This is a genomic window from Stenotrophomonas lacuserhaii, from assembly GCF_014836545.1.
Lineage (GTDB): Bacteria > Pseudomonadota > Gammaproteobacteria > Xanthomonadales > Xanthomonadaceae > Stenotrophomonas > Stenotrophomonas lacuserhaii.
Genome location: NZ_JACSQS010000008.1, coordinates 95,646 through 137,738 on the forward strand (window position 1 = coordinate 95,646; position 42,093 = coordinate 137,738).

The 42,093-nt window shown below is 66.4% G+C and carries 46 protein-coding genes, 4 tRNA genes and 1 other RNA gene (1 of these 51 cut by a window edge); 15 read left to right on the forward strand and 36 right to left on the reverse strand.

Annotated features, from left to right (window positions below):
* From H9654_RS09630 to H9654_RS09660, 7 genes are all read right to left on the reverse strand, one after another.
* Window positions 1-117 carry the start of a putative quinol monooxygenase gene (locus H9654_RS09630; RefSeq protein ID WP_191770665.1) on the reverse strand. 261 nt of this gene lie to the left of the window's left edge, so the window shows 117 of its 378 coding nt (coding positions 1-117); its start codon is at window positions 115-117; the stop codon falls past the left edge of the window.
* A gap of 49 nt (window positions 118-166) precedes the next feature.
* Window positions 167-955, reverse strand: a complete 789-nt coding sequence (locus H9654_RS09635) for a carboxymuconolactone decarboxylase family protein (protein WP_318241128.1) — start codon at window positions 953-955, stop codon at window positions 167-169.
* Complete coding sequence (locus H9654_RS09640; protein WP_191770666.1) at window positions 933-1,421, reverse strand: (R)-mandelonitrile lyase; 489 nt, start codon at window positions 1,419-1,421, stop codon at window positions 933-935. The genes H9654_RS09635 and H9654_RS09640 overlap by 23 nt, the downstream gene beginning before the upstream one ends.
* Window position 1,422: 1 nt before the next feature.
* Window positions 1,423-1,863 carry a (R)-mandelonitrile lyase gene (locus H9654_RS09645; protein WP_191770667.1) on the reverse strand — a complete coding sequence of 147 codons (441 nt, stop codon included), beginning with the start codon at window positions 1,861-1,863 and terminating at the stop codon, window positions 1,423-1,425.
* A 42-nt stretch (window positions 1,864-1,905) separates the two neighbouring features.
* Window positions 1,906-2,253 (reverse strand): cyclophilin-like fold protein, encoded by a 348-nt coding sequence (locus H9654_RS09650; protein ID WP_191770668.1) that lies wholly within the window; start codon window positions 2,251-2,253, stop codon window positions 1,906-1,908.
* 137 nt (window positions 2,254-2,390) lie between these two features.
* A complete protein-coding gene (locus tag H9654_RS09655; RefSeq protein WP_191770669.1) occupies window positions 2,391-3,599 on the reverse strand; it encodes an MFS transporter in 1,209 nt (402 codons plus the stop codon).
* Window positions 3,596-4,654 (reverse strand): alpha/beta hydrolase, encoded by a 1,059-nt coding sequence (locus H9654_RS09660; RefSeq protein WP_191770670.1) that lies wholly within the window; start codon window positions 4,652-4,654, stop codon window positions 3,596-3,598. Before H9654_RS09660 ends, H9654_RS09655 begins: the two co-directional genes overlap by 4 nt.
* A gap of 109 nt (window positions 4,655-4,763) precedes the next feature.
* Here H9654_RS09660 and H9654_RS09665 point away from each other — a divergent pair, with 109 nt between their 5' ends.
* Window positions 4,764-5,657, forward strand: a complete 894-nt coding sequence (locus tag H9654_RS09665; RefSeq protein WP_191770671.1) for a LysR family transcriptional regulator — start codon at window positions 4,764-4,766, stop codon at window positions 5,655-5,657.
* A gap of 158 nt (window positions 5,658-5,815) precedes the next feature.
* On the opposite strand, the gene H9654_RS09670 is transcribed toward H9654_RS09665, so the two are convergent.
* The 14 genes from H9654_RS09670 to H9654_RS09735 all read right to left on the reverse strand — a co-directional run bounded on the left by H9654_RS09670 (window position 5,816) and on the right by H9654_RS09735 (window position 17,362).
* A tRNA-Val gene (locus tag H9654_RS09670) sits at window positions 5,816-5,890 on the reverse strand.
* Between the two features lie 65 nt (window positions 5,891-5,955).
* A complete protein-coding gene (locus H9654_RS09675) occupies window positions 5,956-6,309 on the reverse strand; it encodes a PilZ domain-containing protein (RefSeq protein WP_042613390.1) in 354 nt (117 codons plus the stop codon).
* On the reverse strand, window positions 6,306-7,277 hold the full coding sequence (locus H9654_RS09680) for a DNA polymerase III subunit delta' (protein WP_191770672.1): 972 nt from the start codon (window positions 7,275-7,277) through the stop codon (window positions 6,306-6,308). The genes H9654_RS09675 and H9654_RS09680 overlap by 4 nt, the downstream gene beginning before the upstream one ends.
* Window positions 7,274-7,939 carry a dTMP kinase gene (tmk, locus tag H9654_RS09685; RefSeq protein WP_191770673.1) on the reverse strand — a complete coding sequence of 222 codons (666 nt, stop codon included), beginning with the start codon at window positions 7,937-7,939 and terminating at the stop codon, window positions 7,274-7,276. The genes H9654_RS09680 and tmk overlap by 4 nt, the downstream gene beginning before the upstream one ends.
* A complete protein-coding gene (gene mltG / locus H9654_RS09690) occupies window positions 7,936-8,997 on the reverse strand; it encodes an endolytic transglycosylase MltG (protein WP_191770674.1) in 1,062 nt (353 codons plus the stop codon). The genes tmk and mltG overlap by 4 nt, the downstream gene beginning before the upstream one ends.
* Before the next feature lie 235 nt (window positions 8,998-9,232).
* Complete coding sequence (locus tag H9654_RS09695) at window positions 9,233-10,597, reverse strand: aminodeoxychorismate synthase component I (RefSeq protein WP_191770675.1); 1,365 nt, start codon at window positions 10,595-10,597, stop codon at window positions 9,233-9,235.
* Between the two features lie 211 nt (window positions 10,598-10,808).
* The gene (gene fabF, locus H9654_RS09700) at window positions 10,809-12,071 is read right to left on the reverse strand and encodes a beta-ketoacyl-ACP synthase II (protein ID WP_042613385.1); all 1,263 of its coding nucleotides are present in this window, start codon (window positions 12,069-12,071) and stop codon (window positions 10,809-10,811) included.
* A gap of 164 nt (window positions 12,072-12,235) precedes the next feature.
* A complete protein-coding gene (acpP, locus tag H9654_RS09705; RefSeq protein ID WP_057506950.1) occupies window positions 12,236-12,475 on the reverse strand; it encodes an acyl carrier protein in 240 nt (79 codons plus the stop codon).
* 150 nt (window positions 12,476-12,625) lie between these two features.
* Window positions 12,626-13,369 (reverse strand): 3-oxoacyl-ACP reductase FabG, encoded by a 744-nt coding sequence (gene fabG / locus H9654_RS09710; RefSeq protein ID WP_191770676.1) that lies wholly within the window; start codon window positions 13,367-13,369, stop codon window positions 12,626-12,628.
* A gap of 81 nt (window positions 13,370-13,450) precedes the next feature.
* Complete coding sequence (fabD, locus tag H9654_RS09715) at window positions 13,451-14,395, reverse strand: ACP S-malonyltransferase (RefSeq protein WP_191770677.1); 945 nt, start codon at window positions 14,393-14,395, stop codon at window positions 13,451-13,453.
* A gap of 204 nt (window positions 14,396-14,599) precedes the next feature.
* A complete protein-coding gene (locus H9654_RS09720; protein ID WP_191770678.1) occupies window positions 14,600-15,382 on the reverse strand; it encodes a BUD32 family EKC/KEOPS complex subunit in 783 nt (260 codons plus the stop codon).
* 72 nt (window positions 15,383-15,454) lie between these two features.
* Window positions 15,455-16,432 carry a beta-ketoacyl-ACP synthase III gene (locus H9654_RS09725; RefSeq protein ID WP_191770679.1) on the reverse strand — a complete coding sequence of 326 codons (978 nt, stop codon included), beginning with the start codon at window positions 16,430-16,432 and terminating at the stop codon, window positions 15,455-15,457.
* An 89-nt stretch (window positions 16,433-16,521) separates the two neighbouring features.
* Window positions 16,522-16,716, reverse strand: a complete 195-nt coding sequence (gene rpmF / locus H9654_RS09730) for a 50S ribosomal protein L32 (RefSeq protein ID WP_042613380.1) — start codon at window positions 16,714-16,716, stop codon at window positions 16,522-16,524.
* 136 nt (window positions 16,717-16,852) lie between these two features.
* On the reverse strand, window positions 16,853-17,362 hold the full coding sequence (locus H9654_RS09735) for a YceD family protein (protein ID WP_042613379.1): 510 nt from the start codon (window positions 17,360-17,362) through the stop codon (window positions 16,853-16,855).
* Between the two features lie 114 nt (window positions 17,363-17,476).
* Between H9654_RS09735 and H9654_RS09740 the strand changes: the two genes are divergently transcribed.
* Window positions 17,477-18,049 carry a Maf family protein gene (locus tag H9654_RS09740; protein ID WP_191770680.1) on the forward strand — a complete coding sequence of 191 codons (573 nt, stop codon included), beginning with the start codon at window positions 17,477-17,479 and terminating at the stop codon, window positions 18,047-18,049.
* Window positions 18,050-18,238: 189 nt separating this feature from the next.
* Here the strand turns inward: H9654_RS09740 and H9654_RS09745 are convergent, their stop codons facing one another.
* Entirely contained in the window at window positions 18,239-20,080 is a 1,842-nt protein-coding gene (locus H9654_RS09745) for an ArnT family glycosyltransferase (protein ID WP_191770681.1), read from the reverse strand.
* 40 nt (window positions 20,081-20,120) lie between these two features.
* On the opposite strand from H9654_RS09745, the gene H9654_RS09750 reads away from it, so the two are divergent.
* From H9654_RS09750 to H9654_RS09765, 4 genes are read left to right on the forward strand one after another with little or no spacing between them, the layout of a single operon-like run.
* Entirely contained in the window at window positions 20,121-21,074 is a 954-nt protein-coding gene (locus H9654_RS09750) for an AAA family ATPase (protein WP_191770682.1), read from the forward strand.
* Window positions 21,075-21,106: 32 nt separating this feature from the next.
* Window positions 21,107-22,027 carry a DUF58 domain-containing protein gene (locus H9654_RS09755; protein ID WP_191770707.1) on the forward strand — a complete coding sequence of 307 codons (921 nt, stop codon included), beginning with the start codon at window positions 21,107-21,109 and terminating at the stop codon, window positions 22,025-22,027.
* On the forward strand, window positions 22,020-23,966 hold the full coding sequence (locus H9654_RS09760) for a transglutaminase TgpA family protein (RefSeq protein ID WP_191770683.1): 1,947 nt from the start codon (window positions 22,020-22,022) through the stop codon (window positions 23,964-23,966). The genes H9654_RS09755 and H9654_RS09760 overlap by 8 nt, the downstream gene beginning before the upstream one ends.
* Window positions 23,963-24,490: a Slp family lipoprotein gene (locus tag H9654_RS09765; RefSeq protein WP_057506959.1), complete on the forward strand. Its 528-nt coding sequence runs from the start codon at window positions 23,963-23,965 to the stop codon at window positions 24,488-24,490. Before H9654_RS09760 ends, H9654_RS09765 begins: the two co-directional genes overlap by 4 nt.
* Before the next feature lie 60 nt (window positions 24,491-24,550).
* Here the strand turns inward: H9654_RS09765 and H9654_RS09770 are convergent, their stop codons facing one another.
* The 4 genes from H9654_RS09770 to dnaX all read right to left on the reverse strand — a co-directional run bounded on the left by H9654_RS09770 (window position 24,551) and on the right by dnaX (window position 27,921).
* Window positions 24,551-24,910, reverse strand: coding sequence for a histidine triad nucleotide-binding protein (locus tag H9654_RS09770; RefSeq protein ID WP_191770684.1), 360 nt, complete (start codon window positions 24,908-24,910; stop codon window positions 24,551-24,553).
* Window positions 24,911-24,974: 64 nt separating this feature from the next.
* The gene (gene recR, locus H9654_RS09775; protein WP_182656931.1) at window positions 24,975-25,574 is read right to left on the reverse strand and encodes a recombination mediator RecR; all 600 of its coding nucleotides are present in this window, start codon (window positions 25,572-25,574) and stop codon (window positions 24,975-24,977) included.
* Window positions 25,575-25,617: 43 nt separating this feature from the next.
* The gene (locus tag H9654_RS09780) at window positions 25,618-25,938 is read right to left on the reverse strand and encodes a YbaB/EbfC family nucleoid-associated protein (protein ID WP_042613371.1); all 321 of its coding nucleotides are present in this window, start codon (window positions 25,936-25,938) and stop codon (window positions 25,618-25,620) included.
* 6 nt (window positions 25,939-25,944) lie between these two features.
* Window positions 25,945-27,921: a DNA polymerase III subunit gamma/tau gene (dnaX, locus tag H9654_RS09785; protein ID WP_191770685.1), complete on the reverse strand. Its 1,977-nt coding sequence runs from the start codon at window positions 27,919-27,921 to the stop codon at window positions 25,945-25,947.
* A 144-nt stretch (window positions 27,922-28,065) separates the two neighbouring features.
* Here dnaX and H9654_RS09790 point away from each other — a divergent pair.
* From H9654_RS09790 to H9654_RS09805, 4 genes are all read left to right on the forward strand, one after another.
* Window positions 28,066-28,158 (forward strand) — tRNA-Ser (locus H9654_RS09790).
* Window positions 28,159-28,623: 465 nt separating this feature from the next.
* Window positions 28,624-29,166, forward strand: coding sequence for a DUF1543 domain-containing protein (locus H9654_RS09795; protein ID WP_191770686.1), 543 nt, complete (start codon window positions 28,624-28,626; stop codon window positions 29,164-29,166).
* Between the two features lie 85 nt (window positions 29,167-29,251).
* Window positions 29,252-29,848: an NAD(P)H-dependent oxidoreductase gene (locus H9654_RS09800; protein WP_191770687.1), complete on the forward strand. Its 597-nt coding sequence runs from the start codon at window positions 29,252-29,254 to the stop codon at window positions 29,846-29,848.
* A 49-nt stretch (window positions 29,849-29,897) separates the two neighbouring features.
* Entirely contained in the window at window positions 29,898-30,461 is a 564-nt protein-coding gene (locus H9654_RS09805) for a TetR/AcrR family transcriptional regulator (protein WP_406833464.1), read from the forward strand.
* A gap of 24 nt (window positions 30,462-30,485) precedes the next feature.
* Here H9654_RS09805 and H9654_RS09810 read toward each other — a convergent pair whose 3' ends face one another.
* Window positions 30,486-30,803 carry a DMT family transporter gene (locus H9654_RS09810; RefSeq protein WP_042613365.1) on the reverse strand — a complete coding sequence of 106 codons (318 nt, stop codon included), beginning with the start codon at window positions 30,801-30,803 and terminating at the stop codon, window positions 30,486-30,488.
* A gap of 291 nt (window positions 30,804-31,094) precedes the next feature.
* Between H9654_RS09810 and ffs the strand changes: the two genes are divergently transcribed.
* Window positions 31,095-31,191, forward strand: an RNA gene (gene ffs / locus H9654_RS09815) — signal recognition particle sRNA small type.
* 172 nt (window positions 31,192-31,363) lie between these two features.
* Here ffs and H9654_RS09820 read toward each other — a convergent pair.
* Complete coding sequence (locus H9654_RS09820) at window positions 31,364-32,116, reverse strand: MBL fold metallo-hydrolase (protein WP_191770689.1); 753 nt, start codon at window positions 32,114-32,116, stop codon at window positions 31,364-31,366.
* Window positions 32,116-32,865 carry a 3-deoxy-D-manno-octulosonic acid kinase gene (locus H9654_RS09825; RefSeq protein WP_191770690.1) on the reverse strand — a complete coding sequence of 250 codons (750 nt, stop codon included), beginning with the start codon at window positions 32,863-32,865 and terminating at the stop codon, window positions 32,116-32,118. Before H9654_RS09825 ends, H9654_RS09820 begins: the two co-directional genes overlap by 1 nt.
* Before the next feature lie 21 nt (window positions 32,866-32,886).
* Between H9654_RS09825 and H9654_RS09830 the strand changes: the two genes are divergently transcribed.
* On the forward strand, window positions 32,887-33,924 hold the full coding sequence (locus H9654_RS09830; protein WP_191770691.1) for a glycosyltransferase family 9 protein: 1,038 nt from the start codon (window positions 32,887-32,889) through the stop codon (window positions 33,922-33,924).
* A 30-nt stretch (window positions 33,925-33,954) separates the two neighbouring features.
* On the opposite strand, the gene H9654_RS09835 is transcribed toward H9654_RS09830, so the two are convergent.
* Together H9654_RS09835 and H9654_RS09840 are read right to left on the reverse strand one after the other, a co-directional pair.
* Window positions 33,955-34,356, reverse strand: a complete 402-nt coding sequence (locus tag H9654_RS09835; RefSeq protein ID WP_101098736.1) for a DUF6165 family protein — start codon at window positions 34,354-34,356, stop codon at window positions 33,955-33,957.
* A 459-nt stretch (window positions 34,357-34,815) separates the two neighbouring features.
* Window positions 34,816-34,906, reverse strand: a tRNA-Ser gene (locus H9654_RS09840).
* 166 nt (window positions 34,907-35,072) lie between these two features.
* On the opposite strand from H9654_RS09840, the gene H9654_RS09845 reads away from it, so the two are divergent.
* Window positions 35,073-35,777 (forward strand): PP2C family protein-serine/threonine phosphatase, encoded by a 705-nt coding sequence (locus H9654_RS09845; protein WP_042613467.1) that lies wholly within the window; start codon window positions 35,073-35,075, stop codon window positions 35,775-35,777.
* 40 nt (window positions 35,778-35,817) lie between these two features.
* Here the strand turns inward: H9654_RS09845 and dnaQ are convergent, their stop codons facing one another.
* The 3 genes from dnaQ to H9654_RS09860 are packed head-to-tail and all read right to left on the reverse strand — an operon-like array spanning window position 35,818 to window position 37,673.
* Window positions 35,818-36,546, reverse strand: a complete 729-nt coding sequence (gene dnaQ / locus H9654_RS09850) for a DNA polymerase III subunit epsilon (RefSeq protein WP_101098734.1) — start codon at window positions 36,544-36,546, stop codon at window positions 35,818-35,820.
* A gap of 4 nt (window positions 36,547-36,550) precedes the next feature.
* Window positions 36,551-37,006: a ribonuclease HI gene (gene rnhA, locus H9654_RS09855; protein WP_057506972.1), complete on the reverse strand. Its 456-nt coding sequence runs from the start codon at window positions 37,004-37,006 to the stop codon at window positions 36,551-36,553.
* Entirely contained in the window at window positions 36,993-37,673 is a 681-nt protein-coding gene (locus tag H9654_RS09860) for a class I SAM-dependent methyltransferase (RefSeq protein WP_191770692.1), read from the reverse strand. The genes rnhA and H9654_RS09860 overlap by 14 nt, the downstream gene beginning before the upstream one ends.
* An 11-nt stretch (window positions 37,674-37,684) precedes the next feature.
* On the opposite strand from H9654_RS09860, the gene gloB reads away from it, so the two are divergent.
* Both gloB and H9654_RS09870 read left to right on the forward strand, forming a co-directional pair.
* The gene (gene gloB / locus H9654_RS09865) at window positions 37,685-38,449 is read left to right on the forward strand and encodes a hydroxyacylglutathione hydrolase (RefSeq protein WP_191770693.1); all 765 of its coding nucleotides are present in this window, start codon (window positions 37,685-37,687) and stop codon (window positions 38,447-38,449) included.
* On the forward strand, window positions 38,446-39,657 hold the full coding sequence (locus tag H9654_RS09870) for a lytic transglycosylase domain-containing protein (RefSeq protein WP_191770694.1): 1,212 nt from the start codon (window positions 38,446-38,448) through the stop codon (window positions 39,655-39,657). Before gloB ends, H9654_RS09870 begins: the two co-directional genes overlap by 4 nt.
* Before the next feature lie 73 nt (window positions 39,658-39,730).
* On the opposite strand, the gene H9654_RS09875 is transcribed toward H9654_RS09870, so the two are convergent.
* Together H9654_RS09875 and H9654_RS09880 are read right to left on the reverse strand one after the other, a co-directional pair.
* Entirely contained in the window at window positions 39,731-41,689 is a 1,959-nt protein-coding gene (locus H9654_RS09875; protein ID WP_191770695.1) for a peptidyl-prolyl cis-trans isomerase, read from the reverse strand.
* Between the two features lie 145 nt (window positions 41,690-41,834).
* Window positions 41,835-41,911 (reverse strand) — tRNA-Asp (locus H9654_RS09880).
* Window positions 41,912-42,093: the final 182 nt, after the last annotated feature.

A 42,093-nucleotide genomic window follows, 5' to 3' on the forward strand; every position in this document is an offset into this window, starting at 1 on the left:
CAAATGGTCCGCGTTTACGGTGATCTTTGACAGCCTCGTCATCTGCAACTCCTCAGCTCCAACACTGAAGGAGCATGCAGCCATGCCGATCAAGGTTCCGATGAGTATCTTTTTCAATCAATTCTCCAACGTGCACGTGCCACTCGGCGCAGAGTTTTCCGGAGCATCATTCCTGCCGATCCTCGAGCTGGCGCTGAATACTAACGCGGACACGTTCGGCAGCCTCCACGCTGAATCGGGCTTCGAGAACATCGGCCAGGCTGGACAGCTGCTCAGGGCGCACGCCTATGTTCATGCTGATTCCTATGTGAGACTGCAACTGGGGTTCCACCCCGGACATGGCAGCCAGCATGCTGACCGTAGCCAACTCGCGGCTCTGCCAATCAAGGTTGTCGCGCTCGAAGATGTCGCCAAAGAGATGCGTGCGCAGATACTCATTTGCCTGCGGTGCGAAATCGAACAATGGCCCTGAGACCGGACCTCCAGCCAGCTGGGTCTGATTCGCGGTGCCTGCGGCGAGCAACGCGTCGCCCTTGGGAATCGGCTTGCCGGGCTCGCGCCCGGCTTCATCCTGGATGCCCCTCTGCCTGCGCGCCTCCGCCACCTTCATCAGTTCGCTCAATGCGTTCAGGCTCCGCGGAAAGCCCGCATAGGCGTAAACCTGCACGAGGATCTCTCGTGCTTCGGCCACACTCAGTCCCGCGTCCAAGCCCTGATTCAGCGCGCCCCGAAGGATATCCATGTTGCCAGTTGCTGCTGAGGCGCTGATCGGAATAATGGCTTGCTGGCGGGTGTCCAGTTCGGTGGTAGAACCCACGTTTGATCTGACGTTCATAGCTGCTCCTTCATATGCGAAAGCCATCTGTCCCGGACCGGAGACAAGCATCGCCGCACCCATCAGGCAGGCGAGACGACTGGACCGCCGTTTCCAATCAATCGCCTTGGTACTGGGCATCGGTCACCTTCTCCAACCAGTTCACGTTCTGACCCTCGCGCACGCCGGTCACGGCAAGGTGCGTCATAGCGGTACCGGGGGCAGCTCCATGCCAGTGCTTCACCCTTGGCGGGCACCACACCACATCCCCGGGACGAACGACCTGAAGGGGCTTACCCCACTCCTGCACGCGCCCAACGCCAGAGGTGACCACCAGACGCTGGCCCGCGGGGTGGGTGTGCCACGCTGATCGTGCACCCGGCTCAAACGTCACCAGCCCGCCGGAGGCGGAGATACCAGCGTCCGCGGGCCAGAGCGGGTCGATGCGAACGCTGCCGGTGAAGTACTCCGCAGGACCCTTCATCGAAGCCTGATTCCCGGCAGCGGTGATCTGCTCGGGCGCCGCAGCTTGAGCCTCATGGGGAACGCCGAGCAGCGCCCAGACAGAGAGGGCCATGAGCCCGCGAAACGCGGATCGAACCAACATGTCAGGCGCCTCCCTCAGAGCGGGCCGGTGCGTCAGCTGCGGCAGGTCCGGCCAGGTACTGCGCTTCGGTCACATGCTCCAGCCAGTCAACGTTCCTGCCATCCAACGCCTCCTGGACTGCGATATGCGTCATGGCGGTGGTGGGCGATGCACCGTGCCAGTGTTTGTGACCCGGCCGGCACCGGATCACGTCACCCGCGCGGATCTCCACGATCGGCCCGCCTTCGCACTGTGTCCAACCGAAGCCGGCAGTAACGATAAGCGTCTGCCCCAACGGATGGGTGTGCCACGCAGTGCGCGCGCCCGGCTCGAAGGTGACCGCGGCGCAGGATACCCTCGATGGCGCAGGGGCAGCATTGAGCGGGTCGATGCGGACGGTGCCGGTAAACCAGTCCGCCGATCCCTTGATGGATGCCTGCGTACCAACGCGTTTGATTTCCATGTGGCTCACCTCGTTGTGGTTTATAAGGGATGCGGCCAACCGCTAGTCGGACTCGATGCGCGCCTCAACGGGGCCTTCCGTGCGAAGGGTCTGCAGTCCTCCTTCTATGCGACCCAGCCGGATCAGACCCTTCGAGTATCCAAAGGGCTTGTGGAAAATGGCCAGGTTTCCCCACGGCGCATAGAAGGCGATATCGCCTGCCACCGGCGTGATTCCCTCCGGCTCGCCCGCCACGCTGAGACGGCGGGGAAGCTGCGCGATCTTCTCAGTCGCGGCGTAGTCCTCAAGCTGCAGCGTCAGGGGCAACTGGGCCGCGAATTCGCGTCCGGGGATACTGTCTTCCAGGGTGGCCGACAGCGTCTGATCATTGATGATCAGTCGAATCTTCATGGAATGGACCTCCGGATTGGACCGTACTTTCATGGGCACGATGGGTTGATGATTGTGCTCGGCAGAGCATGCCGACACCGCTCCGAATGCAAGAGAAAGGCACAGCAGCGGCTCTGCGGTCGACGACATTCGCCCCATCAGCCCCGACCCTCCGCGGCGACCGCCGGCCCCGACGGGGCCGCAGCGCCGGCCGCCGTGACATAGGCGAGCAGTGCGGCAATCAGCAGCAGGCCTGCACTGGCCAGGAACGTACTGGCAAAGCCGACGCTGTCTAACAGCAGTCCGCCGACGGTCGAGCCGAGTGCGATGGAGCACTGCACCACCGCCACCATCAGCCCGCCGCCGGCCTCGGCGTTGTCAGTGAAAGTGCGGGCCAGCCAGCTCCACCAGCCCACTGGCGCGGCCGTTGCCAGCAGGCCCCATGCCGAGAGCAGCGCGGCGGTCGGCCAAAGGTGGGGCCCCAATGCAACCAAGGCCACGGCAATGAGCGCCATCAAGGCTGGAATGATCACAAGCGTTCGGTAAAGCCCACGCCTGATGAACGCGCCAATGACGAGCGTGCCCACGAAGCCGCTTACGCCGATGGCCAGCAGCACCAGGGGTACAGCGGACGTTCCCGCACTGGTCACCCTTTCCAGGAACGGCCGCACGTAGGTGAACAACGCAAATTGCCCCATGAAGAAGGCACCGCAGGCAAGCATGCCAATTGCCACCAAACGCCGCCGGAACAGCGCGACCAGCCCGCCTTGCGACTGCGCGCTCTCCGCAGGCATGGAGGGCAGACAAAGCCACTGCCATGCGAGGGCTATGGCAGCCACCGGCAAAAGGCACAGGAACGCACCGCGCCAGCCGATCATGCCGCCCAAGTAGCTGCCTAATGGCGCCGCAACGACCGTTGCAAGCGCGTTGCCGCTGTTGAATATCGCCAAGGCTCGCGGGACTTTTGCAGCAGGCACCAGCCGCATGGCCGTTGCGGCAGACAGTGACCAGAACCCACCGATCACCACGCCAATCAGCGCGCGCCCTGTCATGTAGACCGGATAGTTGGGAGCCAAGGCCACCACCACACCCGACACCGCCATCAACGCGGTGAGGATCAGCAGCAACGTTCGTCGGTCCATGTTGCCTGCCAACCGGGAGATTGACAGGCTGGTCAGCACCGCAAAGGCGCCTGAAATGGCAATGCCGTACCCGGCAAGACCTTCGGTCACGCCCAGATCTTCCGCCAGGGGAGTAAGCAGGCTCACCGGCATGAATTCAGAGGCGATCAACGCGAAGACGCACAGCGTCATCGCGAGCACGCCGCCCCAATTGGCGCGACCTGCAGTGGCGTCGTTGCGGCTCATTTCGAGGCAAGACCGCGCTGGAAGAACCTCGTCAGTTTTTCCAAGGGAATCAGGTTGGTACGGTCATACAGGTCCACGTGCCCCGCACCTTTCACCCAGTAGAGCTCCTTCGGCTGGCCCGCCCTTTGGTAGGCGTCTTCGCTGAACTCGCGGGAATGCGCGGCGTCGCCGGAGACGAACAGCATCGGCCGGGGCGAGATGGTCTGGATGTCATTGAAGGGATAGAAGTTCATGAATTTGACCAGGCTGCTGAAGAGCGGCTGGGTCGTCAGCTCCGCCGTATCGCCCTTGGGCGTGTAGGCGCCGCGCGGGGTGCGGTAAAAGTCGAAGAACTCGCGTTGGATGGCAGGGGTGTCAGCATCGAGCTTGTTCACTGTGCCTGGCACGTACACAGCTGCCCCGCCCTTGAACTCGGCCAGGCGCTGATCGGTTGCGGACTGGATCACCGCCTTGCGCTGTTCCAGCGATTGCCCGTTGTTCAGCCCCTGCCGTGCAGCCGCTCCCATGTCGTACATGCTCACCGTGGCAATGGCCTTGATGCGCGGGTCGATCTTGGCCGCGCTGATCACAAAGCTGCCGCTACCGCAGATACCCAGGCCGCCGATCCGATCCGGGTCCACGAAGGACTGCGTGCTCAGGAAGTCCACGGCCGCACTGATGTCGTCCGAATAGATTTCCGGAGCAACCAGGTGCCGCGGAGCACCGCCGCTTTCTCCCCAGAAGGAAAGATCGATCGCCAGCGTAACGAAGCCCTGCTCGGCCAGCTTCTGCGCGTAGAGTTGCGAGCTCTGTTCCTTCACCGCGCCCATCGGGTGGCCGACCACCACGGCGGGGGCGCGGCTGCCGCCAGGCAGGCCCTGAGGGCGGTACATCGTGCCTACCACTTCCATCTGGTACTGGTTGCGGAAACTGACGCGCTCACCGGTGACCGTGGGGCTACGGTAGAAGTTATCCGCCCCGGCGGGACGGGTTGGCAGCGGCGCGACAGCGGCCAACGTGGAAAGCGGGAGGAGGTGGCTGGCAAGCAGCGCCAGCAGCAACGTGGTGGGTTTCATGCGCGTGCGGCCTCGGTGGGGACTCAGGTCGCCAAGATAGGCCCCGGCCGCTACTGCGATAAGCCGGCTGAAAGTTGATGCATTGATGAGTTGAGCTCACAATTGCCCCATGAGCGCCGTGAAGACCAATGACCTCCAAGCCTTTTTGGTGGTGGCACAGGAGCAGAGCTTCACCAAAGCGGCGGTTCGCCTTGGGGTGACGCCCTCTGCGCTCAGCCATTCGATGCGGTTGCTGGAAGAGCGCCTGGGCATCCGCCTGCTGGCGCGGACCACCCGCAACGTCTCCCCTACCGAGGCGGGCGAGCGCCTGATGCGCTCCATCGCACCGCACTTCGAGGCCATCGGTGCCAGCGTGGAGGCACTGGGAGACCTGCGCGACCGTCCGGCTGGAACCCTGCGGATCTCCTGCACGGACGATTCCATGGAGACCATCATCCGCCCACGGCTTGCCGGATTCCTGGCCGAGTACCCGGATATAACGCTTGAGTTCTACGTGGATTACGGCTTTACCAACGTGGTGGAGCAGCGCTTCGACGCCGGCATCCGGCTGGGCGAGGCGCTCAGCAAGGACATGATCGCGGTCAGGGTTGGCCCCGATTGGCGCTTGGTCGTGGTGGGATCGCCCGATTACTTCGAGAAGCATCCCAAGCCCAGGAAGCCGGCCGACATCACCCGACACCGCTGCGTGCACATCCGGCATCGCCCAAACGGCGCCATCTATGCCTGGGAGTTCGAAGAAAAGGGCAAGGAATTCACCGTACGTGGCGACGGACCGTTGGTCTTCAACAGCATGACCCACGTAATCAATGCCGCACTGGATGGACTGGGCTTGGCCTATGCGCCGGAACCGATGGTAGCCGAGCACATTGCACAGGGCAGGTTGGTGGCTGTGCTGGACAAGTGGTGCGTCCCCTTCCCCGGCTACCACCTTTACTACCCTAACCGCCGGCAGCCGTCGCCCGCGTTCACGGCACTGGTAGCTTGGCTGAAGCTGGATGTGTGATGTGCAGGTCGATGCGGGGTGCGGCCTTGGTACCCTCTTGCGGGCGCGCAGCATCGCCAATGACGTCGACGAAATCGATGTCAATCATCAACCAGAGTCCGGGGATGGCGAATAACGCAAAAAAGCCCCCGTTTCCGGAGGCTTTTTCAACCTGATCATGGTGGGCGGTACAAGGTTCGAACTTGTGACCCTTGCCGTGTGAAGGCAATGCTCTACCGCTGAGCTAACCGCCCGATGCTGCTGAGCCGCTCATTATAGGGGCTTTCCCGAGAGCGTCAATACTTTTCAGATCACTTCTTCACATCGTCTGGGTCGGCTTTTCCGACGTGGTCAGGCCGGCCAGCAGCGTCTCGATCTTGTGCCGTACCGCCTCGCCTTCCTGCCCATCCGCCAGCTGCACGCCGATGCCCGAGGGCCGGTTGCCCTGCGCGCCGGCCGGGGTCACCCAGATCACCTTGCCGGCAACCGGCAGGCGCTCGCTGGAATCGGGCAGGGTCAGCAGCAGGAACACCTCGTCGCCGAGGAAATAGCGCTTCGGCGTGGGCACGAACACCCCGCCATTCTTCACGAACGGCATGTAGGCGCCATAAAGCGCGGCCTTGTCCTTTACGGCAAGGGACAGGATGCCCTGTCGGGCGTTGGTGGCGCTCATCGATTACCCCTTGGGTGCTGCCGTTCGTTGACCTTGTTCCAGGCCAGCAACAGTTCTACCACGGCCAGATCCGCGCGCACGGTGGTGCGCAGCAGGTCGCGGGTCCGGTTGGCAGCGTCGAACCAGGCTGCCAGCTTGTTCAAACGTTCCGGCGCGGTCAAGCCATCGCTGCTGGCCATCGCCAGTGCCAGGTCGGCGGCAAAGCGCAGCCGCAGCGCGGCGTCTTCATCGCCGGTCCATTTCTGTGCCAGCGCCACTGCGCCGGTGCGCCCCGCAGCCAGCGATTCCAGGTCCTTGGTGACCTCGCGGCGCAGCTCCAGGCCTTCTTCGCGCAGCCAGGAATCGGCCAGCCCGGGATGGCCGCGCGCGGCGTCCAGCGCCTCCATTGCATCGTCCTCGCGGTGGCCCTGATGTTGCAGCCACGCCAGCGCTTCTTCGCGTGGCGGCAGCCTGAATTCCAGCCGCTGGCAGCGGCTGCGCACGGTCTGCGGCAGGCGCGCCGGGTCGCTGCTCACCAGCCACAGGTAGCGGCCGGGCTGCGGCTCTTCCAGCGTCTTCAGCAGCGCATTGCAGGCCGCGCGGTTGATCGCATCGGCCGGGTCCACGATCACCACCTGGGCGATGCCGTACTGCGGGGTCAGCGAGAGCTTCTGGCCGATCTCGCGCACCTGCTCGATGACGATCTCGGTGCGCAGCTTGTCGCCGCTCTTGTTCGGGATGAAGCTGATGATCTGCAGGTCCGGATGCGTGCCAGCCGCAATCAGCTGGCGCGCGCGGTCGGCCTGCGGGCCACCGCCCTGAGTGAGCACGTGTTCGGCCAGGGCATCGGCCACGGCACGCTGGCCCAGCCCGGCCGGTCCGCAGATCAGCAGCCCATGGCCCAGCCGGCCCGCATCCAGCGCGGCAATCATCTGGTCATAGGCGCGCTGCTGCCACGGTGAAAATGCCGCCTTTCCGGTCGCGCTCATGCGCCCTCCCCGTTCTGCAGGAACTGCTCCACGCAGGCCACCACATCGGCTGCTACGCGCTGTTGCACCTGACTGGCATCGACGAGCGCGAAGCGCTGCGGATCCTGCTGCGCACGTTCGCGGAATACTGCGCGCACGCGCTGGAAGAAATCGTCCTGTTCGCTCTCGATGCGGTCTGGCCACAGATCGCGGCCGTTGGCGCGCGCGCGGCCGGTTTCCACGTCCACGTCCAGCAGCAGGGTCAAGCCCGGCAGCAGGCCAACCACGCGGCGCTCCAGATCGGCAATCCACGCGGCGTCCAGCCCGCGCCCACCGCCCTGGTAGGCGTAACTGGAATCGGTGAAGCGATCGGTCAGCACGAAGGCGCCACGGCGCAGTGCCGGCTGGATCACCTGGCGCACGTGCTGGGCGCGTGCGGCGAACACCAGCAGCAGTTCGGCTTCGGCACTCAGCGGTTCGGCGGCGATCGCTTCATCAGGCTTCAGCACCAGCGCGCGGATGCGTTCGGCCAGCGGCGTGCCCCCCGGTTCGCGGGTCAGCACGACCTCGTGGCCATGCGCGCGCAGGCAGGCATGGATGGCATTGATGGCGGTGGTCTTGCCCGCGCCTTCGCCGCCTTCCAGGCTGATCAGGCGCGGGTGGCGCAGCAGCGCGGCACTCATTGCGCTTGGTTCTCCTTGATGCGGTTCTGGCGCAGCTGCTGCAGGTAACGCGCCACGGCGACGTTGTGCTCTGCATAGCTGGCCGAAAAAACGTGCGCGCCACTGCCATCGCCGACGGCGACGAAGTACAGCGCATCGCCAGCTGCGGGCTGCGCGGCGGCGTTCAACGCATCGCGGCTGGGCATGGCGATGGGCGTGGGGGTGAGCCCGGCGCGGGTATAGGTGTTGTACGGCGTATCGGTGGTCAGGTGCACCCGGCGGATGTTGCCGTCGTAGGCCGGGCCGATGCCATAGATCACGGTCGGATCGGTCTGCAGGCGCATGCCCATCTTCAGGCGGCGCACGAACACGCCGGCAATCTGCGGGCGCTCGCTGGCCAGCGCGGTCTCTTTTTCGATGATGGAAGCGAGCGTCAGCAGTTCGTACGGCGAGTTGATCGGCAGGCCGTCGGCGCGCGAATCCCAGGCTTCGGCGAGGGCCTTTTCCATCGCCTCATGGGCGCGCTTGAGCACGTCCACGTCGGTGTCGCCACGCTGGTAGACGTAGGTCTCCGGCAGGAAGCGGCCTTCGGGATGCTGGCCGCCGAAGCCGAGGCGCTGCATCAGCGCGGCGTCATCCAGTTCGTCGGTGGTGTGCACCAGCGGTTCGGCGCGCTTGAGTGCGGCGCGCACCTGGCGGATGTTCCAGCCTTCGATGAAGGTGACGCGGTGCTGCAGCACGCGGCCCTGGCGCATGCGCGTCAGCAGCTCGCGCGGGGTCAGCGTGGCATCCAGCGCGTACTCGCCGACCTTCAGCTTGCCGGCGGCATCCATCTGGCGGGCGAGCAGCTGCCATTGCGCGTCCTGGCCTTCGTCCACGCCGGCTTCGCGCAGCTTGCCGAGCACGGTGTTGAAGCCATCACCGCTGGCGATGACGATGCTCTCCTGGTCGGGACTCAGCGGGCGGTCAGCGAACTGGCCCTGTTGGTAGAAAAACCATGCGCCGGCGCCTACGGCGATTGCACCGAGCAGCACCAGGATGCTCACCACCATCAGACATCCGCGCTTGGCTGCCGCCATGGATTACCTCGAAGAATTATTCAGGTGTGCAGGATACCGCGAACGTGTAGCGCCGAGCCGTGCTCGGCGGGCGCGGGGGTGGGGCGACGGCGACAGCGACAGCGACGGCGACAGCGTGACGACCAACGGTCGTCACCCACCAGGGCGAAGGCAAAGGCTGACGGCCGGCGGTCGCCACCCACCGGGGCAACAGCAGGCGCAGACGGCCAGCGGCCGTCACTACCGCGGCGCGGGGTCAGCCTTGCTGGCCGAGGGCGCGCATCAGGCCGCGGGCTTTGGCGCGGGTTTCGTCCAGTTCCTTGTCCGGGTCTGAATCGACGACGATGCCGGCGCCGGTGCGGAAGCTGACTTCGTTGCCCGCTACTTCGGCAGTGCGGATCAGGATGTTCAGGTCCAGGTCGCCGTCGCGGTTCAGCCAGCCGAAGGCGCCGGTGTAGGCGCCGCGCGGAACCTGTTCCAGTTCGCTGATGATCTGCATGCAGCGCACTTTCGGGCAGCCGGTGATGGTGCCGCCGGGGAACGTCGCGGCAATCACCTGCCCCGGGGTGACGTCATCGCGCAGGGTGCCGCTGACATTGCTCACGATGTGGTGCACGTGGGCATAGCTTTCCACGGTCATCAGTTCGTCCACCACCACGCTGCCGGGCGTGCAGATGCGGCCCAGGTCGTTGCGCTCCAGGTCGATCAGCATCACGTGTTCGGCGCGTTCCTTCGGGTGGCCGACCAGCTCCTGGATGCGCGCGGCATCGTCGTCGCCATCAAAGCGCGGCCTTGTGCCGGCAATCGGACGGGTCTGCGCGTGGCCGCCATGCACCGACACCAGCCGTTCCGGTGATGAGCTCACCACGTGGCGGCCGTGGCCGGTGAACAGGCCGGCGAACGGTGCCGGGTTGGCGCGACGCAGCTGGGCATACAGGGCCTGCGGGCTCACCGCATCGGCAAAGTGCGCGCACCAGCGGCGCGACAGGTTCACCTGGAACACATCGCCGGCCAGCAGGTAATCGATCACCCGCCGCACGCCGTCGGTGAAGCATGCGGGTGCGTCTTCTTCCATGCGGATCGGTGGCTGCCAGCCCTGCCCTGCGGCCGGTGCGCCGGTGGCCAGCTGCGCCTGCAGAGTGCTCAGCAGCGCCTGCTGGCCGGCTTCAGCCACCAGGTAGCTGCGCTGTTCCAGGTGGTCATGCAGCACGGCGGCGGGGCAGCGCAACGCCAGCGCGGTGGGCTGGCCATCAGCGCGCGCCATCGGCGGCAGCACGGTCTCGATCTGGCTGGCTACTTCGTAGTCCAGCAGCAGTGCCCAGCCGCCCCTGAAGGGCAGCGTGGGGGCGTGCGCGGGTGGCAGGCGCTCGGCTTGCCAAGCGGCGTCCAGCAGGTCCAGGAAGGCGCCTGCGTGGGCCTGGCCGGTATGGTCGCGGACGATGCCATCGGCATCCAGCCGCAGGAACGCCTCGCCCGCTACCAGCAGCAGGTCCCAGCGGCCCTGTGCGGTGCCGGAAGCAGTCGATTCCATCAGCAGCGGGAAGCGCGCCGGGTCGGCCTGCTGCAGGCCCAGCAGGTCGGCCGGGGTGTCCAGGGGCTGGATCAGGATAGGATCGGGCATGTCGGCGCAGCGCCTGGAAGAGGGGGTGTAGGGTGGCGAGCGCCGGGACGGTAGCGCCGAGCCATGCTCGGCGAGCGCAGCGGCAAACGCGACCGCAACAGCCGCCGGGCATGTCCTGCCGCCGCCTTCAGCGCTACCGGGACCATGCGACGGGGGCCGGCCCGGGGTGTCGAGCAAGCTCGACACTACGCCGTAGCGGGCGGGAGCCGCCTCAGACGCGCTTGAACACCAGCGTGCCGTTGGTGCCGCCGAAGCCGAAGCCGTTGGACATCACCACGTCCACCTTGGCCTGGCGTGCTTCGTTGGGCACGTAGTCCAGGTCGCAGCCTTCGCCCGGCTGGTGCAGGTTGATGGTCGGCGGAATCACGCCATCCTGCAGCGCCAGCACGGAGAAGATCGCTTCCACGCCGCCCGCCGCACCCAGCAGGTGGCCGGTCATCGACTTGGTGGAGCTGACCAGCATCTTGTAGGCGTGGTCGCCGAAGGCGGTCTTCATCGCCATGGTCTCACCCAGGTCGCCCAGCGGCGTGGACGTGCCATGCGCGTTGAGGTAACCGATCTGGTCCGGGTTGACCCCGGCGTCCTTCATCGCCGCCGCCATGCAGCGCGCAGCACCTTCGCCGCTCTCTGCCGGTGCGGTCATGTGGTACGCATCGGAACTGGCACCGAAACCGGCCAGCTCGCAGTAGATCTTCGCGCCGCGCGCCTTGGCGTGCTCGTACTCTTCCAGGATCAGGATGCCGGCACCGTCGCCCAGCACGAAGCCGTCGCGGTCCTTGTCCCACGGGCGCGAGGCTGCGGTCGGGTCATCGTTGCGGGTGGACATCGCCTTCATCGCACAGAAGCCGCCCAGCGCGGTCGGCGAGGAGCCACGTTCGGCGCCACCGGCGACCATCACGTCGGCATCGCCGTACTGGATCATGCGCATCGCCGTACCGATGGAGTGGTTCGACGTGGCGCACGCGGACACCGCCGAGAACGACGGACCCTTCAGACCGGCGATGATGCTCAGCTGGCCCGGCAGCATGTTGATGATGGTCTTGGGCACGTAGAACGGCGAGATCTTCTTCCCTTCGTGGAAGTCGATGGTCTGCTCTTCGATGCCCAGCAGGCCACCGATGCCGGCGCCGACGATGGCGCCAATGCGCTCGGCATTGCCTTCGTTGATCTCAAGACCCGAATCGGCCAGCGCCATGAAGGACGCGCCCAGGCCGTAGTGGATGAAGGGGTCCATCTTCTTGGCGTCCTTGCCGGACACGCGGTACTTGCCGAACTGTTCGTTGTCGGCGGTGATGTCGAAATCCTTGACCTCACCTGCAATCTTGGTGGTGAAACGGTCCAGGTAGGCGTCGGCAACGTGGGTCAGCGGACCGATGCCCGAACGGCCTTCGGTGATGCCCTGCCAACTGCTGGCCAGGTCATTGCCCAGAGGCGAAACCATGCCCATGCCGGTAACGACGACGCGACGCTTCATTGCTTTCTCCTGACCCGGAAGTAGTGCGGGTATGACACGGGGTGGAACGTAATTGGATCCGCGCCCGTATGCAGCAGCGCAAATACACAGGGCCGCATTCGCGGCCCCATGGGATGCCGTGCGCGGTTACGGCCGAGCCGCCGCCGCGCACCAGCCGCCTTGCATCAGGCCTTGGTGTGCGACTTGATGTAGTCGATCGCCGCCTGGACGGTGGTGATCTTCTCGGCTTCTTCGTCCGGGATTTCGCACTCGAACTCTTCTTCCAGCGCCATCACCAGCTCGACGGTGTCCAGCGAGTCTGCGCCCAGGTCATCGACGAACGATGCGCTGGTGGTGACTTCTTCTTCCTTGACGCCAAGCTGTTCGACGACGATTTTCTTGACGCGTTCTTCGATGGTGCTCATGGGGTATTGCTCCAGATGGAGTAGTGGTTCAAAAAGACGCCATCGCAGACGATGGCCGTGGGATAGTGTAGTGGAAACCGGCGGCGCCTTGCATGCAAGTAAAACGCCATCCAGATCAACCACTTGCGGCGCGCTCCGTGCGCCCCGTGCTTACGGCATGTACATCCCGCCGTTCACATGGAGTGTCTCTCCGGTGATGTAGTTGGCTGCCGGGCTGGCCAGGAAGGCCACCGCATGGGCGATGTCCTCCGGCGAACCCAGGCGTTCCAGGGCGATGTTGTTGACCAGCGCCGCGCGCGCTTCATCAGGCAACGCCTTGGTCATGTCGGTGTCGATGAAGCCGGGCGCCACCACGTTCACGGTGACCCCGCGCGAGCCGATTTCCTTGGCCAGCGACTTGGAGAAACCGATGATGCCGGCCTTGGCAGCGGCGTAGTTGGCCTGGCCGGCGTTGCCGGTCACGCCCACCACCGAGGCGATGTTGATGATGCGGCCCTTGCGTGCCTTCATCATGCCGCGCATGACCGCCTTGCTGGTGCGGAACACGCTGGTCAGGTTGGTGTCGATGATCGACGCCCAGTCCTCGTCCTTCATGCGCATCAGCAGGTTGTCGCGGGTGATGCCGGCATTGTTGACCAGGATGCTGATCGGGCCGAATTCCTTGGCGATGTCGGCCAGCACGGCATCCAGTGCGGCACCGTCGGTGACGTTCAGCGCGCGGCCGTGGCCACCCTGCCCGGCCAGGCGCTCGCCGATGGCGGCGGCACCGGAATCGGTGGTGGCCGTGCCGATGACCGTGGCGCCCTGGGCGGCCAGCAGGTCGGCGATGGCGGCACCGATACCGCGGCTTGCGCCGGTGACCAGTGCGATTTCACCCTGCAGGGGCTTGCTCATGATGCTGTCCTCGAATGGTGCGGTCGCCCGCGCGCGGCGCCATGCCGGGGGGCACGACGCAGGCGGGCAACGGGAAGGGAGTCAGGCCGACCATGCCTCGCGGGCGGCTTCGACGTCGCCCGGGGTGGCCAGCGAACGGCCGTCGATGGTCTTGTCGATGCGCTTGACCAGGCCGGTCAGCACCTTGCCCGGGCCGCATTCGGCGATACGGGTGATGCCACGCGCGGCCAGCGCCTGCACGCAGCCGGTCCACTGCACCGGCTGGTACAGCTGCTGCACCAGCGCGGCGGCGATGGCGTCCACGCCTTCGTGCACGGTGGCATCCACGTTCTGCACCACCGGCAGCTGCGGCGCCCGCCAGGACAGGCCGGCCATGGTTTCGGCCAGGCGGTTGGCGGCTTCGCGCATCAACGGGGTATGCGAGGGCACGCTGACGGCCAGTTTCACCGCCTTGCGCACGCCCTTTTCAGCGAGCAGTGCCAGCGCGCGATCCACCGCAGCGGCATCGCCACCGATGACGATCTGGCCGGGCGAGTTGTAGTTGGCGGGCACCAGTACCTGGCTGCCGGCCGCTTCCTTGCACACGTCCAGTACCAGCGCGTCTTCAGCGCCGAGCACGGCGGCCATCGCGCCCACGCCCGCCGGTGCGGCGTTCTGCATGAACTGGCCACGCAGGCGCACCAGGTGCGCACCGTCGTGCAGGCTCAGGGCGCCGGCGGCGACCAGCGCGGAGTACTCGCCCAGGCTGTGGCCGGACAGAAGCGACGGCTGCGCGCCGCCCAGTGCCTTCCAGGTACGCCACACGCCGATGCTGGCAGCCAGCAGGGCCGGCTGGGTGTATTCGGTGCGGTTGAGCATTTCCTCCGGGCCGCCCTGGGACAGCGCCCACAGGTCGACACCGGCGCCATCGGATGCTTCCGTGAAGGCTTCACGCACCTGCGGGTGCAGCTCGGCCAGTTCGGCCAGCATGCCCACGGACTGGGAGCCCTGGCCGGGGAAAACGAAAGCAAGAGTGGAATCAGTCACGCGGTCATCCGCCTGGTTTGAATCGAAGCAGGCCATGATAAAGGCGATTGCCGCCTGCCGTCTGTACGTGCGCGTATGCAGGGCAGGCGGGGGCGTGACGACCAACGGTCGTCACCCACCAGGACCAATGGTCGTCACCCACCACGCACATGGGGCTTTCGGTAGCGCCGAGCCATGCTCGGCGGGGGCCTTCACTACCCTGCGTCAGGTCAGCAGTTCCAGCAGGTCCAGCTGGCCATCGGCCAACCAGTCCACGCACACCACCAGCACCATCAGCACGCCCAGCGTGGTGGCGCCATGCACGATCAGGATGGCGTGGGCCAGCGCACGCGCCGAACGGCCCAGGCCCAGGCCGGCCTTGGCCAAGCGCTGCAGCCGCCCGGTTACCGCATGCGCGTGCTCGCGCACCGGCGCCTGCGCACCGTCCATCGCGGCGGCCATCATCGCCTGCAGCTGCTGCGGGCGATCGGCGTAGTACTTCGCCACCCCATAGCCGAACATCAGCCAGTCGCGCGCCTGCGCCTGGTCCAGGTCCATCACTTCCAGCGGGTCTTCTTCGAAATCAATGAAGCCCACGCGCTGCCCGTCCCAGGTCAGGTTACGCGGCAGCGGCTGGCCGAAATACGCGCCGCGCGCATGCGCTGCCGCCATCGCCTGCATCGCTGCGGACACCAGTACATCGCGACCGGCGTCATCGGCCTCGCGCAGGCAGGTATTGAACGAGCTGCCGTTGTCGCCCAGCACCAGCGCGGCGTGGCCACTGCCCAGTACCGTCGGCACATTCACGCCCTGCGCCTGCAGCTCGCCCAGCCGGCGCGCTTCGGTCTGCCGCGCGGCATCACCACCGCGGTGCGGCGGCGGACGCAGCGCATCCAGATGGAAACGGCGGGCGACGAAATTGAGCAGGCCGAGCGCGACCGCGCGACTGCCTTCGCCGTACTGCTTCAACCAGGCCCGTTGCCCTTCGAGGGTAATCGGCTCAACCATGGGGATCCTCCATAACGCAGTACGGCCCCGAAGGGCCGTAACGACGTTTTAACGATGTCGCAACTGGCGCTATCAATAGCGCAGCAGTGCCGAACCCCACGTGAAGCCGCCACCAAAAGCTTCCAGCAGCAGCAGCTGGCCGCGTTTCACGCGGCCCGAGCGCACCGCATGGTCCAGCGCCAGCGGCACCGAAGCCGACGACGTGTTGCCGTGCTTGTCCACCGTCACCACCACCTGGTCCATGGACATGTCCAAGCGCTTGGCAGTGGCTTCGATGATGCGCAGGTTGGCCTGGTGCGGGATCAACCAGTCCAGGTCGGCCTTGCCCAGCGCGTTGGCTTCCAGGGTCTCGTCGACCACCGAATCCAGCGCCTTCACCGCGTACTTGAAGACGTCGTTGCCCTTCATCAGGATCGCGCCGCGTGCCTGCTCGCCTTCGCCGAAACCGGCCGAAACGCCGACCGGATTCCACAGCAGTTCTTTCTTTCTGCCGTCCGAATGCAGGTGGGTGCTGAGGATGCCGGTGTCTTCGTCGGCCTTCAGCACCACCGCACCGGCACCGTCGCCGAACAGCACGCAGGTGGTGCGGTCATTCCAGTCGACGATACGGGTGAGGGTTTCCGCCCCGATGACCAGCACATGGCGTGCATCACCGGAACGAATGAATTTATCGGCCACGCCCAGCGCGAACACGAAGCCGGAACAGGCCGCGTTGACGTCGAAGGCAGGGCAACCGGTCGCACCGAGCTTGGCCTGGATCAGGCACGCGGTGGACGGGAAAATCAGATCGGGCGTGGTGGTACCGACCACGATCATGTCCAGCTGGCTGGCATCGATGCCGGCCGCTTCCAGCGCCTTCACCGCAGCGTGGTAGCCGAGGTCGCTGGTGGTTTCTTCTGCGGCGGCGATATGCCGCTCTTTGATGCCGGTGCGCGAAACAATCCACTCGTCCGACGTCTCGACCATTTTTTCCAGGTCGGCGTTGGTCAGCACTTTCTCCGGCAAATAGCTACCGGTGCCCGCGATCCTCGAGTAGATCCGCTTGCTCATCGACATTCCTGTTGCGCGGGCGGCCGTTGCCGGTGCCCGGAGGGATACGGCAAAGGCCGCTGCCGGCACGGCAGCGGCCTTCACTCACATCAATCTTCTTCGACGGAAGAAGTCTTGGTCTGGATGACCTTCTTGCCGCGGTAGAAACCATCGGCAGTGATGTGGTGACGCAGATGCACTTCGCCCGTGGTCGGGTCGGTCGACAGCTGCTTTGCGCTCAGGGCGTCATGCGCACGGCGCATACCGCGGCGGGACGGGGTGACACGGGATTTCTGCACAGCCATGGGATTGCTCCAAACTCGGTTCGATGTTCTTCGTCGTTTCGTCGCACAGGACGCCAGCGCCCAGCACACTTTTCGCTTTCGCCGCAGCCGCCGACGATACCCGGCTGCATATTCGCTCGGTCAGGCCAGCCCGACCTTACTTCTTCTTCAACGCTGCCAACGCCGCGAACGGGTTGACCTTGTCGGTTTCTTCCTTCGTCGGGGCCCATTCCTGGTCCACCGCCTCGCCATCGGGCGAGAGGGGTACCACCGGGACCGCCAACACAAGTTCGTCTTCGACCAGCTCCAGCGGCACAAGCTGGCCATCTTCAGGCACCAGCAGGGCCTCGAAGTCCTCCGGAAGGGACGATTCCTCGTCTTCCTCGCGGATCAGGCCGATCTTCTGCACCAGCTTCACCGGCAGCAGGAAACGCTGCAGGCTGCGCTGACAGATCAGCGGCAGCTCGGTATCGATGGTCAATTCCACATAGGATACCCGCAGGATGTCGTCGTGCGAGAATTCCAGTGCATACGTGCACTGACCTTCAGCATCGGCAACAAGCCCTTGCAGGCGGGTGAATTGAGCCAGATCGACCTGGCCGTCGAAGCGCCTTCGCGCTGCGACCATCCGCCAAGCATCCAGCGTTTCGGGCACGTTCGCGGACATAAGCCGCTGAATGTTAAGGACCGTCGCGGCCGCTGTCAATTACCTGCAGCTTCAGGCTTGTGGCGGGCCTCAGCCAGGGGCCAGACTGGGTGGCCCAGAGCCCTGATTCCACGCATGAATACCCTGTTGCTGGCCTCTACTTCACCATACCGCCGCGAGCTGCTGCAACGGCTGCGCCTGCCCTTCGACTGCGCACGCCCGCAGGTGGACGAAAGCCCCCTGCCCGGCGAGGTCCCGGCCGCGCTGGCGGTACGCCTGGCGGCAGCCAAGGCGGCCGAGGTCTCCCGGCGGCACCCGGGCGCATGGGTGATCGGGTCGGACCAGGTGGCCGATCTGGCAGGCCAGCCGTTGGGTAAACCGGGCACGGTGGAAGCCGCCCGGGCGCAGCTGGCCGGGATGTCCGGGGCCGCAGTGCAGTTTCATACGGCGATCTGTCTCATGCGCGACGGAGAACGCAGGGAGGCGCTGGATACCACCACGGTGCGCTTTCGCGTGTTGACCGAGGCTGAGATTGCACGCTACGTGGACGCCGAAGAGCCGCTGGACTGCGCCGGCAGCTTCAAATGCGAGGGCTTGGGCATCGCCCTGTTCGAGGCCATCGACAACCGCGACCCGACCGCGCTGGTGGGCCTGCCGCTGATCGCGCTGTGCGCACTGCTGCGCCAAGCGGGAATCCCGATACCGTAGTGGCGACCAAGGTCGTCACCTACTAAACCGACGGATCGCGGCGGTGTGAGGTCTGCTGCTGTGGGTGACGACCGTTGGTCGTCACCGGGCCTTTCCCGACCCCGGCGAAGAGCGTGACGACCAACGGTCGTCACCCATCACACCAACGGTCGTCACCCACCAGGTCCTCACCCACCCCGCTGACAGTCGTCAGCGCGCGGGCACCACGAAGGGTTGCTCCTGCCACAGCTCCACGCTGCCATCGTGACCATGCAGGCGCAGGCCCAGCCAGTGCCGTCCCGGCGCCAGTTTGCGGGTGTCCAGGTGAGCATCGAAGCCTACGTTGGGATGCTGCGGATCATTGGACTGCGGCCACGCCGGACGGATGTCGAAGGCCCGCCCGTACACCGCATCGGTCACCGCGCGTCCGTCCAGCAGCACTTCCACGCGTGACAGCCCGACGCCGTCCTTGAACGCCCAGCCGCGCACGTGCAGGTCCGCCGCCACGACATCACCGGAGGACGGCGCATCGAACCAGGCCATCGCCGGCGTAATGCACGGCCCCTCCTCGCGCTGGGCCGGCAGGCGGATCAACAGGAAACGCTGGAAGCCATGGTCGCTGCTGACCACGCGCGGCGGCGGCAGCGGACCGACTTGGCCGCAGATTGCGTGATAGCGGTCCAGCAGTTCACGGTAACGCTGGTCGCTGGGCGAAAGCACAAGCAGCAGGGGGCCATCGCGCTTGCCATCGTGCAGCTGGCCCCACAAGCCCAGCTGCACGCTGCGCCCATGCTTGTCGTTGAGCGGATGTGGCAACACCGCGATATCGGCATCGCCCAGCTGGAAGCCCAGCTCCGCACCGACCTTGAAGTTGCCGGCCAGCACCTTGGTGCCGGGCGGCATCTGCTGCAATTCCTCGCGCACGGCATCGGCCAGCGGCTGCCAGCCGGCGAAATTGCGCGGGTAATATTTGTAACCGGCCAACTGCTCGCGCAGCTGCGGCGAAGACGCCGTCAGGTAGTAGCTGAAAGCCAACGCCAAGCCCACCCCGGCGGTCCACCATGCCGTGCGGCGCAGCCAGCGCGGCCAGCCATTGAGCACCACCGGCACGGCCACCAGCAGCGCCAGGTAGCCCGGCAGCGGCCAATGGAAACTGATGCGTTCCACGTCGGTGAAGAAGCCGAGCACGAATATCGCCAGCGTGGACACGCCACCAACCAGCCCGAAGTAACGCCATTGCGCGCGCGCACCGCCTCCGGCACGCGTGCCGGCCACGGCCACTTTCCACATCGCCACGCACAGCAGCGGGGTCACCAGCATCGGCTGGATCACCAGGAACCACAGCCCGGTCCACTGGAAATCCCAGGGATGGCGATCGACCATCTGGAACTTCAGCCCTGCCTCATGGTTGTCCGCATTCCATGCCAGCAACGGCAGCCATGCCAGCACGCCAACGGCCAGCGCCACCCAGATGCGCGGATCGCGCAGCATCCGGCGGCCTTGCGGCAACATCAGCAGGGCGATGAAACCGACGGCGATCACGCCGATGAAGCGGTAATGGCTGAGCGCGCCGATCAGCAGGCCCAGCGCCAAGCGCATCGCGGCTGCGGCATCCACCGTGTGCAGCAAGCGCGCGCCGGCCCCCAGGCATAGCACCGCGGCCATCGCCATCGGCACGTCCGGCACGGCCAACATGCCCAGCGTGGCCGACAGCGGCATCAGCAGGGTCAGGCTGCCGGCCTGCCAGCCGGCCACGTTGCCGAACCAGCGCGTGGCGATGCGCGATACCGCCCAAGGCAACCAGGCCCCGATGGCCAGGAAGGGCAGGCGCAACGCCAGGACATGGTGCCCGCCGATCTCCACGCCCAGCCGGGCCAGCCACGCGGTGAGGCCCGGCAGGTCCGAATAGGCGGCGGCCAGGTGCTGGCCTTCCTGCCAATAGAAGGCCTCGTCGACGAACAGCGGCAGGCGTGCGGCCACGACCAGCTTCACTGCCGTGATCAGTGTCCATAGCCACAGAAATATCGTGCGTGCGCGTTGTTCGCCCTGCATTGCTCTATAGAATCGAAGGAAGACCGAGCCAGAGACGACGATGGATTCTTCGCCCCCCGTGCCCCGCATGCTAACCGATGAACTGCGTCAGGCTCTGCTTGATGCGCAACAACAGGTCAACGCCCTGGTGCTGGGCAAGGCCCACGAGGTACGACTGGCCTTCGTCGCCCTGCTGTCCGGCGGGCATCTGCTGATCGAAGATCTGCCCGGCCTGGGCAAGACCACCCTCGCCCACGCATTGGCCTCCAGCCTGGGACTGGGCTTCCAACGTGTGCAGTTCACGTCCGACCTGCTGCCGGCCGACGTGCTCGGTGTGTCGATCCTGGATCCGGGCAGTCGCGAGTTCGCCTTTCATCCTGGCCCGGTGTTCACCCACGTGCTGCTGGCCGATGAAATCAACCGCGCGCCGCCCCGCACGCAGAGCGCGCTGCTGGAAGCGATGGCCGAACAGCAGGTCACCCTGGATGGCCAGACCCACGCCCTGCCGGACCCGTTCTTCGTGATCGCCACGCAGAACCCGGTGGACCTGTCGGGCACCTTCCCGCTGCCGGATTCGCAGCTGGACCGGTTCCTGCTGCGGCTGGCGATGGGCTATCCCAACGTGGAGGCCGAACGCGAGCTGCTGCGCGGCGTGGACCGTCGCGACCTGATCGCGCGCGCCACTCCGAAGCTGGACGACCAGCAGGTGCGCGCACTGCGCGAGGCCGTGCTGCAGGTGCATGCCAGCGATGCGCTGATCGACTACGTGCAGGCACTGCTGACCCGCAGCCGGCAGCACGCCGGCGTGCGCGTTGGACTGTCACCGCGCGCCGGGCTCGCGCTGCTGCGTGCAGCGAAGGCGCACGCGCTGCTGCTGGGCCGCGCGCATGTCATTCCCGAAGACGTGCAGACCTTGTTCATCGGCGTGGCCGGGCATCGCCTGGTCGGCGAAGCCGAGTCGTCGGCCGGCGCGGCGCTGGCAAAGGCGATCCTGCAGACGGTGCCGGTGGATTGAACGTGCCCGTGCCTACGCGCCGGCAGTGGCTGATGAACCTGGCGCGCCCGCGCCAGCCGGAAACCTTGCCGCAACGGCTGGACCGCCGCCGCATCTACGTCCTGCCCACGCGCTTCGGACTGTTCGTGGCGGCGGTGCTGGCGGCGATGCTGCTCGGCGCGCTGAACTACAACAACAACCCTGCCCTGTTGCTGGCGTTGCTGTTGGCCGGCGCCGGCGTGGCCAGTGCGATCAGCGCACACCTGACCTTGTCCGGGCTGAGCCTGGATGCAGTCAGTGCCGAACCGGTGGCGGCCGGCCAGCCGCTGCGCGTACGCGTTGCACTTTCCCAGCGCGAACAGCGCGGCCGCCCGGGCCTGCAACTTGACCACGGCGATGCGTACAGCTGGACCGCAGTCCCCGCTGGCGGCCGGGTGGATGCCGAACTGGAACTGCCCACCACCCAGCGCGGCTGGCTGGACCTGGACCGCATCCGCCTGTCCACCACGCAGCCACTGGGACTGGTGCGCGCGTGGTCATGGTTCTGGCCGGACCAACCGCTGCTGGTGTATCCGCATGCCGAAACCCAAGGCCCCGGGCTGCCCGAACAAGGCAGCGACCCGCTGCACAGCAGGATGGATGCGGCCGGCGAAGAACTGCATCAACTGCGCCCCTATCGCGCAGGCGACCCCCGCCGCAGCATCGCCTGGAAGCATTCCGCACGGCGCGACACGCTGCTGGTGCGCGAGTATGAAAAGCCGGCCGGCATCGAAGTGATGCTGGACTGGCGCCAGCTGCATGGACTGGGCACTGAACAACGCATCGCCCGGCTTGCGCGCTGGGTGGACCTGGCCGAACGCGAGGGCCGCCGCTATACATTGAAGCTGCCAGGCCAGCCGGCCATCGGGCCTGCACAGGGCGCTTCGCACCACCACCTCTGCCTGCGCGCCCTGGCGCTGCTGCCGCATGACTGAACCTGCCCCCTCCCTGCTGGACCGCCATGCACGTGGCTGGGCCCTGGCCAGCACCGCGCTGGCCCTGCTGCCATTGCTGCTGCAGCTGCCCAGCGTGCTCGCTGCCACCATCGCCGGTGTCGCGCTGCTGACTGCCGTGGTGTCACGTCGTGGCCTGCTGCCGGTGACCGTGCGGCTGTTGCTGGTGCTGGCGATGCTCGCCCTGATCTACGTGCAGATGGGCGTCCGCCCCGGACGCGATACCGGCTGTGCGCTGCTGGCGGCGATGCTGGCGATCAAGTCCAGCGAACTGCATACCCTGCGCGATGCGCGCAGCCTGCTCGGCTTCGCCCTGTTCGCCCCGTTCGCCGCTTTCCTGCTGGATCAAGGCCCGATGACCACCCTGCTGGCCACCCTGGCCGGCGTCTGCGCGCTGCTCGCGCTGCAGCGGCTGGCGCAGGTCGAAGGCCGGTCACCCACGCCGGCACTGCGCGTGCAGGTGCGTGGCGTGCTGCGCCTGCTGCTGATCGGCCTGCCCTTGGCGATGGCAACCTTCTGGTTGTTCCCGCGCCTGTCACAGCCGCTGTGGGGCCTGCCGGACCGTGCGGTCAGCCGGCCGGGCCTGTCCGACAGCATGGAACCGGGCCAGTGGCTGGACCTGATGGCCGACGACACCCCGGCGCTGCGCGCGCAGTTCCATGGACCGGTGCCAGCGGCGGAACAGCGCTACTGGCGCGGTCCGGTGATGACCCATTTCGATGGCCGCACATGGATCGGCGACCGCCGCAATGAAGGGCGCGCGCCGGTTCCGGTGCAGGCCGGTACGCAGCGCTGGAACTACACCATCGACTACGAACCCACCGACCGCCGCCAGCTGGTGGCGCTGGACCTGCCAAACAGTGCACCGGCCGGCGCGCGACTGACCGCCGATTACAGCCTGGTCAGCGATCGCCCACTGGCTTCGCTGAGCCGCTGGACGCTGCAGTCGGCGCCGCCGCAGGTGTTCGCCGCGTCCTTGTCGCCGCGGCAGCGCCAGCTGTCGCTGCAGTTGCCGGAAGGATTCAATCCGCGCACCGCTGCGCTCGCTCGCCAGTGGCGCACCGAAGCCGGCAACGACGACGCCGCGCTGGTGCGTCGCAGCCTGGACTGGATCCGCGCCGAGTTCGCCTACTCGCTGGATGCCGAGTTGCCCGGCCGCAACGCGGTGGACGAATTCCTGTTCGATCAGAAGGTGGGTTTTTGTGAACACTTCAGCTCGGCATTCGTCGTGCTGATGCGCAATGCCGGGGTGCCGGCGCGCGTTGTCACCGGCTTCGCCGGTGGCGTGCGCAACCCGATCGGCGACTACTGGGTGGTGCGGCGCATGGACGCCCATGCCTGGGCCGAAGTATGGCTTCCCGGACGCGGCTGGGTGCGCGTGGACCCCACCGCCGCGGTGGCCCCCGAACGCATCTACGACACACTGGAAGATCGCCTGGGCACCGAAGCGGGCGGCATGCAGGGGGCCTGGCTGCAGACCGGACAGGCGATGGACTGGCTGCGCAGGGGCTGGAACGAGATGGTGCTGTCCTTCGACGCCACCCGCCAGCAGCAGCTGCTGCGGCCGCTGGGCATGCCGGACCTGTCGCCGGCACAGCTGATTTCCAGCTTGGTGGTGATTGCGCTGATGGCGCTGGGGGCAATGGCATGGGTGCTGGCCCGCGGCGAACGCGAGCGCGACCCGTTGCTGCGCGCCTGGCACCGACTCGGCCGCCGTTACGCGAGACAGGGCCTGGCGCGTGAACCGTCCGAGCCGGCGATGGAATGGGCACGCCGCGTTGACGCCCAACGGAGCGATCCTGCCTTGCTGGCGCTCAGCCAGCGTTTCGTCCACGCGCGCTACGCTGGCACTCATGTCGACCACGCTTCATTATTGGCCGACCTGCGCAGGCATCGTCCGTCTTCCGGAGCCACATCATGAACATCAAGATTCTGCTTCCCCTGGCTGCCTCACTGGCGCTGGCGGCCTGCGCGACGGCACCGAAGCCGCTGCAGGGCCAGTTCGCCGCCGTGACCCCGCGCGATACCGTGGCGACCCAGCAGGTGGGCGCGCCGGTGCGTTGGGGCGGCCGCATCATCGAAACGCTGCCGGGCCAGGGCCAGACCTGCTTCCAGCTTCTGTCGCGCCCGCTCAATGCCAGTGGTCGCCCGACCACCAGTTCCACCGACGCCAGTGACGGCCGCTTCGTTGCCTGCCGCGCCGGCTTCTATGATCCGGCGGTGTTCGAAGAAGGCCGCGATGTGACCTTCATCGGCCGCGTGGACGGCTATGAAAACGTCAAGATCGGCGAGTACGACTATCGCCTGCCCAAGCTCGCCGCCGATGTGATCTACCTGTGGCCGGAACAGCGCCAGGTCGATGTGGTGCCCTATCCGTACGGTCCGTGGGGCCCGGGTCCGGGTCCGTGGGGCCCGTGGGGCTACGGCCGTTACGGCTGGTGGTAAGCGCTGCCTGAGCTGTAATGAAAAAGCCGCCTTCGGGCGGCTTTTTCTGTTGCGCGCCGCTTACTGGCCGGGCGCGCCGAAGTGGCCCAGCGGAGCGCCGGCCAGCAAGTGCAGGTGGATATGGAACACAGTCTGCCCGGCGTGTTCGCGGCAGTTCATGACGATGCGGTAACCGTCCTCGGCCAGGCCCTGTTCGCGCGCGTACTGTGCGGCGGCCAGCGCCAACTTGCCGATCAGGTGCGCCTGCCCCGGCGTTACGTCATCCAGGGTGGGAATGACCTCGTTCTTCGGGATGAACAACACGTGCACCGGCGCCTGCGGCGCGATGTCCTTGAAGCCCAGCACCTCCTCGTCTTCGTAGACGATGACGGCCGGGATTTCGCGGCGGATGATCTTGCTGAAGAGCGTTTCGCTGGTCATGGATGTCGCCTCTTAGGGGGTGCCGACCAAGGTCGGCACTCCGCGCGTGGGTATGCTTCTGTCTTTATTCCCGCACTTCGCTGCGCGTGCCGAAGGCATGCGACAACGTGCCACGATCGACGAACTCCAGCTCGCCGCCCAGCGGCAGGCCCTGCGCGAGACGGCTCGGCCGCACCTGCCGCGCACGCGCCAGTTGGGCGAGGTAATGCGCGGTCGCTTCGCCTTCCACAGTGGCACTGGTGGCGATGATCATTTCGGTGATCTCGCCGGCATCGAGCCGCTGGCCCAGCAGCTCCAGCCCCAGTTCGCGCGGGCCGATGCCATCCAGCGGCGACAGCCGGCCCTGCAGCACGAAGTACACGCCGCGGAAGCCGGTCGCGTTTTCGATGGCCAGCCGGTCAGCGGGGGATTCCACCACGCACAACTGGCTGCGCTCGCGGCTGTTGTTGGCGCAGGTCGCGCACAGTTCGCTTTCACTGAAATCGCGGCACTGCGCGCAATGGCCGATGCGCTCCATCGCTTGCGCCAGCAGCGAGGACAGCTTCTCGCCGCCCTCGCGCTCGCGTTCCAGCAGGTGGTACGCCATGCGCTGGGCGGTCTTCTGGCCCACGCCGGGCAACACGCGCAGCGCTTCGATCAACTGGTCAAGCAGGGGTGCGGACATCATTCGGCTCGGATAGAGCCGGGCCATGCCCGGCTGCGCTGCATCAGAACGGCAGCTTCATGCCCGGGGGCAGCTGCATGCCGGCCGTGGCCGAACCCATGCGGGTCTTCGACTCGGCATCGATCTTGTTGGACGCATCGTTGAAGGCTGCGGCCACCAGGTCTTCCAGCATTTCCTGGTCGCCCAGCAGCGACGGATCCAGGCGCACCTTGCGGCATTCCTTGGCACCGGTGAGGGTGACGCTGACCATGCCGCCACCGGCGCTGCCGGTGACTTCAAGCTTTGCGATTTCTTCCTGGGCCTTCTGCAGGTTCTCCTGCATCTTCTGGGCCTGCTGCATCATCTGGGCGATATTGCCGCGCATGGTTCTTTACTCTTCAAAGGGACGGATGGAATCGGACACGAGCCGCGCGCCGTGCTTCTGGATCAGCACCTGCACTTCCGGATCGGCCATGAAAAACGCCTCGGCCGCCTGCTGGCGTTCACCCCGCTGACGGTCTGATCGCTGGTGCAGAGTCTCGGCCGGCGCCTGCGTGGCATCGACCACGATCTTCGGCGGCGAACCCAGCGCCTTGCCCAGCATCTCCGCCAGCGCGCCCAGCGCGCGTTCGGAACTCAGGTACTCAAATCCGGGCGACAAACCCAGTTTCAAGACCCCGTGCTGGAAACTGATGAATGCCGCGTTGGCGGCAAGCTGCCGCGAAGGCCCACTCAGGCCACTGGCAGCCACCAGTTCCAGCCAATCTTCGGCACAGGCCAATGCCACCGAAGCACCGCCCGGGGCTGCTGCTTCGGCCACCCTGGCGGTAGGCGCGATGTCGATGCCTTCGGCGCGGAACGGCTTCGGCGGTGCTGCCACTGCAACAGTGGGCGCAGCGCGCGGTGCCGGTTCGGCAGGTGGCTGCCACGGCGCCAGCATGGCCGCGTCCGGGCCAGCCAGTTCGGCCGCCAGTGCATCGTCGCGCTGGTTGCTGTCATCGGCCGCTTCGATCTCCCACGGGGGCAGATCCGGTTCATTCGAGGCCGGCGGCGGATCTTTCACCGGTGCCGGCGGCGCTGGCTCGGGATCTTCCACCGGCGTGGTGTCCGGCAGCGGACCGGGCTTGGGCGCTGCGGCCTGGACGCTGGCTTCCACGGCCGGCGCCGGTGCGGCGGCAACGGGTGCGGCGGCGATGCCGGTCGAACCGGCCGAGCCACTCGCCGCCCCCGTCGAACCACCCGACTGCAGACCTTCGCCACCTTCCGGTGCACGCGGCACCGGCGGCACCGCAGCGGCCGGACGGAAGGCCAGCATGCGCAGCACGGCCATTTCAAAACCGGCGCGCGGACTCGGCGCCAGCGGCAGGTCGCGGCGGCCGTTAAGGGCCATCTGGTACCAGAGCTGCACCACTTCCGGCCGCACCCGCGCAGCGAAGCCGCCCAGGTCCAGGCCATCGGCGGCGATGGCACCGGGCACCAGCTGCTGTACCTGGATGCGGTGCAGGGCATCGGCCAGCGCTTCCAGCACACCGCTCCAGTCCGGTGAGAACTCCGCCAGCGCCGCCACGACCTGCAGCAGGCGCTGGCCATCACCTTCGGCCAGGGCGTCGAGCATGGCCGCCACCTGGGTGCGATCCACCGTGCCCAGCATGGTGCGCACCACGTCTTCGCGCAGCGCACCGCCGGCATAGGCGATAGCCTGGTCGAGCAACGACAGGCCGTCACGCAGGCTGCCATCGGCGGCCTTGGATAGCTGCACGATGGCACTGTCGTCGGCTTCGATTTCTTCGGCCGCCAGGATCCGGGTCATCTGCCCCTGGATCTGGTCTTCGTCCAGGCGCTTCAGGTTGAACTGCAGGCAGCGGCTGAGCACGGTGACCGGCAGCTTCTGCGGATCAGTGGTAGCGAGCAGGAACTTGACGTGCTCCGGCGGCTCTTCCAGCGTCTTCAGCAGCGCATTGAACGCCGCCTTGGACAGCATGTGCACTTCGTCGATCAGGTAGACCTTGTACTTGCCACGCGAGGGCATGTACTGCGCGTTCTCGATCACCTCGCGGACATCGTCCACGCCGGTGTTGGACGCCGCATCGATTTCCAGCAGGTCGATGTACCGGCCGGAATCGATGTCCAGGCAGGCCGGACATTGGCCGCAGGGATCGGCACTGGTGCCCTGTTCGCAGTTCAGCGATTTGGCGAAAATACGCGCGATGGTGGTCTTGCCCACCCCACGGGTACCGGTAAACAGGAAAGCGTGATGCACGCGACCGCTGTCCAGCGCATTGGTAAGCGCGCGGACCACGTGTTCCTGGCCCACCAGCTCGGCAAAACGCTTTGGACGCCACTTGCGGGCAAGGACGAGATAGGACATCAGGCCACCGTCTTCATCAGGACGACCATTGTGCCACGCCTGTCCAGCCCCCTACGTCGGCAACTGCAGGGCCTTGTGTCCAGCCGCGCAGCCAGCTAGAATCTGCGGCCCCTGCAACGGCATTGTCGTTCCGCAGGGGAATCCGGAGAGGTGTCCGAGCGGTTGAAGGAGCACGCCTGGAAAGTGTGTAAGCGTCTAAACCGCGCTTCGGGGGTTCGAATCCCCCTCTCTCCGCCAGACAAATGAAAAGGGCTGCCCATCGGGCGGCCCTTTTTATTTGCCTGGCGGAGAGAGGCAGATGAGAAGCCCTGCGGGTTCGACGGATCTGCAGGAGCAGATCCGGACAGCCGAAGGCTGGCCCTGCAGCGCCCAGCGCGGAAGGGCTGGGTGCACGGATGCACCCAGCAATCCCCCTCTCTCCGCCAGACAAATGAAAAGGGCTGCCCATCGGGCGGCCCTTTTTATTTGTCTGGTGGGGAGAGCGGCAGATGAGAAGCCCCGGGGTTCGACTGATCTGCAGGAGCAGATCCGGACAGCCGAAGGCTGGCCCTGCAGCGCGCAGCTTCTGCTCCGGTAGTGCCGACCTTGGTCGGCACCGTGAAAAGAGCGCCCGACCAAGGGCGGCACTACAGACGCTTCCCACGGCATCGATTGCGATCTGCAGCTACGCTGACGCGTCACCCGCAAGTACGCTCTCTCGCCATGCCCACCCCACTCGCCCGCAGCCGACACCTCTACCAGTTCTACATCGGCGGCACGGCCGGCCGCGCCAACATCGAACTGCACGACGTCCAGTTCGCCGCGGTTTCCCGCGTGCAGGACGCCTACCCTGCCCTGCGCAAGGCGTGGTTCGGCGATCCCGGCAGCCTGCACCTGGATGGCTACATGCACATCGATTGGGCCGATGGCTTCGACGTGCGTCTCGCGCCGGAGCCGGACCCGTCCGGGCTCACGCTGTTCTTCGTCAACATGGGCGGCTACCGCGCAGACAGCCTGGCGGAGCTGCATGCGTTCGGCCTGTTCGTCGCAGCCGATGCCGCCGGCGCCAAGGCGAAGGCACGGCGCAGCCTGCTGCAAGGGGCCCAGCAGCTGCACAAGGATGACCTGCGCGAGGTCGACAACTGCCTGGCCCTCGGGGAATTCGGCGGCCTGCACGTGCACCTGCAGCCCAACCCATCGGGCACCCAGCCTCACCCGGAATGGCAGGGCTATCGCCCCATCGCGCGCAAGACCACCATCCGGTGAGCTGACAGCGTTCCATCAGTGTGCACGGCGCAGGCGGGATATCTACTTATAGTAGATTACCTACAGTAACTAAAGAAAACTTCCCATGCACGCACTGATCGTGGTCTCGCACGCCAATCCAGCCTCCCTCACCCATGCCATCGCCCACCGCGTGGCCGACGGCATCACCAACGCCGACCCAGCCGCTACCACGGAGTTCGCGGACCTGACCGCCGAACGCTTCGATCCGGTGTTCAACAGCGACGACCTCGCCTATTTCGAGAAGCGCGCTGCGGCTCCTGACGATGTAGCGCGCGAGCACGCCCGCCTGGAACGGGCGGACACGCTGGTGCTGGTCTACCCGATTTACTGGTGGTCGTTTCCCGCGCTGCTGAAGGGTTGGATCGACCGCGTTTTTAGCAACGGCTGGGCCTACGACGAAGGCCCCGACGGAAAGGTGCAGAAGAAACTGCAGCGGCTGCAGGTGCATCTGGTCGCCAACGGTGGCGCCGACGCGGGGATGATCGAGCGCCACGGTTACGCCAAGGCCATGGCCACGCAGATCGACCATGGCATTTTCGATTACTGTGGTGCCAATGTCGCCAGTTCGGCGCGCCTGTTGGCATCGGATCCCGGCTTCCCGGTCGCGCATCTGGATACGGCCCACGCGATCGGACGCCGCATCGCCAACCCCGGGAGTTGAGTCGTTGCCGAAGTCCTCCGCCACCGCCACGCCCGCCCCTCGCCGTCGCCTGCCGCGCCAAGCACGCACGCGCCAGTTGCTGGACATGGCGTGGGCACTGATCAGCGAGGAAGGCACCGACCAGCTGACGCTGGGCAGGCTGGCCGAAGCGGCGGGGGTCACCAAGCCGGTGGCCTACGATCACTTCGGCACCCGCAATGGTCTGCTTGCCGCGCTTTACGAAGACTATGACGTGCGACAGACGGCGATCTTCGATACCGCCGTTGACGCTGCCAAGGCCACGCTGCACGAAAAAGCGCGGGTGGTCGCGGCCAGTTATGTGGAGTGCGTCCTGACCCAGGGCCAGGAGATTTCAGCCGTGGTGGCCGCGCTCGGCGGCTCGCCTGAACTTCAGGCGGTCAAGCGCAGTTACCAGCATGCGTTCATTGAAAAGTGCCAGCGCATATTCGCCCCCTTCGCGGGCACGGCGGGAGTATCCAACGCGGGCATGTGGGCGGTGCTGGGCGCGGCCGATACGTTGTCGCAGGCCGCAGCCGACGGCGATATCAGCAGGTCACAGGCCAGCGACGAACTGATGCAGACCCTGCTTGCCGTGGTGAAGCGGAGCGCGTGACGCCCCGCCTCTGCTTGGCGCACATCAACTGCTGGACAGCTTCATCAGCACCAGTCCACACACGATCAGCACGGCCGCGCCGATGCGCATCGCACTGACCTGCTCGCCCAGGAACACGATGCCCACCACGAACGCACCGACCGCGCCGATACCGGTCCAGATCGTATACGCGGTGCCCAGCGGCAGGCTGCGCATCGCCACGGCCAGCAGCCAGAAGCTGGCGATCATGCCGACCAGGGTGATGAGCGTCGGGGTGAGCTTGCTGAAGCCTTCGGACTGTTTCATCGAAACGGCCCAGACGATTTCGAGAAGACCAGCGAACAGAAGATAGATCCAGGCCATGGCGGCCTCCTTTGCAGGGGCCAGGCCGTCCTGGACATTTCAACCCGGTGTGGGGGAGGCCGTTCCTCCGCCAGGGAGTCTAGCAACCGCGCGCAGCAATGGCCCTGTCGCGCATGTCCGGGTTACAGGTCATTCAGTGCAATCTTCTGGCTAACCTCTACGCGCATGCGCTAGAATGCGCGCCTGCCATCGCCCAGCGATGTGCAGTCCGGACCGGGTTCCAGGCGCTTCGCGCTGCGTGCCACATCCGTGACAGGTCGCCAGCAAGGTGACCACGTCTCTATGGTGGCCCCGTCGGCCCCTCGCGACGCTAGATCGAAAATCCCGCCAGGGCCGGAAGGCAGCAACGGTATCGATCGACGCGGGCGCCGAGGTCAGCCGGCGGGGTCGCCACCTTTTTGGGCCACCGAAACGCGATGCCGGGTGGCTACCTGCCCTTGGTAGCGCCGAGCCACGCTCGGCGGGGGGCTGCACACGGAAACATTCCGCCGAGCATGGCTCGGCGCTACCGATGCACGCATCGGGCGACTCAGGACTGCACACGGAAAAACCGGTCGGGGTCAGGCGACCTGCATTGCGGTCGGGGTGGCCAGCGGCACGCATTCCCCCGGCCGCGCCACGCGGTGGCCGCGTGCACGCAGCGCATCGCCATCGGCCACGCTGGCGTAGTGGTAGAGCATCATCCGCGCCTGGAGTTCGGCGCTGTATTCGCGCTCCAGATCCTCCACGCCGGTGTGCGACGGGTTCCCGTGCAGGCCGCAGTCATGCGCGATCAGTTCGTTGTCATCAGCGAACCGCGCCAGCATTTCAGGTATCGGACGGGTATCGCCGCTCCAGGTCAGCGCGCCCTTCAGGCGCAGCCCGTAGGCTGTTTCCGGCCAGTGGTGGCGGGCCGGGAACACCTCCAGCCGCACGCCCTCGTGCCAGAACGCATCGCCCACCACGATCAGCTGGAAGGCATCCCAGAAATTGGCGCCGCCCTCGGCCAGCACGTTCGGATAGTCGCCGATCCGCTTGTGCAGCAGCGGCACCACCGGCGCCGGCACGTACAGCCGAACCTTGCCGCGGCGCTGCGCATTGAAGAAGGTATCCACGAACAGGCGCTCGAAGCCAGCGACGTGGTCCAGGTGCACGTGGGTGACGAACAGCGCCTGCGGCATGTGGCCGTAGTGCGTCTGGAACGCCGTCAGTCCCTCGCCGCCGCAATCAATGGTGAGCCAAGGCCGACCATCACGCTCGATGACCGACATCGGCGAACCGAGCTCCACCGCCGACGCATTGCCGACGCCGAGGAAACGCAGCGACCAGTCCATCAGGTGCCCCGGTTCCACGCCAGGTCGTAGGCACGGCGCAGGCGGGCGAAGTCTTTCTCGACCTCATCGGTGCTGCGTTCGCCGCGCAGTTTCAGCAGTGAACGAAGCAGGCGCTTGAGGTTGCGCTCGCGCCAGGCGGTGGCCGGAATGCGTTGCACGCCGCGATCGAAATCGATCAGCCAGCCATGCCCGTTGCCATCGAACAGGATGTTGTGCGCATTGAGGTCGGCATGATCCAGCCCGGCACGATGGAAACGCGCAATCAGCCGACCGGTTTCTTCCCATGGCGCGCCACGGCCCGCGACCAGCGCACGGTCGGCCAGCGAGCGGACGTCTTCAATGCGTTCCATCAGGATCGCGCAGCGGTAGCGCAGGCCTTCTCGCATGTAGTACGCCGCAATGGGGCGCGGCACCGGCAGCTTGAGTTCGCGCAGGGCGCGCATCAGGCGGAATTCGGCGAAGCTGCGGGTGTGCTGCGAGCCGCGCCACAGGTACCGGTCGTGGCTCAGCTTGGCCACCAGGCCACCGCGCAGGTAGTGCCGCAGCACGCTGGGGCCGAACGGTGCGTCGACGAACCAGGCACTGCCCCGACCGCCCTCGCCCACCGGCCGCGCCCGCTCTCCCCAGTGCTGGGGCGAGAACAGATTGGCGTCGGCTTGCCGCAGCCGTTCGCGGTCGAACAGAATGGCACCCATGCCGCGACCATCACGGCAAGGCGTCAGCGCTTCATTGGCGTCGAATGCGACCATTCCTTCGAGTCTAACAACACCATGGCATCACCGTCCTCTTCCCTGTGCCTTTTGCGTTTGTCCGCGCTGGGCGACGTGACCCATGTGGTGCCGCTGGTACGCACCCTGCAGGCGGCGCGGCCGGACGTCCGGATCCACTGGGTGATCGACAAGGTGGGCCTGAAGCTGCTGGACGGGCTGCCGGGGGTGACCTTCCATGCCTACGACAAGACGACCGGACTGGCGGGCATGAAAGCCCTGCGCGCGGAGCTGCCGGCCGAGCGCTTCGATGCCCTGCTGCAGATGCAGGTGGCGTTCCGGGCCAACGTGCTGTCGGCCTTCATACCCGCCCGCCGCCGGATCGGTTATGACCGCAGCCGCTCCAAGGACCTGCATGGACTGTTCATCAACGAGCGCATCCCGGACCGTCCCGGCATCCACGTACTGGATGCCATCGGCAGCTTCTGCGAGCCCCTGGGCCTGACGCAGACCGAGGTGAGCTGGGACCTGGCGGTGCCGGCGGATGCCCATGCCTGGGCGCAGGCGCAGTGGCAGGACGATGGTCGGCCGGTGCTGATGATCTCGCCGTGTTCCAGCCACGAGCGGCGCAACTGGTATGCCGATCGCTACGCTGCGGTGGCCAACCACGCCAGCGCGCGCGGTTGGCAAGTCGTGCTGTGTGGCGGCCGCAGCGAGCTGGAACGGCGCACCGCCGATGCCATCCAGGCGCAGCTGGTGCAGCCGGCGCTGGACCTGGTGGGCAAGGACACGCTGAAGCAGTTGCCGGCCCTGCTGGCCCGCGCGGCGCTGGTGATGACGCCGGATTCCGGGCCGATGCACATCGCCAACGCGATGGGGGTGAAGGTGTTGGGCCTGCACGCGGCGAGCAATCCGCACCGCAGCGGGCCGTATTCGGACCGCCGCTACTGCGTGGACCGCTATGACGACGCGGCGCGCAAGTACCTGGGCAAGCCGGCCAGCGCGCTGAAATGGGGCACCAAGATCGAGTTCGACGACGTGATGGAATTGATCACGGTGGAAGACGGCATCGCCGCGTTCGAACGCTACGCCGCCCGGTAATGACGGCCAGCGGCCGTCACTACCGCCGCGTCAGCCGGCGCGGTAGTCCTTGTACGACTTCTCTTCCACGTAGGCCGAACCCAGCGCGAGGTTGATCGCCTTCTTGATGCGCGCGCGCTCGTCGTTGCGCAGGTAGACGCTGCGCGCCAGCGCGACGAAGGCGTCGCCGAAGTCACCGGCCTTGTCCTGCAGGCGGATGTTGTCTTCGATGTCCCACAGCTCTTCGTTGATCGCTTTCAGGTCGGCACGCAGCTGGGCCACGTCCTTGCCGCCGGCCGGATGGGCCATCCAGGTTTTTTCCAGCGCGGACAGCTCGGTGCGCACGTTGGCCAGCTTGGCCTCGTCACTGATGCGCTCGGACTTGATCTGCAGGATGGAGATCTTGTCGAGCAGTTCGCCGAAGGCGACGGGGACGAGGATTTCAGCGGTCATGGGAGCACTCTCTGGAAGCAGAGGGGGATGATAACGCGCATGGGGTGGGCGGCCGGTAAATGCAGTGCGCTGCGCTTCGCGGGGAACTGGCGGGGGGATTGCTGGGTGCATCCCTGCACCCAGCCCTGCGCGCTGCGCGCTCCGGGCCAGCCTGCGGCTGTCCGGTTCTGCTCCGGCAGAACCGTCGAACCCCGCGTGGGTTCTTTCCTGCCCGCTCTCGGCCACGCAAAAAGCAAAGGGCCACCCGTTGGGTGGCCCTTTGCTTTTTGTCTGGCGGAGAGGGGGGGATTGCTGGGTGCATCCATGCACCCAGCCCCTGCGCTGCGCTACGGGGCCAGCCATGCGGCTGTCCGGTTCTGCTCCTGCAGAACCGTCGAACCCCGCGCGGGTTCTCTCCTGCCCGCTCTCGGCCACGCAAAAAGAAAAGGGCCACCCGTGGGTGGCCCTTTTCTTTTTGTCTGGCGGAGAGGGGGGGATTCGAACCCCCGAGGCGCTATAAACGCCTGCCTGATTTCGAGTCAGGTACATTCAACCGCTCTGCCACCTCTCCGGTTTCCCCGGCGTACCGGGGACGCGCATGATACGAGGATGCGCGGATATTCACAAGCCATCACCGGCAAGAAAGTGAAACTGCGCTGACTTCGCCGCTTGTCGGATGTCCGCCCCGCCGCGATGATGGCGTTCTCCCTGCTGCATCCCCTTTCCTGCGCGACCCCATGATCGAATTCGGACACCTGACCCATCCCGGCCTGCGCCGTGCGCTGAACGAAGACACCTACTACGGGGACGGTGAGCTGGCACTGTGGCTGGTCGCCGATGGCATGGGCGGTCACGCCTGTGGCGAGGTGGCCAGCGCGCTGGCACGCGAAACCATCGTGCGCGAGATCCGACGCGGCGTGCCACTGGCCCAGGCCATCCGCACCGCGGACGAAGAAATCATCCGTGCCTCGCGCCGCCGCAATGACACTCTGCCGATGGGCACCACCGTGGTGGCGGCCCGCGTGCAGGGCAACCGCTACGAAGTGGCCTGGGTGGGCGACAGCCGGGCCTACCTGTGGCGCGACGGCCAGCTGGCCCAGCTCAGCCAGGACCACAGCGTGGTGCAGGAGATGCTGACCCAGGGAAACCTGACCCCGGAACAGGCGCGCGCGCATCCGCATCGCAACGTGGTCACCCAGGCACTGGGGGTCACCGACCCGGCGCATCTGAACGTGGCCACCACTGCCGGCGAGCTGCGCCCGGGCATGCAGCTGCTGCTGTGCAGTGATGGGCTCACCGAAGAGCTGGACGACAGCGGGATTTCCCGCACGCTGGCCTTCGATGACACCAGCGCGCAGGAATGCGTGGATTCGCTGGTGGCCGCCGCGCTGGATGGCGGCGGTTCGGACAACATCACCGTGGTGCTGGTGCGCTGCCACTGACGAGGCGGTGCCGACCAAGGTCGGCACTACCAGGCCGGGGTCAGGCGACGGCGGCTTCTTCCTGCTTCGGGCCATCCCACAGGGCGTGGCCAGCCTTCTTGCGCAGCCGTTCCAGGCGGGCGGCGTGGGCTTCCAGTTCCGATGCGGTGGCCTGCACGCGCGGGCGCGGCAGCAGCTTGGCCGGGTCGAACCCCGCCAGCGCCAGCGCCGCCGCACTGCCCTCTTCGCCCAGGTCGAAACCAAGGTCGTCCTGGCCGGAGGTCAGCGCGATGTACACATCGCCGAGGATCTGCGCATCGAGCAGCGCGCCGTGCAGCTGGCGGTGCGAATTGTCCACGCCCAGCCGCTTGCACAGCGCATCCAGCGAATTGCGCTGGCCGGGGAAGCGCTCGCGCGCCAGCGCCAGCGTATCCACCACGGTGCAGCGGTCGGTGATCTTGCCGAACTGCGGCCCCAGCCGGGACAGTTCGTTGTCCAGGAATCCAAGGTCGAAGGCCGCGTTGTGGATGATCAGCTCGGCGCCGTCGATGAAGGCCAGGAAGGCCTCGGCCACCTGTGCGAACTCCGGCTTGTCGGCGAGGAAATCCAGGGTCAGCCCGGTGACTTCCTGCGCGCCGGGTTCGAAGTCGACGTCTGGCTTGAGGTATTGGTGGTAATGGTTGCCACTGGGCCGGCGCTTGAACAGCTCCACGCAGCCGATTTCAACGACGCGGTTGCCTTTCTGCCAGGCCAGGCCAGTGGTTTCGGTATCCAGGATGATCTGACGCATGGGCTCAGTTTACCGCCATGCCGGTGTCGCGCACCCGGGTGGCGGCTTCGCGCGCCAGCACGTCCACGCGTTCATTGTCCGGGTCGCCGGAATGGCCCTTCACCCAGCGCCAGTCGATCTGGTGGCGCAGGGTCGCTGCATGCAGGCGCTCCCACAGTTCGCGGTTCTTCACCGGCGAGCCGCCGGCGGTCTTCCAGTTCTTGCGGATCCAGCCGGGCAGCCATTCGGTCAGGCCCTGGCGCACGTACTGCGAATCGGTGAAGAGCACGATCTGGCAGGGTTCGCTCAGCGCTTCCAGACCGGATATGGCGGCCATCAGCTCCATCCGGTTATTGGTGGTGTTGGGCTCGCCGCCGCTCAGTTCACGCTCGTGCGCCTTGTAGCGCAGCAGGGCCGCCCAGCCGCCCGGGCCAGGGTTACCGAGGCAGGAGCCGTCGGTGTGTACTTCAATGGTTTTCATGCGTTTCCAGAATCGATCGGGTCATGCCGGGGGTGGCCATCGGCCCCTGCCAGCGTACCTTCAGGGGCGTCGGCCCCGGCAAGGCAAAAGTGCGTTTTTCGGCGCTGAACAGACAGGCCGCGCGCAGCGGCGTCATTGTGCCGCCGCCACCGCCGGACGGCCACAGCGGGCCGATGTAACGGGTGGGCCGGCATTCCAGGCCGACCCGCTCCAGCAGCTGGCGAAGGCGCTGCGGGGTGCGCACCACCATGCCATGCCGCCGCCATAGGGTGCGGTAGGGGCTGAACGGATTGAGGCTGCTCAGGAACAGCTTGCCACCGGGCATCAGCACGCGATCACACTCGGCCAGCAGCAGCGCAGCATCGGCGGCGGTCACGTGCTGCAGCACGATGGCCTGGACGCTTTCATTGGGCAGCGGCAACGGCAACGCACAGCGGGCCTCACCGGCATACCCGGTGCCGTCCCGGTACAGCCGCAGGCCACGTCCGCTCAAGGCCGCGCCCTGCAGCCAGCGTGGGCTGGGGCTGATCCACAACCACGGCTGTGCGGGCAGGCTGGCCAGCTGCGGCAGCAGCAGCTGTTGCTCCAGCTGATACAGCAGCTGCGCCGGTTCGCTGTCGAACCACGTTTCGGGTGTCGCTTGACGGAGGCTCTGCAGCGCGGGCATGGTCCGATTCTATGCGACTCACTGCCCTGCCCGCATTGGCGGACAATTACATCTGGTGCCTGGCCGGCGACGACGGCGCGGCCGTGGTCATCGATCCCGGCGATGCCGCGCCCGTACTGGCCGCAGCCGAGGCGGGACTTCGCCCACAGGCGATCCTGCTCACCCATCACCACGATGACCACATCGGCGGTGTGAGTGCGCTGCAGGCCCGTTTTCCCGGCATCAGGGTGATCGCGCCACATGAGCCGCGCATTCCGACGGCGACCGAGCGCGTGTCCGATGGTGAACACGTTCAGGCAGTGGGGCAGAGGTTCCACGTAGTATCCGTGCCCGGGCACACCCTCAGCCATGTCGCGTTTCACACTGATGAACACCTTTTCAGTGGAGATGCATTGTTCAGCCTGGGCTGTGGGCGCCTGTTCGAAGGTACGCCGTCCCAGCTGCTCGCCACCCTGCGCAGCCTGGCGTCCCTGCCGGGCCAGCTGCTTGTCTGCTGTGCCCACGAATACACCGTGTCAAATGCCGTCTTCGCGCGGCATGTCGACCCCGCCAACGCTGCCCTGAGGCAGCGCCATGAGGAGGCACTGGCCATGCGCCGCGATGACCGCTCCACTCTGCCCGTGCTGTTGGCAGACGAATTACAAAGCAATCCGTTCCTGCGTACCCACACCGCGCCCATCCGTGCGGCGGTGTCGGCTTATCTGGGGCGGGAAATCACCGACGATGTCGACGTGATGGCCGGACTTCGGCACTGGAAAGACGGCTTTCGCGCATGAGGCGCCGAAGTACAGCGCTTGCCCTGGGGATCATGCTGGGGCTTGCCGGAACCGCCAACGCGCAGTCGCTGGGCGCAGGCCTGAGCCAGAATCTCGCCGGTGCCGCTTCACTGCCGCTGGACGCGGCAACCCTGCCGGCCCCCAGCGTGCGCAATGGACAGGACATCTTCGCCAGCTTCCGCGAAGGCCTGGCTGAACCCACCTGCGATGCCGAGGCCACCAGTCCGCGCTGGCAGAAGCAGTTCGCCCATGCGCCTGCCCGGCTGGCCAACCAGAACGATGATGCACTGGTGCTGTTCGGCTATGTGGTGGAAGAGTTGCGCAAGGCCAGCCTGCCTACCGAGTTCGCCCTGATTCCTTTCGTGGAAAGCGGCTACCGCCCCAGCGCGCGCAGCGCAGCCGGCCCAGCCGGCCTGTGGCAGTTCATCGCCACCACCGCGCGCAATCACCGCGTACCCATGAGCGAAGGCTATGACGGGCGTCTGTCGGCGGTGGATTCCACCCAGGCGGCGGTGCGTTACCTGAAGACCCTGCATGGCATGTTCGGCGGCGACTGGCGCTTGGCCACCATGGCCTACAACGCCGGCGAGTACCGGGTGCTGCAGGGCCTGCGCAAGGCCGGGATGAATGCCACCAACGCGGTGCCGGCCGAGCTGCCCGGCCTCTCGCCGATCACCCACGCCTATGTTGAAAAGCTGCATGCCCTGGCCTGCGTGCTGGAAAACGCCGAAGAGCAGCCCTCGGTGATGGCCTCGCTGGACCGCACCGTGCCGGTGCTGAAGAGCCACACCCTGCCCGCTGGCACCAGCGTGCAGCAGTGGGCCGCCCAGCGTTCGCTGGACCCGGCGCGGATTGCCCGCCTGAATCCGGCCGCCAGTGGCCGTGCCCGCCCGCAGAACGCTCCCGTCCGCCTGTTGGCACCGGTCAATACGCCGGCCGTGGATGCCTCGGCGATGGTGGCCAGCGTGGATGAGGCTGCGACGCCGGCCGTCGCTGTTGCGTCGGCACAGCCGGCACCGGCCGCCGCACGCAGCGTGGCCAGCGCGGCAGATCGTCCGCGCAATCGTCGCCACACGGTGCGCAATGGCGAATCGCCGTGGACCATCGCCCGCCGTTACGGCATGCCGGTGAAGGCCCTGCTCAGCCTCAATGGACTCACCGGCAAGGCCGTGCTGAAGCCGGGTGCCGTGCTGCGCATCGAAGACTGACCGGACATCAGTTCGATCGGACAACAAAAAGCCCGGCAATGCCGGGCTTTTTGTCTGCCGCCGCTGCCAACCCTTACAGGTTGGCTTCGGTGGTCTGTACGACGAAGCGCTTGCGGGTGGACTTGACGAAGGCGTCGGCCGCGGCCATGCCGTCGATCTGGCTCAGCTGCTGCTTGAGCTGCTGGCGCTGTTCGGCGGTGACTTCCTTGATGTCGCCCGGGGTGACCTTGGTCACCGCGAACACCACCGCACGCCCCTGCACATCCACCTTGCCGTAGCTCGGCTTGCCTTCGGCCGGCAGCGACGCACTGAATACCGCACGGTTGATCTCGGCGGTCGGCACCGGCTGGGTGCGCGGCAGGCCCGGCATCGGGCTGACCTGCAGCTTCTCGCTTTCTGCCAGCGCCTGCAGCGTCTGGCCGCCCTTCAGCTTGGCCAGCAGCGCATCAGCGGCCTTCTCGGCAGCCTGGCGAGTGCGGTCGGCATGCACGGCAGCGATGACCTGCTCACGCGCCTTGTCCAGCGGGATGGCCTGCTCCGGCGTATGTTCGGCAACGCGGATCACCACGCTGTGGTTGCCGGCTTCGTCCAGCGCGATCGGATCGCTCGCAGTGCCATCCTGGACCAGGATGTCGGAGAACGCAGCGCGCAGCACGGCCGGGTTGGCCGCGATGCCGGTGGCATCCTGGCGGGTGAACGGACCGACGGTCTGCAGCGGCAGGTTCACCGCCTTGGCCGCAGCAGCCAGGTCGCTCGGGCTCTTGTTGGTCGCATCGACCACGCGGCCGGCCAGCTCGGTGTAACCGCGCTCGGCATCTGCCTGGGTCTGCTCGGCCATCAGCTGGTCGCGCACTTCTTCGAAGGAACGCCCTTCACCGCCGCGCACTTCACGCACCTGGATCACGTGGTAGCCGAAATCGGTCTTGACCGGGCCGATGATGTCGCCGGCCTTGGCCGCGAACACCGCATCTTCGAACGGCTTGACCATCGCACCGCGATCCACCCAGCCCAGGTCGCCACCCTGCTCCTTGGAGCCGGTGTCATCGGAGTTGGCCTTGGCCAGTGCGGCAAAATCGGCGCCTGCGGCCTTGGCTTCGGCAGCCAGCTTGGCTGCCTTGGCTTCGGCGCCGTCACCGGTGCTGATCAGGATGTGCGAGGCCAGGCGCTGTTCCGGCGTGGCGAAGCGCGCCTTCTCTTCTTCGTAGCGCTTGCGCAGGCTGGCTTCGTCCGGAGCGGCTGGCGCCGGCAGCATGGCACCGTTGATTTCCACGTATTCCAGCTTGACCGACTCGGCCTGGCGGAAGTCCTTGGCGTGGGTGTCGTACCACTGCTTGATCTGCGCATCGGTGACCGGCGCAGTGTCAGCCGGCTGCTCGGGCAGCATGGCGATCTCGACGTCGCGGGTTTCGCCCAGCAGCTTGAGCAGGCGCTCGGTTTCGGCTTCGGTGACGAAACCAGAGTTCTGCAGCGCGCTGGGGATGACCGACTGCTGCAGGCTGGTCCGGACCAGCTCGGCGAACATGTCCGGCGTGCGCGGCGGGTTGCCACTGGCCAGCGCGATGCGGTACTGGTCGCCGTTGAACTTGCCGTCCGGGCCAAGGAAAGCCGGGATGGCAGCGATGTATTCGCGCACGGCCTCATCGCCGATCACCACGCCGGACTGTTCCCCGGCCAGGCGCACGACCTGTTCGTCGATCAGCTGGTCGAGCACGGCGAGCTTGTTCTCGGTGCTTTCGAAGGCGCGCGGATCGAAGTCCTCGCCCTGCTGCTGGCGTACGCGGGCGCGCTCCTGCTCGAAGCGCTCGCGGAATTCCTGCGAGGTGATTTCGTGGTGCTTCCACAGCAGGCGGGCCGGCCACCAGGACGGAGCCGAGGACCACCAGGAAGGCGGTGCCGATACTTTGGCCACGTTCTGCGCACCGACGCCACCGAGGTAGCTGCTATCGATGACGAACAGGAACGGGATCATCAGCAGCCCCAGGATCACAGTGACGATCCAGCCCGAGGTCTTGTCGCGAAGTTTCTGCAGCATGGGAAAAATCATGGCCTGAGTGGCGAGCCGCGCAGTGTAACCCGCTTCATGCGCAGGCTCCAAAGCACCGGCTGCAAGGGGCGGCGCGGGCCCGGATCCGGGGCATAAAAAAAGCCCCTGGTTTTCACCAGGGGCCCTTCAATCGTGGCGGAGCGGACGGGACTCGAACCCGCGACCTCCGGCGTGACAGGCCAGCATTCTAACCAGCTGAACTACCGCTCCGCGTTGAAACTTTGCAGGCGCTCATTCTATCCGAAGATGGTCTGATTGCCCAGCCTCATGAACACTTTTTTTAGAAGTTTTTCACGAGGTGTTACCAAATCTGCAGTGGCGGAGCGGACGGGACTCGAACCCGCGACCTCCGGCGTGACAGGCCAGCATTCTAACCAGCTGAACTACCGCTC

What these genes read in the sequence shown, in the direction of transcription:
- H9654_RS09635 (WP_318241128.1), bottom strand. Translation starts at nt 955, where the DNA reads ATGCCCAGTACCAAGGCGATTGATTGGAAACGGCGGTCCAGTCGTCTC.
- H9654_RS09640 (WP_191770666.1), bottom strand. Translation starts at nt 1,421, where the DNA reads ATGTTGGTTCGATCCGCGTTTCGCGGGCTCATGGCCCTCTCTGTCTGG.
- H9654_RS09645 (WP_191770667.1), bottom strand. Translation starts at nt 1,863, where the DNA reads ATGGAAATCAAACGCGTTGGTACGCAGGCATCCATCAAGGGATCGGCG.
- H9654_RS09650 (WP_191770668.1), bottom strand. Translation starts at nt 2,253, where the DNA reads ATGAAGATTCGACTGATCATCAATGATCAGACGCTGTCGGCCACCCTG.
- H9654_RS09655 (WP_191770669.1), bottom strand. Translation starts at nt 3,599, where the DNA reads ATGAGCCGCAACGACGCCACTGCAGGTCGCGCCAATTGGGGCGGCGTG.
- H9654_RS09660 (WP_191770670.1), bottom strand. Translation starts at nt 4,654, where the DNA reads ATGAAACCCACCACGTTGCTGCTGGCGCTGCTTGCCAGCCACCTCCTC.
- H9654_RS09665 (WP_191770671.1), top strand. Translation starts at nt 4,764, where the DNA reads ATGAGCGCCGTGAAGACCAATGACCTCCAAGCCTTTTTGGTGGTGGCA.
- H9654_RS09675 (WP_042613390.1), bottom strand. Translation starts at nt 6,309, where the DNA reads ATGAGCGCCACCAACGCCCGACAGGGCATCCTGTCCCTTGCCGTAAAG.
- H9654_RS09680 (WP_191770672.1), bottom strand. Translation starts at nt 7,277, where the DNA reads ATGAGCGCGACCGGAAAGGCGGCATTTTCACCGTGGCAGCAGCGCGCC.
- tmk (WP_191770673.1), bottom strand. Translation starts at nt 7,939, where the DNA reads ATGAGTGCCGCGCTGCTGCGCCACCCGCGCCTGATCAGCCTGGAAGGC.
- mltG (WP_191770674.1), bottom strand. Translation starts at nt 8,997, where the DNA reads ATGGCGGCAGCCAAGCGCGGATGTCTGATGGTGGTGAGCATCCTGGTG.
- H9654_RS09695 (WP_191770675.1), bottom strand. Translation starts at nt 10,597, where the DNA reads ATGCCCGATCCTATCCTGATCCAGCCCCTGGACACCCCGGCCGACCTG.
- fabF (WP_042613385.1), bottom strand. Translation starts at nt 12,071, where the DNA reads ATGAAGCGTCGCGTCGTCGTTACCGGCATGGGCATGGTTTCGCCTCTG.
- acpP (WP_057506950.1), bottom strand. Translation starts at nt 12,475, where the DNA reads ATGAGCACCATCGAAGAACGCGTCAAGAAAATCGTCGTCGAACAGCTT.
- fabG (WP_191770676.1), bottom strand. Translation starts at nt 13,369, where the DNA reads ATGAGCAAGCCCCTGCAGGGTGAAATCGCACTGGTCACCGGCGCAAGC.
- H9654_RS09720 (WP_191770678.1), bottom strand. Translation starts at nt 15,382, where the DNA reads ATGGTTGAGCCGATTACCCTCGAAGGGCAACGGGCCTGGTTGAAGCAG.
- H9654_RS09725 (WP_191770679.1), bottom strand. Translation starts at nt 16,432, where the DNA reads ATGAGCAAGCGGATCTACTCGAGGATCGCGGGCACCGGTAGCTATTTG.
- rpmF (WP_042613380.1), bottom strand. Translation starts at nt 16,716, where the DNA reads ATGGCTGTGCAGAAATCCCGTGTCACCCCGTCCCGCCGCGGTATGCGC.
- H9654_RS09735 (WP_042613379.1), bottom strand. Translation starts at nt 17,362, where the DNA reads ATGTCCGCGAACGTGCCCGAAACGCTGGATGCTTGGCGGATGGTCGCA.
- H9654_RS09740 (WP_191770680.1), top strand. Translation starts at nt 17,477, where the DNA reads ATGAATACCCTGTTGCTGGCCTCTACTTCACCATACCGCCGCGAGCTG.
- H9654_RS09745 (WP_191770681.1), bottom strand. Translation starts at nt 20,080, where the DNA reads ATGCAGGGCGAACAACGCGCACGCACGATATTTCTGTGGCTATGGACA.
- H9654_RS09750 (WP_191770682.1), top strand. Translation starts at nt 20,121, where the DNA reads ATGGATTCTTCGCCCCCCGTGCCCCGCATGCTAACCGATGAACTGCGT.
- H9654_RS09755 (WP_191770707.1), top strand. Translation starts at nt 21,107, where the DNA reads ATGAACCTGGCGCGCCCGCGCCAGCCGGAAACCTTGCCGCAACGGCTG.
- H9654_RS09760 (WP_191770683.1), top strand. Translation starts at nt 22,020, where the DNA reads ATGACTGAACCTGCCCCCTCCCTGCTGGACCGCCATGCACGTGGCTGG.
- H9654_RS09765 (WP_057506959.1), top strand. Translation starts at nt 23,963, where the DNA reads ATGAACATCAAGATTCTGCTTCCCCTGGCTGCCTCACTGGCGCTGGCG.
- H9654_RS09770 (WP_191770684.1), bottom strand. Translation starts at nt 24,910, where the DNA reads ATGACCAGCGAAACGCTCTTCAGCAAGATCATCCGCCGCGAAATCCCG.
- recR (WP_182656931.1), bottom strand. Translation starts at nt 25,574, where the DNA reads ATGTCCGCACCCCTGCTTGACCAGTTGATCGAAGCGCTGCGCGTGTTG.
- H9654_RS09780 (WP_042613371.1), bottom strand. Translation starts at nt 25,938, where the DNA reads ATGCGCGGCAATATCGCCCAGATGATGCAGCAGGCCCAGAAGATGCAG.
- dnaX (WP_191770685.1), bottom strand. Translation starts at nt 27,921, where the DNA reads ATGTCCTATCTCGTCCTTGCCCGCAAGTGGCGTCCAAAGCGTTTTGCC.
- H9654_RS09795 (WP_191770686.1), top strand. Translation starts at nt 28,624, where the DNA reads ATGCCCACCCCACTCGCCCGCAGCCGACACCTCTACCAGTTCTACATC.
- H9654_RS09800 (WP_191770687.1), top strand. Translation starts at nt 29,252, where the DNA reads ATGCACGCACTGATCGTGGTCTCGCACGCCAATCCAGCCTCCCTCACC.
- H9654_RS09810 (WP_042613365.1), bottom strand. Translation starts at nt 30,803, where the DNA reads ATGGCCTGGATCTATCTTCTGTTCGCTGGTCTTCTCGAAATCGTCTGG.
- H9654_RS09820 (WP_191770689.1), bottom strand. Translation starts at nt 32,116, where the DNA reads ATGGACTGGTCGCTGCGTTTCCTCGGCGTCGGCAATGCGTCGGCGGTG.
- H9654_RS09825 (WP_191770690.1), bottom strand. Translation starts at nt 32,865, where the DNA reads ATGGTCGCATTCGACGCCAATGAAGCGCTGACGCCTTGCCGTGATGGT.
- H9654_RS09830 (WP_191770691.1), top strand. Translation starts at nt 32,887, where the DNA reads ATGGCATCACCGTCCTCTTCCCTGTGCCTTTTGCGTTTGTCCGCGCTG.
- H9654_RS09835 (WP_101098736.1), bottom strand. Translation starts at nt 34,356, where the DNA reads ATGACCGCTGAAATCCTCGTCCCCGTCGCCTTCGGCGAACTGCTCGAC.
- H9654_RS09845 (WP_042613467.1), top strand. Translation starts at nt 35,073, where the DNA reads ATGATCGAATTCGGACACCTGACCCATCCCGGCCTGCGCCGTGCGCTG.
- dnaQ (WP_101098734.1), bottom strand. Translation starts at nt 36,546, where the DNA reads ATGCGTCAGATCATCCTGGATACCGAAACCACTGGCCTGGCCTGGCAG.
- rnhA (WP_057506972.1), bottom strand. Translation starts at nt 37,006, where the DNA reads ATGAAAACCATTGAAGTACACACCGACGGCTCCTGCCTCGGTAACCCT.
- H9654_RS09860 (WP_191770692.1), bottom strand. Translation starts at nt 37,673, where the DNA reads ATGCCCGCGCTGCAGAGCCTCCGTCAAGCGACACCCGAAACGTGGTTC.
- gloB (WP_191770693.1), top strand. Translation starts at nt 37,685, where the DNA reads ATGCGACTCACTGCCCTGCCCGCATTGGCGGACAATTACATCTGGTGC.
- H9654_RS09870 (WP_191770694.1), top strand. Translation starts at nt 38,446, where the DNA reads ATGAGGCGCCGAAGTACAGCGCTTGCCCTGGGGATCATGCTGGGGCTT.
- H9654_RS09875 (WP_191770695.1), bottom strand. Translation starts at nt 41,689, where the DNA reads ATGCTGCAGAAACTTCGCGACAAGACCTCGGGCTGGATCGTCACTGTG.